The sequence below is a fragment of the Embleya sp. NPDC127516 genome, from assembly GCF_044765325.1.
Classification (GTDB): Bacteria; Actinomycetota; Actinomycetes; order Streptomycetales; family Streptomycetaceae; genus Embleya.
This window is the reverse complement of record NZ_JBIWJT010000034.1, coordinates 1-57671: the sequence shown is the minus strand read 5'-3', so window position 1 is coordinate 57671 and position 57671 is coordinate 1. Positions and strand designations below refer to the sequence as shown.

Here is a 57671-nt window from a genome sequence, read left to right as displayed (position 1 = left end):
AGCGCGGTGGTTTCCAGCACCTCGGCCGCCGCGGCTGAGATGTCGGCGGCGGCCACCAGTGCGGCGAGGCGGGTCTCCTCGTCGGCGCCGGTGAGCACGTCGTCGGACCGCAGTTCGCGGTAGCTGTCCAGGACGGCTTCGGCGCCGACGTACGCCTCCAGGCAGCCGAGGGCGCCGCAGCGGCAGCGGCGGCCGCGCACGTTGACGGTGAGGTGGCCCAACTCGCCCGCGCTGGTGGTGGATCCGCGGTAGGGCTTGCCGTTGGTGACGATGCTCGCGCCGATGCCCGAGCCGAGCAGGATCATCACCGCGTTCTCCGCGCCGCGCCCGGCGCCGAACCACATCTCGGCCTGGCCCATGGTCTTGGCGCCGTTGTCGATGACCAGGGGCAGGTCGGTGCCCTCGCGGAGCAGGCGCAGCAGGGGGACCGCGTCCCAGCCGGTGGTTTGTCCGTGCACGAGCAGTTCGGGTCCGTGTTCGACCAGGCCGGGGACGCCGATGCCCACGCCCATGATGGTCGCGGGGTCCACGCCGGCCTCGCCGATCACCTTGGTGATGCCGGTGAGGATGTGGCGCACCACTTCCTCGACGTCCGCGCCCTGGGCGGACAGGGCCATGTCGTCGCGGGCGATCTCCCGCATCGACAGGTCGAACAGCTCGACCCGGACCCGGGTTTCGCCGACGTCGACGCCGATCACCGAGGCGTAACCCGGTTCCACGCGCAGCAGTACCCGGGGGCGGCCGCCGGAGCTGTCGAGGGCCCCGGCCTCACCGACGATGCCCGAGTCGACGAGTTCGCCGACGACGTTGCTGACGGTCGCGGCGCTCAGGCCGGTGAGTCCGCTCAGCTCCTGTCGGCTGAGCGGTCCGTCGGAGTACAGCCGCAGCAGGACCTGGGCGCGGTTGCCGCGTCGCAGGTCCTGGACCGTACTGAGCTTGTTCGGCGCCATCGTCACTCCCATGCCGGTCAATGCTTCGTACATATTTCAACTCATGGAGCAAGTCAGTCAAGGCCGTTCCATCAATGAACACCGCTTAATTTACGTGTTGAACAAACTCTTGACGGTGTTGTGACCACCGAGTTAAATCACACCTCGAAAGAAGTCTTCGGTGACCACGGGCCGGCAGATCCGATCGATCGTGCCCCCGAAGCCACCATCTCGGCGCCGCACCGAACCGCTCACCGGGCCACGCCCGCCCACACCCCACGCAGCCCATGCCCCCGCGCGCGCCCGGTGCCCCCCGCCCCGCACCTCCTCGCACACCCGGCACCGCCCCCCGCACTCCGCTCTCGCACCTTCCATTGCCCCCGCGCCCGCCGCTTCCCCACCGCACCCATCCGTACCGAGGAGCTCATCATCGTGCGTGTACGAAGAGTCGCCACCGCCGTGGCGCTGATCCTGTCCGCCTCCACCCTCGCCGCGTGCGGTGGATCCGACGACTCGTCCTCCGGAGATTCCGACTCGGGCTCGAACGCGGGCCGGACCCTGACCTACTGGGCCAGCAACCAGGGCACCAGCATCGAGCACGACAAGCAGGTCCTGCGGCCCGAGTTGGACAAGTTCACCCAGCGCACCGGCATCAAGGTCGACCTCGAAGTCGTCCCGTGGGCGGATCTGCTCAACCGCATCCTCGCCGCGACCACCTCCGGCAAGGGGCCGGACGTGCTCAACATCGGCAACACGTGGTCCGCCTCGCTCCAGGCCACCGACGCGTTCGTGCCGATCGACGACAAGATCCTGGCGAAGGTCGGCGGCAAGGATCGTTTCCTCGGCCCCAGTTACGCCGCCACCGGAGCGGTCGGCAAGCCGCCCGTCGGGCTGCCGGTGTACAGCAACGCCTATGCGCTCTACTACAACAAGAAGCTGTTCGCGGACGCCGGCCTCAAGCCGCCGACCACGTGGGACGAGATGGCCGACGTGGGTGCCAAGCTCACCGGCAACGGCCGCTGGGGACTGGCGCTCGAAGGCGGCAGCGGCACCGAACTGGTGCACCACGCCTTCACGTTCGGCAAGCAGTACGGTGCCGACATCTTCGCGGGCGACAAGCCCAGGTTCGACTCGCCGGAGATGGTCAGGGGCGTACAGCGCCTGGTCGAGTTGATGAGCAAGGACAAGATCGTCAACCCGAGCAACGCCGAGTACGGCGCGGGCACGCAGTCGCTCGCCGACTTCGCCGGCGGCAAGTCCGCGATGCTCATGTGGCAGTCCGCGAGCGGCTCGCTGATCTCCAACGGCATGAAGGCCGAGGACATCGGCGTGGTGCCGATCCCGATGCCCGCGAGCCCGCCCCTGGGCGGGGAGAAGATGAACAGCATGGTCAGCGGGATCAACATGTCCATCTTCAAGGGCAGCAAGAACAAGGCTGCCGCGACCGAACTGCTCGCCTTCATGACGAGCGCCGAGACGCAGACGGTGCTGAACAAGGCCTACGGCTCGCTGCCCTCGGTCAAGGACGCCTACGGCGACCCGGCGTTCCAGACCGAGAACGTCAAGGTCTACCAGAAGGTCCTGGCCGAGACCGCCAGTCCGCTGCCGCAACTGCCGTCGGAGAGCCAGTTCGAGACCTTCGTCGGCAACGCCGTCAAGCAATTGGTCGCGGACGCCGCCTCCGGCAGGACGATCAACGAGGAAGCGGTCCGCTCCCGGCTCAAGGACGCCCAGCAGAAGATGCTCGCGGCCGGCTGACCCATCGTCACATCGGTTCGGGGGCGGGCCGGTTCCCCCGCCCCCGAACCAACCCGCCCGCCGGGCACCGGCGTGCACCACGACCGCGGTCGGGCGCGGGATCACGAAAGGAAGTACTCGATGGCCGCCATCACCACGCGGCAGCCGACCGTCGCGAAGGACCCTCCACCCACCCCACGCCCCCGCAGGAGTCTGCGCCGGCCGTTTCGCGTCCGCCGCGGCGCGCTGCCCTATCTGTTGCTGGCACCCGCGATCCTGCTCGAACTGCTGATCCACATCGTCCCGATGTTCGTCGGCATCGGGATGAGCTTCCTCAAGCTCACCCAGTTCCACATCCGACACTGGAGCAGCGCACCCTTCGCCGGATTCGACAACTACCGACTGGCGATCGACATCGACGGCCCGGTGGGCAAGTCGCTGCTGCACTCGTTCTGGATCACGGTCGCCTTCACCACGCTGGTCGTGGGCATCTCGTGGCTGCTCGGCGCGATCGGCGCGATCCTGATGCAGGGCGCGTTCCGCGGACGCGCGGTGCTGCGCGCGGTGTTCCTGGTCCCGTACGCGCTGCCCGTGTACACCGGCGTGATCACCTTCGGCTTCATGTTCCAGCGCGACACCGGCCTGGTGAACCACGTCCTGGTCGACCAACTGGGTCTGGTCGACGACCGGCCGTTCTGGCTGATCGGCGGCAACAGCTTCTGGGCGCTGGTGATCACCGCCGTCTGGCGCACCTGGCCGTTCGCGTTCCTGTGCCTGATGGCCGCGTTGCAGAACATCCCCAAGGATCTGTACGAGGCCGCCTCGCTGGACGGCGCCGGCGTCTGGCAACAGATCCGCCGGGTCACGCTGCCGATGCTCGCGCCGGTCAACCGGGTCGTCGTACTGGTGTTGTTCCTGTGGACGTTCAACGACTTCAACACGCCGTACGTGCTGTTCGGCAAGTCGGCGCCGGAGGAGGCCGACCTGCTCTCGATCCACATCTACCAGAACTCGTTCGTCACCTGGAACTTCGGCACCGGTTCGGCGATGTCCGTGCTGTTGTTGCTGTTCCTGATGCTGGTCAGCCTCGCCTATCTGGCGGTCGGCCGGCTGAGAGGCAGGGCCGATGCTTGAGCCGCGGTGGTTTCGTTGGGTGCGCCGGGTCGGACTGAGCCTGCTCACCGTGTTCGCACTCGTCCCGGTGTACGTCATGGTCACCTCCGCGCTCAAGCCGCTGGAGGACGTGCAGCGCGAGTTCCGCTGGATCCCCTCGCGGGTCACCCTGCGCCCGTTCGCCGACATCTGGGACACGGTGCCGCTGGGCCGGTACTTCGTGAACAGCCTGGTCGTCTCCGGCGTCGCGACCGTCTGCTCGGTGACGATCGCGGTCTTCGCCGCGTACACGATCAGCCGGCACACCTTCCGCGGCCGGCAGGTGTTCTCGATCTCGGTGTTGTCGACTCAGATGTTCCCCGGAATCCTGTTCCTGCTCCCGCTGTTCCTGCTGTTCGTCAACATCGGCAACGCCACCGGCATCGAGCTCTACGGCAGCAGGCTCGGGCTGATCGTCACCTACCTGACCTTCTCGCTGCCGTTCGCGATCTGGATGCTGGTCGGCTACTTCGACTCCATTCCGCGCGACCTGGACGAGGCCGCGATGGTCGACGGCAACGGGCCGATCGGCGCGCTGATCCGGGTCGTCATCCCGGCCGCGTCGCCGGGAATCGTGGCGGTGGCCGTGTACGCGTTCATGACCGCGTGGGGCGAGGTGTTGTTCGCCTCGGTGATGACCGACGAGTCCACCCGCACGCTCGCGGTCGGCCTTCAGGGGTACGCGACGCAGAACAACGTCTTCTGGAACCAGGTGATGGCCGCCTCGCTCGTGGTGAGCGTGCCAGTGGTCGCCGGCTTCCTCTTCCTCCAGCGCTACCTGGTCGCCGGCCTGACCGCCGGTGCCGTCAAGTAGCCGTCCGGGTGGGCGTCGAGCAGCCGGGCGAACGGTCGGTCCCACAGCCGCCGGACAACTCCCCGCTCACGCGCACCGCGCACGTGTACACCCGCACATCCATCACCTGCACCCCCTGCATCCGCACACCCCTGCATCCGCACACCCGTACATCCGCTCACCAGCCCGATTCAGCCCCATCGCACCTCTCGCGGATTCGCGCCCGACGCACGCGTGTCGACACGACGCGCGGGCGCGATGCGAGGCATGCCCGGAACGTCCGAAGGAACCTCATGCCTGATACGACCGCCTTCCCCGAGGACTTCGTCTGGGGAGCGGCCACGTCCGCCTACCAGATCGAGGGAGCCGTCGCAGCGGACGGCCGACTGCCGTCCATCTGGGACACGTTCGCCCACACCCCCGGAACCATCGACAACGGCGACACCGGCGACCTGGCCTGCGACCACTATCACCGCTGGCCCGAAGACGTGGCGTTGATGGGCGACTTGGGCCTGAACGCCTATCGCTTCTCGATCGCCTGGCCGCGGATCGTGCCCACCGGCAGCGGTGCGGTCAATGCCAAGGGGCTCGCGTTCTACGACCGGCTCGTCGACAGGTTGCTCGACGCGGGCATTCGGCCGTTCGCCACGCTCTACCACTGGGACCTGCCACAGACCCTTCAGGACGCCGGCGGCTGGACCGTACGCGACACCGCCGAACGCTTCGCCGAGTACGCGGGCGTCGTCGCCGGTCGGCTCGGCGACCGGATCACCGACTGGATCACCCTCAACGAACCGCTGTGTTCGGCCTGGATCGGCCACCTGGAGGGCCGGATGGCACCGGGCCTGACCGACCTGACCGCCGCCGTGCGCGCGTCGTACCACCTCCTGCTCGGCCACGGCCTGGCCACCCGGGCCGTTCGGGCCGCGGCGCCGCGCACCCCCTCCGTCGGCTACGTCGTCAACCTCAGCCCGTGCGAGCCGGCCACCGACCGCGCCGAGGACATCGCGGCGGCCGCCCGCGCCGACGGACACATCAACCGCTGGTGGCTCGACCCGGTGTACGGCCGCGGCTTCCCGAGCGACATGCGCGAGGTGTACGGCGTGGAACTGCCCGAACAGGCCGGGGACGCCGAGGTGATCGCCCAGCCGATCGACTTCCTGGGCATCAACTACTACTTCCGCCAGATCGTCACCGACGATCCGACCGGCCCCGCACCGCACTTCCGCCAGGTCCCGGTACCCGGCGCACCCACCACGGGCATGGACTGGGAGGTGTATCCCGACGGCTTGGAGCAACTGCTGGTCCGCGCCGCGGCCGAATACCCCGTCGACACCCTGCACGTCACCGAATCCGGCGCGGCCTGGCCCGACGAGCGCAACGCCGCCGGCGAGGTGCACGACGAACTGCGCGCCGCCTACCTGGAAGGCCACATCGCCGCCTGTGCCCGCGCGATCGAGCGCGGCGCGCCGGTCCGGGGCTACTTCGCGTGGTCCCTGCTGGACAACTTCGAATGGGCCTACGGCTACGACAAGCGCTTCGGCCTCGTCCACGTCGACTACGCCACCCAGGAACGCACCATCAAGTCCTCGGGCCACCGCTACGCCGCCCTGATCCGAGCACACGCCGAACGCACCGGCCGAACCACGTCCGCATCCCGACTCCCGACCGCCCGGTAAGCCCGTCACCGGCCGTCGCCGGCGCCCTCGGGGCTGTCAGGATGGGCGACCAGGAGCGCATGAGGGATTGCGGAATCGACAGAGGGGGCACTCCGTGCCCCGTTTCGGGCGAGCTTCGCATGCGGGCCGGTTGGCCACAGGTCTTTTGGCCCTGCCACTGCTGTTGACGGCGTGTTCGTCGGGGGACGGCGGCATACCGGATCTCCCTCGCACCGAAGGCCCGACGTCCGCCGGGGTCTCCGCCGAAGGGAGCGCCACGAACAACGACGAGGCCCCGGCGACGACGCGCGCGCCGACGGGCGCATCCGCGCCGGTCAACGTGGTCAAGGTGGTCGGCCCCCATGGCAGTGGGCTTTCAATTACCTGGAGGGCCCGGCGAATCGGGCCGGAGCGGTCTACGACGTCGGGTCGAGCGGGAACATCCCCACGCTGTACCTGCCCCAGGGCGAACAGGTGCGGTTCGAGCTGATCTCGCTCCGAGGCGTCCGTCCGCGTCTTGGTCTCTCGGCACCGCGCAACCCATGCGGGGTCAGTCTCGCGGACCGGCACCGCGCGGTCCACGTCGGGAACTGTGACGGTTCGACCCGGGAGGTCGTGCCGCCCGACGTACCGGCGTGAGTCGGTCGCGGGGGTCGGTACGCAATCGGCCCGGGTCCGCATGCCGTTCGGGTGAGTGCCGCCCGTCGAACCGACACGGCACCGCACGCAGACACGCACTGACCAGAATTGCCTCCATGCCACCAAGCCAACCACAACCATCACCGCGGACGATCCCGGCGGGCGGATGGTGAGGACACACCCGGCCGCCACTCGGGGGTGCCGCTGGACAGCGGGGTCTGGGCGTACCTCGCCCACACACCTGGTCGGGCTGCCCGCCGCACGCGCCTCCCGGCTGCGCGGGTATCGCGACGCGTACCGCTAGGCCGTTGCCGTGGGGATCGCCTGCTCCTTGCCGACGGCCCGGTTCGCGGGCGGTTCGGGCAGCCAGTCGCGAGCCGGGTCGTACTCCAGCCACCGGCGTTGCGCCGCTTCGGTGGCGCAGACGGCGGTGAGGTCGCCCAGTCCCGGGTGTCCGTTGCCGGCGCGCCACAGCAGTGACCAGGCGTACAGCGGCGTGGGGTCCACCAGCGGGACGGAGCGCAGCCCCGGGATCTCCGGCAGCGGCGCGTCCGCGGGCAGGAGCGAGAAGCCTCGCGGGTCTTGCGCCACCTCGGCGAGGAAGTGCGCGAGGCCCAGGTTGACGCTCGTGGCCGTGTCTCGGATCTCGAATCGGTCGGCGAACCGGTGCAGGAAGTCGAGCCGGTCCAGCCGACCGGGTGCCCACAGCACGCTGTCGCTCAACCGGTCGGGCCGCAGTGCCGGTTCGGCCGCGAGCGGATGGTCCGTACTCAGTACGGCATCCACCGGCTCCAGGCGCACGAGGCGGTGGGTCAGGCCGGACGGCAGCGGGGGGTGGACCCGGCCGAAGGCCGCGTCGATGTCGCCGTGCAGCAGTGCCGCCGTCACCGACGGCAGGTCGCGACCGTGCCCCAGCGTGAGGTCCCCGGCTTGACCGGCGACATGGGCCAGCGTCCGCATCGGTGCGTAGAGGTGCCCCCAGACGTCGACACGCAGTGGACGGTGCCTGCCGACCGCCGCCGCGACCGCGGCGTCGGCGACGGTCAGGGTCTGCCGGGCCGGCGGGAGGAAACGCTGTCCGGCCTCGGTGAGGCGAACCCCGTTGCCGTCGCGCTGGAACAACTCGACGCCGAGCAGGGATTCCAGCCGCGCGATCCTCTTGGACAGCGCCTGCTGGGAAATGGCGAGCGTCCCTGCCGCCCGCCCGAAGTGCAGTTCATCGGCGGCTCGCACGAAGGCGCGTACCTGTGCCACGTCGAGATCCATGGCTCCCACCATAGGTGACAACCGAAAGTTGTCGGCTGTGCGTGGGCGCTGTTGGATCACGGGGTTGCCGTGGAGGTTGCATGCTCGCCATGCGAAGACTGATTCCCACCGGGGAGGCGGCGCGTCCCGTCGCCTTCACCGAGGCTCCCCGGCCCATCCCGGAACACGGTGAGGCGCTGGTCAAGGTCGAGGCGTTCGCTCCGAACCGAGGCGAGACGTTCCTCCTCGAACACCCCCGGCCTGGCATGCTGCCCGGCAAGGACATCGCGAGGCTCGTCGTGCAGGCGGCGGCCGACGGCTCGGGTCCCGGCATCGGCACCCGCGTGGTCGGACATCCGGCGCAGGGCGGCTGGGCCGAGTACGCCGCCGTGCCCACTCACTCGCTCGCGGTGCTCCCGGACGGGGTCGACAGCATACGGGCGGCGGCCCTGCCCCTGGCCGGGATCACCGCCTTGCGTCTGCTGCGTACGGCCGGTTCCCTGGCAGGCAGGCGAGTGCTGCTGACCGGTGCCGCAGGCGGGGTCGGCCACTACGTCACCGAACTGGCCGTCGCTGCCGGGGCCGAGCTGACAGCGGTCACGGCCACGCCGGCTCGCGGCCGGCGGCTCGCCGAGCTGGGCGCGCAGGTGGTGCACGACGTCGCGGCGGCTCGAGGGCCGTTCGACGTCGTGCTGGAGTCCGCGGGCGGGCCCGATCTGCCGGCCGCCCTCGCCAAGGTGCGTCCCGGCGGGCTGCTCGTCTGGTTCGGCCAGGCCAGCCGCACCCCGGTGACCCTCGACTTCTTCCAACTGCTGAGCGGGCCCGAGCGTGTCACGATCCGGCACTTCCACTACGCCGGTGCCCCCTACGGCTCCGACCTCGCAGCCCTGGTACGCCTCGTGGAGCAGGAGCGGCTGCACCCGGAGATCGGCCGGATCGCCGCCTGGTCGCAAACCGCCGACACGCTGGTGGACTTGCGGGAGCGCCGGATACGGGGCAAGGCCGTGCTGACAACGGGAGCAACCCGATGAGCTTCGCCGAGTTCGCCACCCCCGACTGCACACGCGCCGGCCGCACGGGCGTCGGCGTCGCGCGCATCGGGCCGGCGGAGGCGAAGGCGCTGACCGGCCGGATCGCGGCAGGCCGCGTCGGACGCCCGGAGGAGATCGCGGCGGCCGTGGCATTCCTCGCCTCGTCCGACGCGTCCTACGTCAACGGCCAGGACCTCGTCATCGACGGCGGCCTGCTCGGTGCGGTATCCGCCTGACGCCCGGCCCCGCACACCCGAAGCCGGAATCACGGACTTCCGCGCGCATCCACTCGCTTCCTTGTCTTGCCCGCTCAGGGCGAAGGGAGCCACCTTGACTGATCAAGGTAGGGTGAGTGCGTGCCCACCCGCGTACGACGCAACCCCAAAGACGCCAGGCGCATGATCCTCGAGGCGGCGAGCAAGTTGCTCGCCGCCGGTGGTCCGGCCGCCGTACAGGTGCGCGCCGTCGCCGCCGAGATCGGGATCACCGACGCGGCGGTCAACCACCACTTCGGCACGCGTGACCGGCTGTTGGAGTCGCTGCTGCGATTCGGCGGGACGAAGCTCAAGGCCGAACTGCACGCGGTGCTGAGTATGTGGACCGACGGCCCGGTCGACCCCGCCGAGTTGGTGCGGGCGTTGTCCGCGCTCTATGCCGACGGCTATGCCGAACTGGCGCTGGCCCTGCATCAGTCCGGTTGGCGCGACACCGGCGGCGGCCTGCTCGACGAGGTGGTGGACCGACTGCACGCTCAGGCGCGGCAACAGTGTGCCGCCGAAGGGCGAACTCCCCCGCCCCGCGAGGCGATCCAACTGACGATGGCCGGATTGCACCAAGCCGTTGCGATGGATCCCCTATTCGGCGATGACTTCCGCAGGAGCGTCGGACTCGACACCACAGCGCGAGATCGCATGCTCGATTGGTGGATCGAGATCCTGCGCACGACCATTGCCGGGCACGGCCCCCGGGTGGCGGCGGTTCCGGCGCGGCGCGCTTGAGACGTATGGCACCGTGTGGTCGGCGGCGACAGACGAAGGACGGGGTGCGGTGGACGAGTTGGGGCCGACTGATCCGCGGCGCATCGGTGACTTCGAGATCCTCGGCCGACTGGGTTCGGGTGGCATGGGAAGCGTGTACGTCGGGCGCTCGCGCGGCGGGCGCCTCGTCGCGGTCAAGGTGATCCGCTCCGGCCTCGATTCCGAACCGCACTACCGAGCGCGCTTCCGGCAGGAGGTCCAGGCACTGCGCGGTGTCGCCTCACTGTTCACGGCGGCCGTTGTCGACGCCGACCCGGACGGTGAACCACCCTGGCTGGCAACCGAGTTCATCCCGGCCCCGACCCTCGACGAAGCGATACGCGCGTTCGGTCCGCTGCCCGCGTCCACCCTGCATGTGATGGCGTGTGGACTCGCGGAGGCCCTGAACGCGATCCACTCCGGTGGCACGGCGCACCGCGACATCAAGCCCGCCAACATCCTCCTGGCCGCCGACGGGCCCAGAATCATCGACTTCGGAATCGCGGTGGGCGCCGACGACCCCGCCTCCCCCGCCGACCGCCTCGCGGCGCGGCTCACCGCGACCGGGGCGATCATCGGGACACCGGGCTACCTGTCCCCCGAGCAGGCACACGGCATGCGGGCGGGCACCGCGTCCGATCTGTTCGCGCTCGGCTGCGTCCTGGTGTTCGCGGGGACGGGCAGGCCTCCGTACGCGTCGGCGTCGCTCGCCGAACTCCTGCGGCAGGTCGTGCAGGACGAGCCGTACCTGGGCGACCTGCCGGAGCCCCTGCGCGGCCCGGCGGCTGGTTGCCTGGCCAAGGAGCCGGAGGAACGCCTTTCCGCACGGGCCCTGTTGGAGCAGTTGGTCGCCATCGCACCGCCGCACTTCGGGCCGGACTGGCTACCGCCCACGCTGCAAGCCCTGGTGGCCGACCGAGCAGCGGCGCACCGGCAACCGGCCGCGTCCTCTGCGCCCGCGAACGCGCAGGCCGCCACGGAAGTGACCCCTGCCCTCCGATACGCACCGACTCAACCGCAGCAACCACGACAACCCCCGGAACCACCGACGCCGTTCGACCCCGTCGTGCCGCAACAGCCGGCCACACCGCCTGCCGCCCCGTCGACGGCTCCGCGCGGCCGCTTCGCCGGAAAGCGGATGCCCGCCGTCGTGTTGTCCGTCGTCGCGGCGGTCGCGGCGGCGATCACCGTGCCCCTCCTGCTGATCGACGACTCCAATGGCGGTGCGAGCGACGGTAGTCGGTCCACCGGCAACACGGGGACGACGTCGAGTTCGTCCGTGTCCACACCGAACGCCGCAAGCACCCCGAAACCCCCTGGTACGCAACCTCCGTCCGCCGCGCCGGAGCCGAACTCGGCGACACCGAGCGGCTCCACCTCGGGGTATCCCGCCGGTGTCGTCGTCAGGGTGAAGGCGTCGAGCAAGAGCCCCTGGATCACCGCGAAGGCATCCGACGGAACGTTGATCTTCGAGGGACGCGTGGACGAGGGCGCCACGCGGCAGTTCACCGATCCCTCGAGGATCGACCTGTTGATCGGTAACGCCGGCGCGGTGCGGCTCGACGTCAACGGCGTCGACCTGGGCAGCCCAGGCGCGCTGGGCGAGGTCATGCGCTTCACCTTCAAGCCCGGCAACCCACGACCCTCGTAACGCCGGGCGCCGCGTCCCCGCGTCTCGCCGACCGGCCCATCGTCCGCTCGACCGCCCGCGCGCACGGCCCAGTCGCACGCGGCTTGCGGCTCGCTCCTGCGCAGGGCGCGGGCCTTCGCCCCGACCTGCCGACCGTGTGCGGCTCCGATGGGGTCGCTGGTACGGATGTCCCTGCCTGCCTGACCGCCGATGAACGGATTGTCGACGGCTCAGAGCACGGCCGGCGAGTATTCCGCACGGACGAACGCGTTTCGGAAGCCCACCGTGTCGCCCACCCGGCGTTGACGTGGTGCACGGAACATCCCCGACGGATCCCTTGACCTGGTCAAGTTGACCGATCCTCGTCGGCCTCCAACCCTTGCCCGCCATCTCGACACGTGTCGCGTCCCGGGAGACGGGAGACGGGAGTGGCCATGACGTTGGACATCGGCACCATCGCGGAAGCCGGGCTGTTCGGGAATGGATCCTGGCCGCCCGGTGGCAACGGTCGGTTCGACGACGTCTCGCCCGGGGACGGATCGGTGCTCGCGACGATCGCGGATGGCGGCGTCGTGGATGTGCTCGGCGCCGTCCAAGCCGCCCGAACCGCCTTCGACTCCGGGCCCTGGCCGCGAATGTCCCCCGCCGTGAGCGCGCCCGTGCTCGGAGCAACCAAGCCGCACCACATCGACGACGCGATCGCCGCACTGGACATCACCCTCGACGAGGAACAGACGGCCCCGCTCGAGACGCCGTACCGCCCGCACCCGGTCATCGGACACAACCGAGCATCGCGCCGATCACCCGGACGAAAGGGAGTCGGCGCCACCGTCGATCCACCCGCGGACCCCGCGGCCGGCCTGCACGAGTCCGCCGTGGCGTGCCTTCCCCGCGGCGTGCCGTGACGCCACTCGGCCGCATCCCGCGAGCCGCCCGCCACCGCGACACCACCGGGATCGCGACTCGGTCCCGGCAGGCGACGCCGCGGGGTCTGCCCGATAGTGGTTCCAGATGACCGATAAGCCGCATAAAGGATACCGAACGCATGGAGCGCTACCCTCCCATCGCGGAACACGGACTCATCGGCGACCTCCAGACCGCCGCCCTGGTCTCCTCGGAAGGCGTCGTCAACTGGTTCGCCGCTCCCCGCTTCGACTCGCCGAGCGTCTTCGCCGCCCTGCTCGACCACGAGCGGGGCGGCTACTTCCGCCTCGGGGTCGACGGCGGGCACATCGCTCGCAAACAGCTCTATTACCCGGACAGCGCGGTCCTGGTCACCCGTTTCATGTCGCCCGACGGCGTCGGCGAGGTCGTCGATCTGATGCCGCCGCTCACCGGCCGCGCGCCGAGCGACCGGCACACACTGGTCCGCATCGTGCGCACCGTGCGCGGGACGGTCCGCTTCGACCTGGAGTGCCGGCCCCGCTTCGACTACGGGAGGGCCGCGCACCGGCTCGACGTACGGCCCGACGCCGCCGCCTTCCGAGCCCCCGGCGCCACCGCATACCTCCAGAGCACCTTCCCGCTGGAACGCGACGGCGACGACCTGTACGGCAGCGTCACCCTGAACGACGGCGAGAGCGCGGTCGCCGTGTTCACCTTCTGCGGCCCCGACGGCGCGGCACCACCCCCGCCCGACGCCGACGCCGTCATCGAACAACTGTGGGACACCACCGACTTCTGGCAGCGATGGGTGCGCGGGTCGAACTACCGCGGCCGCTGGCCCGGCATGGTCAACCGCTCCGCGATCACCCTCAAACTGCTCACCTACCGGCCCACCGGCGCCCCGGTCGCGGCGGCCACCATGGGTCTGCCCGAGCAGGTGGGCGGCGAGCGGAACTGGGACTACCGCTACACCTGGATCCGCGACGGCTCGCTGTCCATCCGGGCGCTGCTGGACCTCGGCTTCGTCGAGGAGGCCACCGACTTCGTGCACTGGCTCGGCGCACGCCTGGGCGACTCGGTCGGCAGGGACGCCGAACCACTGCAGATCATGTACCGCATCGACGGCGAACGCCTGACCACCGAGGAGATCCTCGGCCACCTGGAGGGCTACCGCGGCTCCGCGCCGGTCCGGCTCGGCAACGCCGCCGCCGATCAACTCCAACTCGACATCTATGGCGAGGCGCTGTACGGCGTCTCCGAAGGCCGCGAGATCGCCCCACAGGCGGGCTACGTCGGCTGGAAGACCCTCTCCCGCGCGCTGGACTGGCTGGCCGACTGGTGGGACCGGCCGGACGAGGGCATCTGGGAGACCCGCGGCGGCCGCAAGGACTTCACCTACAGCCGGGTCATGTGCTGGGTCGCCTTCGACCGCGGCCTGCGCCTGGCCGACGCGTTCCGCCGGCCCGCGAATACCGAAGTGTGGACCAAGGCCCGCGACGCCATCTTCGAACAGGTCATGGAGCGCGGCTGGAGCGACACCGCCGGCGCGTTCGTCCAGCACTACGGCAGCGGCGACGTGCTGGACGCCTCCCTGCTGCTGATGCCGCGCGTCGGCTTCCTCGCGCCGCGCGACCCCGCGTGGCTGTCCACCCTCGACGCGATGGAGGGCACGCTGGTCTCCGACAGCCTGGTCTACCGATACGACCCGACCGCGTCCCCGGACGGCCTGCGCGGCTCCGAGGGCACGTTCAGCCTCTGCACCTTCCTGTACGTCGACGCACTGGCCCGCGCGGGCCGCCTGCGCAACGCCCGCTACACGTTCGAGAAGATGTTTACCTATGCCAACCCGGTGGGCCTGTTCGCCGAGGAGGTCGGCCCCAGCGGCGAACAACTGGGCAACTTCCCCCAGGCGTTCACCCACCTCTCGCTCATCACCGCCGCCTGCACCCTCGACGACGCGCTCGACCGCGAGCGCCTGGCCGGCGGGTCGGTGGAGCCGCGCGGGCCGCTGGGCCGCTGAACGGCCGAACCGCCGAACCGGGGGCGCGCCACTCGCGCGGAGCGCACAGGCGCGACGCCGCGCGCCGTCGCCCGCTCTCACCCTTCGCGCCGCTCGCCCGTCCGGCCCGGCGCCGCCCCTCGGACGGCAGGACGGGGCTCGGTGGTGGAGCCCGGGCCGCGACGCCGATCGTTCCCACGCCCGTCGGGGTCCGACGTCCTGCGACGACACAATCACCCATCGATCCCCCTATGTGGCATAAGTCATATTCATAGATCAATGCATTGCTCATCTATTCAAACCAGACATACCTTCCTCCGGGTCCGTGACAGGCCTCACACGTTCCCCACGGTCCCGGTACACCGGGTCCGCACCCCGTTTCGCATTGGTGAACGTCGCACGCCCGCACCACGAGGAGCTATTGCATGTCGTCCCACGTCCCCGGCCGGAAGACCGCGCCGCCCGACCCGATCGAGGCGGCGCCTTCCGGCGAGCAGGGCCTCAGCGGCGGTCTGAAGAACCGCCACCTGTCGATGATCGCGATCGGCGGGGTCATCGGCGCCGGCCTGTTCGTGGGCTCCGGCTCGGGCGTCAACAAGGTCGGCCCGGGCATCCTGATCTCCTACGCCCTCACCGGTCTGATGATCGTCTTCGTCATGCGCATGCTCGGCGAGATGTCGGCGGCCAACCCCACGAGCGGATCCTTCTCCTCGTACGCCGACCGCGCCTTCGGCCGCTGGGCGGGCTTCACGGTCGGCTGGCTGTACTGGTTCTTCTGGGTCGTCGTGCTCGCGGTGGAGGCCACCGCCGGCGGCGCGATCCTGCACGGCTGGGTGACCGCCGTACCGCAGTGGGCCTTCACCCTCGCGGTGATGGTGCTGCTGACCGCGACCAACCTGATCTCGGTGGGCTCGTACGGCGAGTTCGAGTTCTGGTTCGCGGGCATCAAGGTCGTCGCGATCGCGGCGTTCCTGGTGATCGGCGGCCTCGCGGTCTTCGGCGTGCTCCCCGACACCGACCCGGTCGGCCTGACCAACCTCACCGGGCACGGCGGCTTCCTGCCGAACGGCTGGGGCCAGATCCTCTCCGGCATGCTGCTCGTCGCCTTCTCCTTCATGGGCAGCGAGATCGTCACCCTCGCCGCGGGCGAGTCCAAGGACCCCCGCCGAGCGGTCACCCGCGCCACCAACAGCGTGATCTGGCGGATCGCGCTGTTCTACCTGGGCTCCATCCTGATCGTGGTCACGCTGATGCCCTGGGACTCCAGCGCCGTCGGAGACAGCTCGTACGTGGCGGTGCTCGACCACCTCGACATCCCGGCCGCCGGCCAGATCATGAACGTCATCGTGCTCACCGCGGTGCTCTCGTGCTTCAACTCCGGCCTGTACAGCGCGTCGCGGATGGCCTTCTCGCTGGCCAAGCGGGGCGACGGACCGCAGGCCTTCGGCGCGGTCAGCCGCAGCGGCGTCCCCCGCAACGCCGTTCTGGCCTCGGTGGTCTTCGGCTTCGTCGCGGTGTTCTTCAACTACACCTCGCCGGAGACAGTCTTCGACTTCCTGCTGAACTCCTCCGGCGCCATCGCCCTGTTCATCTGGCTGTCGATCTGCCTCACCCAGTTGCGCATGCGCCGCATCCTGGAGCGCGAGGCGCCCGAAAAGCTGACCGTGAAGATGTGGCTCTTCCCGTACCTGACCTACGGCACCACGGCGTTCCTGCTCTTCGTGATCGGCTACATGCTGTACGACGACGTCGGTCGCAAGCAGATGCTGCTCTCGCTCCTGGCCGCCGCCGTCGTCCTGATCATGGCGTTCGTCCACCAGAGGCGCACCCGTCGAGCCCCGGACGACACCGCCGCCACCCCCGTCGCCCCCGGCATCCCGGTGCCGGTCGGCGGAGCGACGAACAACCCCTGACGCCGACCCCCGACCGCGACGAGACGCGCGGGACGCCGGCCCCGCGGCTCCGCGAGGCACAGCGGCACGGGCCCTGTCCGAATACCCGGGCAGGGCCCTCGGCGCGCTCGGCGCCCAACCCCGGAACCCGGATTTCCCGGGCGGTCGTCCCGGTTGTCACATCGATATCCATTCGCTGGACGTGGTTACCTCGTCGAGGACGTCGGAGCGGGGCTCGACACCGAGGCCGGGGCCGGTGGGGACCTCGAGGTGTCCGTCGGACAGGACGAACGGCTTCGTGACGTCGGTGGCGAAGTACCGGCTGGAGCCGGAAGTGTCACCCGGGAGGGTGAAGCCGGGCAGCGCGGCCAGAGCCACGTTGGCGGCGCGGCCGATGCCGGTCTCCAGCATCCCGCCGCACCAGACGGGGATGCCATGGGCGCGGGCGAGGTCGTGGATGCGACGGGCTTCGAGATATCCGCCGACCCGGCCCGGCTTGATGTTGATCACGGAGCAGGCGCCGAGGGAGATGGCCGCCGCCGCGTGGGCGGCGGACTTGATGGATTCGTCCAGGCAGATCGGGGTGCGCAGCCGCTTGGCCAGTGCGGCGTGCTGGACCATGTCGTCGTTGGCCAGGGGCTGTTCGATCAGTTGCAGCCCGAAGTCGTCGAGCCCGGCGAGATGTTGGGCATCCGACAGCGTGTAGGCGGCGTTGGCGTCGACCTGCAGGAGCAGATCGTCACCGAAGCGTTCGCGCACGGCACGCACGGGGCCCAGATCCCAGCCGGGCTCGATCTTCAGCTTGATCCGGACGTAGCCCTCGGCGATGTACCTCTCCACGGCGTCCAGGAGTTCGGGCACGGAGTCCATGATCCCGACCGAGACACCGCACGGGACCCGGTCCCGAGCGGCACCCAGGTAGGAGCCGAAGGACTGGTCGGCATCGCGGAGTTGGGCGTCCAGCACCGCTGTCTGCAGCGCGGACTTCGCCATCCGGTGGCCGGTGAAGGGCTCCAGGACTCGTCCCACCTCGTGCACGTCCAAGCCGTCCTTCGGCAAGGCGGGGATGAGGAACCTGCGCAGGACGTGCCGGGCGCTGTCGACGTACTCGGAGGAATAGCGCGGCTCGGACATGGCCCCGCACTCGGCCCAACCCTCGTGGTCGGTGGTGACCACGCGGACCAGCAGCACATCGCGGGTGGTCTCCACACCGAAGGAGGTACGGAAGGGGGCAACGAGCGGCATCGCGATCCGGCGCAGCTCGACGCCGGAAATCTTCGTCTTCATGACTGGTGGCTCCTCTGCGGGTGGTCACATGTGGGTTGTGCCGCGTTTGCGGGTCGTGGGTCGTTGGACCACGTAGCAGCGGCGTTCGTGGAAGCCGACGACACGGGCGCCTTCGGCGAGCAGGCCGCCCAGGGTTTCTCGTACGGCCAGTCGCCAGGCACGGGCAGCGCCGGGATCCGTGCGGCGCAGGGCTTCGATGTCGTCGGGGAGGTCGATGAGTACGGTCTCGGCGTCGGTCGCGGCGGTCTCCGGGCGGCCTTCGCGGTTGCGGACGCGGTGGGCGGCGCCGGCGGGCGGTTCGATCATCCGGGGCGGGGAGGGCGCGGTGAGATCCCAGGCGACCAGGACCCGGTCGGACTCGTCGCCGCCGTTGATGGTGTCGTGCATCGTGCCGTAGAAGGACGTCAGGTACTCTTCCGGCCGGGCGCCCAGTTTGGTCAGGTTGAAGTAGGCGTTGCGGCGGATGAGCGGGTCGTAGGTCCAGGTGATGCGCCTGAGTCGATGGGCAAGCGCCCACTGCCGCTGGTGCATCTTGAGGGCAAGGCCCACGCCGCGCCCGACCACGGCGCCGGTGATGTGCGAGTGCAGGCTGGTGCCTATGGGTTCGCCGAAGAAGGCGACCGACGCCCCCACCAGACGGCCGTCCTCGTATGCTCCGGCCACGTAGTTGCCGGCGTGGGAGAGCGCCCGCATGACCTCGGCGGAGATGGGTGAGGCGCCGGGTCGGGACCCCCAGATGTCGGCATAGAGGAGGCTGACGGCATCGAGGTCCTCCATCATGTGCAGTTCTCGGATTGTGGATCCGTTCATCGCGGTGCTCCGACTGGGTGGGCCAGGGGCCGGGCGCGGGCCGGCATGGTGGCGGTGATGACAGGGTTCGTGGTCGGTGTGCGTGGCATCGCCGGCCGCGCCGAGGCCGGCGAGCGTGGAACACCCCACCCCGGCGGGGTGGTTGCCGTCGGGGGTTGCCCGGACAGCCGTCCGCCGCGGCGGACCGGGGCCGGCCGTGCGGCCGAGTGGTATTCCGGACCCGACGCGGGCAGCGCTGCTCCCCGGGGGGTGACCGGGCACGCCGGGCGCGGTGGGAACCGATCGGGCGTCAGCCCATGTGCTCGCTCATCAGCCGCCGCACGTTCCCGCCCAGGACCTTCAGGATGTGCTCCTCGGGCATGCCTCGGCGCACCATCGCCGCGGTGACCAGGGGCATGTCGGCCGGGCCCTCCAGGTCGGGGAAGTCGAAGAGGGGGTCCTCGTCGTCGGCGTCCTCGCAGCAGGGCGGGGTGAGGTCCGCGATCACCTCGCGGAGGAAGTCCGCTCCGAGGCCGACGTGATCGATGCCGGCCACGGAGACGACGTGGTCGATGTGGTCGACGACCCGGTCGACGCTCACCTTCGCCGCGTCGTCGGTGAGGAAGCCCGGGACGAAGTTCACACACACCACTCCCCCGGTGCCGGCCACTCCACGGATCTGGTCGTCGGTGAGGTTGCGGTGGTGATCCCGCAGGGCGCGGGCGCAGGAATGGGTGGCGATCACCGGGCGGGTGGCCAACTCCAGGACATGGCCCACGCCACTGGATCCCAGATGGGAGATGTCGAACAGCATGCCCAGACGTTCCATTTCCCGCAGCGCCCGGACGCCGGAGGAAGTCAGCCGACTGCCGGTGGCCTCCTCCCGGCTGCCGTCGGCGAGCGGGGTGCGCCCCCAGTGGGCGATCGAAGCGATACGCACACCGAGCCGGAAGAGGGTGGAGAACAGTTCGACGGAGGCGTCGACGCCCGGTGCGCTCTCCAGGGCGAGAACGAGCGCGATCTTGTGGTCGGCGAGAGCCCTGTCGATGTCCGCGCCGCTCACGCACAGGGCAACGTGTTCGGCGTTGGCCTCGGCGAGGACACGACCGCACTCGATCATGCGCAGCGTTTGCCGCAATGCCCCCTCCGGTTGGAACTGTTCGTCGATGAACACCGGCAGGACCTGGATGTCGATCCCGCCCTCGCGCAACTGCGGCAGCCATCGGTCCCGGAAGAACCCGCCCCAGTGCTGCGGGGGGCGGGCGGCAACGGCCATGAGGAGGTCGTTGTGGGCATCGGCGACGACCGCGCGGTGGTGCAGGTCCAAGGACACGGCGGGTCCTTTCGCGTGGGAGGGAGCACGTGGCCGGAAGTGGAGCCGCGTGCGGAGGGATTCGGGTGTACTCGTGCCGACGTGCGCTTCCCATGAGGTGCCCGTGGCGCATGACGGCGGCGGCATCGCACGCCTCCCACACGACGTGGGGATGTGCGACGGGATCAGCGTGATCAGGAGTTTCGGTGCGCGGGTGATGGCGATGCGCCGACGCCGGCCGCCGCAGAGTTCGCCGAGGGAGCCGGCGCCGTGCCCGCACTCGGCGCCCGCGTGAAGCGGTCCCACCGTGGTCGACAGATCTCCAACGCCATGGTGTTCCGCAGGAAGTGGATACCGACCTGCCGACGAAGGAGCCGTCGATGGCGGTGAGGTCCAGAATTCCGGCCGAGCGGAGTCCGCGACTTTAGCCAGTCGTACAAAGCATCAGAGAAATCTCTGGTCGGATACCGCATGAACCCGGCCACTCCAGGGGCCACGCTGTCCGCATGCACAATCCAGCAAGGATGCGGCGGGCACCCCCGGCGGCCGTACCCAACGCAGCGGCGGTGGGCCGGCACTCCGGTCTCGTGGCCGAGCTCTTGTGAGCGGTGTGGTGGTCCGGCGCCCACCACACGTCCATCCGGGCCCGATCTCGCGGTCCGGCTGGATCAGAACTCCAACTCCTCGGCCTGTCGGCGCGGCGCCGATGCGTTGAGGACTTCCACAGCAGGGGCGTCCGCCCTTGTCGCCGACGAAGTGATGACGCCGCCACAGCGACACATACGTTCCGGCCGGCGCCGGTTGAGAGGGGTCCCTGTCAGATGACGGCACCATTGCACGAGCCGATCGCGGAAGCGGCCCCGAGCGCGGCCGGGGAAGCGACGACGGTCGGCGACACCAAGCCTGTACAAGGCCGTTCGCTGGGGCGGATCGCCTGGGAACGGCTCAAGCGCGACCGGTTGGCTCTGACGGGCGGCGCCGTCATCCTCGCGCTCGTCGTGATCGCGCTGTTCGCGCCCGTGATCTCGGACCTCGTCGGGCAGGATCCGAACGCCTACCACGAGGAGGAGATCGACGCGCTGTTCGGCACCCCCAAGGGGGCGCTGGGCGGCATCAGCGGCGAGCACCTGTTGGGTGTCGAGCCGGTCAACGGCCGGGACATCTTCGCCCGGATCCTCCATGGTGCCCGGATCTCGCTGCTCGTCGGCTTCCTGTCGGCCCTGGTGGCGGTCGTGCTGGGGACGATCCTCGGCATTCTGGCGGGCTTCTTCGGCGGTTGGGTGGACGCCGCCATCAGCCGCGTCATGGACGGTCTGCTCGCCTTTCCGCAATTGCTGTTCATCATCGCGCTGGTCTCGGTCATGCCGAGTGACATGCTGGGCATGACCGGTTCCAGCGTCCGCGTCTTCGTGATGATCCTGGTCATCGGCTTCTTCGGCTGGCCCTACATCGGGCGCGTGGTGCGCGGCCAGACGCTTTCGCTGCGCGAACGTGAATACGTCGAAGCCGCCCGCTCGTTGGGCGCCGGGCGCTTCTACATCCTGTACAAGGAACTGCTGCCCAACCTCGTCGCCCCGATCGTCGTGTACACGACGATGATGATTCCCACGAACATCCTGACCGAGGCCGCGCTCAGCTTCCTGGGCGTGGGCGTCAAGCCGCCCACCGCCTCGTGGGGACAGATGCTCTCGAACGCGATCGACTACTACGACTCGGATCCGATGTACATGATCGTTCCGGGCGTGGCCATCTTCATCACCGTCCTTGCCTTCAACCTCTTCGGCGACGGCGTGCGCGACGCGCTCGACCCCAAGGGCTCCCGCTGAACCGCCCAATCCGAGGCGACCCGCGGCACTTCACACGGGGTTTCTCATCAAATCCGGAGGATCCGAGATCGTGACTACCCAACGCACCTCAGGGCGGCGCAAGCAGGCACTGGCCGCTGCGGCCGTGGTCGCAGGACTGCTGACCACCGCGGCGTGCGGCGGCGGCAGCGGCGACAAAACGAGCGCGGCCGGCTACGACGCCGCCAACAACAAGGTCCTGAACGCCGGTTCCACCAAGGGCGGCACCCTGAAGTTCGCCGCCGCCCAGGACGGCGACTCGTGGGACACCACGCGCAGCTACTACGGCTTCGCCTGGAACTTCATGCGGTACTACAGCCGCCAGTTGGTCACTTACAAGACCGAGCCGGGCAAGGCGGGCGCGGCGCTGCAACCCGACCTCGCCACCGACATGGGCAAGGTCTCCGCCGACGGCAGGACCTACACGTTCGGCCTGCGCGACGGGATCACCTGGGAGGACGGCAAACCGATCACCTCCCAGGACGTCAAGTACGGCATCGAGCGCCAGTGGGCGCAGGACGTGCTGTCGGGCGGCCCGGTCTACCTCAAGGACATCCTCGATCCCGACGGCGAGTACCACGGCCCCTACCAGGACGAGTCCGCCGACAAGCTGGGCCTGAAGGCGATCGAGACACCCGACGACAAGACGATCGTCTTCCGTCTGCCGCAGGCCAACAGCGACTTCCCCCAGATGCTCGCGATGCCGTCGGCCTCCCCGGTACGCCGGGACAAGGACACCAGGTCCAAGTACGGCCTGAGTCCGTTCTCCAGCGGTCCCTACCGGTTCGACTCGTACGATCCGGGCAAGGGCCTGGAACTGGTCCGCAACACGCAGTGGAAGCAAGCCTCGGACCCGGTCCGCAAGGCCTATCCGGACACCATCAGCGTCAAGTTCTTCTCCAACGCGAATGACCTGGACCAGCGACTGATCGCCGGCGACTACGACTTGGACCTCAACCAGTCCGGCCTGTCGCCGCAGGGCCGCCAGACCGCGCTGAAGCAGCACAAGGGCAACCTGGACAATCCGATCTCCGGCTACGTCCGCTACGCGGCCTTCCCGAAGAACGTGAAGCCCTTCGACAACGAACACTGCCGCAAGGCGGTCATCCACGGCGCCGACCACCTGTCCCTGCAGACCGCGCGCGGTGGCCCCGTCGCGGGCGGGGACATCGGAACCAACATGCTGCCGGCGTCGGTTCCGGGTACCGAGGGCCAGACGTACGACCCGTTCGGGACAGCCGGCGCCGACAAGAGCGGAAACATCGCCAAGGCCAAGGAGGAACTGGCCGCCTGCGGCAAGCCGAACGGCTTCGGCACCACCATCGCCGTCCGCAACAACAGACCGGTCGAGGTGGCCACCGCCCAGTCCCTGCAGGCGTCGTTGAAGAGGATCGGCATCGACGCGCAGATCGACCAGTACGACGGCTCGCAGACCTCCGGCATCGTCGGCAGCCCCACCAACGTGGAGAAGAACGGCTACGGGATCATCATCGACGGCTGGGCCGCGGACTTCCCGTCCGTCCAGGGCTTCGGTCGGCCGCTGTGGGACAGCAAGTACATCCTGCAGAGCGGCAACGTCAACTACGCCCTGATCGAGGACAAGGCGATCGACGACCTCTTCGACGCCTATGCCAATGAGCCCGACGAGGCCGCCAAGGTCCGGATCGCCAAAGAGATCAACCACAAGGTCATGGAGGGCGCGTACTACCTGCCCTTCACCCACGAGAAGTATCTGAACTGGCGCTCCGGCCGGCTCACCAACGTCTACATGACCGACGCGTACAACGGCTACGACTTCGTCAGCCTCGGCCTGAAGCCCTCGAAGTGAACTCCGGTACACCCGCCGAACGGCACGAAAGGCAGGTGAAGGCCGGCGCGGCGTGACCGCGGGCCGCCGGAAGCCCCGGCGGCCCGCGATCCGCGGCAGGCCGTTAGCTGTGCTCACTTACCTCATCAGGCGGCTGTTCGCCGCCGCAGTGATGCTGGTGGTCATCATCATGGTGGTCTTCGGCATCTTCTTCCTCGTCCCCAAATGGGTGGGCGTCGACATCGCCGCGAGCTTCGTGGGCAAGCAGGCCGACCCCGCAGCCGTCGAGGCCGTGCGGGAGAAGCTCGGTCTGAGCGACCCCATCCACCTCCAGGCATGGGAGTTCTTCAAGGGCATCCTCACGGGCCGCACCTACGCGACCGGCGGCGATGTCGTGCACTGCTCAGCGCCGTGCTTCGGCTACTCGTTCAAGAGCGAACAGGCCGTCTGGCCGGTGTTGACCGACCGCTTCCCGGTGACCCTGGGGCTCGCGCTGGGCGCCGCCGTGCTGTGGCTGGCCTTCGGTGTCGCGGCCGGGGTGCTCTCCGCGCTCAAGCGCGGCACCCTGTGGGACCGCGGCGCGATGGTCGTCGCCCTCGCGGGCGTGTCCCTCCCCATCTACTTCACCGGCATGCTCTCCCTGGCGACCTTCGCGTTCGGGCTGAAGTGGTTCGACGCGCAGTACGTACCGCTCGCGGAGAGCCCGGGCGACTGGTTCGGCGGCATGATCCTGCCGTGGATCACCCTCGCCTTCCTGTATGCGGCGATGTACGCGCGCATCACCCGCGCCACGATGATGGAGGTGCTGGGCGAGGACTACATCCGTACCGCGCGCGCCAAGGGCCTGCGGGAGCGGACCGTCATCGGAAAGCACGCCATGCGCTCCACGATGACGCCGATCCTCACCATGCTGGGCATGGACCTCGGCGCCCTCATCGGCGGCGCGATCCTCACCGAGTCGACGTTCAATCTGCCCGGCCTGGGCCAGGCCGTGCTGAACGCCATCAGGAACCAGGACCTGCCCGTCATTCTGGGCGTCGTCCTGATCACCTCCCTCTCGGTGCTCCTGGCCAACCTCGTGGTGGACGTCCTGTACGCCGTGATCGACCCCAGAGTGAGGCTCACATGACCGAAATCGGCGAGCGGCTCCACCGGAGCAGGGTCGCGGGCGGGCCCGCCGCCGCCTCGCCCGCCCCGAGCGCGTTCCTGGAAGTGCGTGACCTGAAGGTGCACTTCCCCACCGACGACGGCCTGGTCAAGTCCGTCGACGGGCTGAGCTTCCGCCTGGAGCGGGGCAGAACCCTCGGTATCGTCGGCGAGTCGGGCTCCGGCAAGTCGGTGACCTCGCTCGGCATCATGGGCCTGCACACCACCGGCCGGTACGGCAGGCGCAAGGCGCGGATCTCCGGCGAGATCTGGCTGGACGGCACCGAGTTGTTGTCGGCCGGACCCGACCACGTGCGCAGGCTGCGGGGCCGCGAGATGGCGATGATCTTCCAGGATCCGCTGTCCGCGCTGCACCCGTACTACACGATCGGCCAACAGATCGTCGAGGCGTACCGGATCCACCACGACGTCGACAAGAAGACCGCCCGCAGGCGGGCGGTCGAAATGCTCGACCGGGTGGGCATCCCGCAGCCGGACAAGCGGGTGGACAACTATCCGCACGAGTTCTCCGGCGGCATGCGCCAGCGCGCGATGATCGCGATGTCCCTGGTGAACAACCCCGAACTGCTCATCGCGGACGAGCCCACCACCGCCCTCGACGTCACCGTCCAGGCGCAGATCCTCGACCTCATCCGGGACCTGCAGAAGGAGTTCGGCTCCGCGGTCATCGTCATCACCCACGATCTGGGCGTCGTCGCCGAACTCGCCGACGACATCCTGGTGATGTACGGCGGCCGCTGCGTCGAGCGAGGCCCGGCGGAGCAGGTGTTCCACGAGCCCCGGCACCCCTACACCTGGGGCCTGCTCGGCTCGATGCCGCGCCTGGACCGCGAGCAGCAGGCGCGGCTGATCCCGGTCAAGGGCTCCCCGCCGTCCCTGATCAACCTCCCGTCCGGCTGCGCATTCAACCCGCGTTGCCCGTACGCGGACGTGCCGAAGGGGGACGTCACCCGCACGGTCCGCCCCGAGTTGACCGAGGTCGGCAACAGGCACTGGGCCGCCTGCCACATGACACCGGAGCAGCGGGAGCGGATCTGGATCGAAGAGATTGCGCCGAGGTTGTGAGCGAGAACGCGGAGGAGAGCGCAGTGAGCATCCCTGCACATGGCGACGGCGGGCAGGCCGGTGATCTCGGCCCGGCCGTGACCGGCGGCGCGGCCACCCTCGTCCAGGACGCCGCGCCCGGCGAGATCCTGCTGAGGGTGACCGGGCTGCGGAAGCACTTCCCGATCCGCAAGGGCCTCTTCCAGCGCCGGGTCGGCGCGGTGCGCGCGGTCGACGGCATCGACTTCGAGGTGCGCTCGGGCGAGACCCTCGGCGTCGTGGGCGAGTCGGGCTGCGGCAAGTCGACGATGGGCCGGCTGATCACCCGGCTGCTGGAACCGACCGCGGGGACGATCGAGTTCGAGGGCAGGGACATCACCCACCTCGGTGTGGGTGGCATGCGCCCGATGCGCCGCGACGTGCAGATGATCTTCCAGGACCCGTACTCGTCGCTGAATCCGCGGCACACCACCGGGACGATCATCGGCGCCCCCTTCCGGCTCCAGGGCGTCGAACCCGAGGGCGGCATCAAGAAGGAGGTACAGCGACTGCTGTCGGTGGTCGGCCTCAGCCCCGAGCACTACAACCGCTACCCGAACGAGTTCTCCGGCGGGCAGCGGCAGCGCATCGGTATCGCCCGCGCACTCGCCCTCCGGCCGAAGCTGGTGGTGGCGGACGAGCCGGTGTCCGCGTTGGACGTCTCGATCCAGGCCCAGGTCGTCAACCTCATGGACGACCTGCAACGGGAACTGGGCCTGACCTACGTGATCATCGCGCACGATCTGTCCGTCGTCCGGCACGTCTCGGACCGGATCGCGGTGATGTACCTCGGCAAGATCGTCGAACTCGCGGACCGGGACCTGCTCTACAAGGCGCCGATGCACCCGTACACCAAGGCGCTCATGTCGGCCGTCCCGATCCCGGACCCGCGGCGCAGACACGCCGCGAGCGAGCGCCTCCTGCTCGAGGGCGACATGCCCTCGCCGATCGCCCCACCCGGTGGCTGCCGCTTTCACACCCGGTGCTGGAAGGCGACGCGGATCTGTACGACCGGCGAGCCGCCTCTCCAGGAGCTGCGGCCCGGTCAGCGGGTGGCCTGCCACCACCCGGAGAACTTCGCCGACCAGGCCCCGCAGGACACCGTCCTGCTGTCGGCCGCGCAGCGGACCACGAAGCCGGCCGCACCCGGCGGGCACGGTGCCGCGGGTACGGCCGGAAGGTGAGGACCGGCCGGGGGGCCGGGGGTTGGGGCGGAACCCGCCGGGGGGGGGGGCGGGGGGGGCGGCCGCCGTAGGGGCGGCCGGATTCGATGGTCACCGTCAGTGGAGTCAGCGGAGGTCGCGCATGAGCTTGCCCATGATGGAGTCCACCTTGTCCGAGTCGAACTTCTCCGAGCCGATCAGCAGGGTCACCGCCCGTCGGCCGTCGTCGGTGACGGCGTTCCTGAACTTGTGGCCGCTGGCCACGCTGCCGCTGTGTCCCCAGACGACCAGACCCGGAGCGGGCTCGTGGCGCTCGATTCCCAGGCCGTAGCGCTCGCCCGGGAAGTCGTCGGGAACGGTCTTCTTCATTTCGGCCAGTTGGGCCGGAGCCAGCAGTTTCCCGCTCAACAGGGCGGTCCAGAAGGCGGTGGTGTCCGCACCGTCGGAGATCAGCGCGCCCGACGCGTCGGCCTCCGAGGTGTTCCATTCCGTCAGGTCCACCAGAGTGGATCCGCGCTCCCCGTAGCCACGCAGGTCCGGCTTGGGGATCGTGGTGCGATCGCCGGGCCATGAGGTCTCGCACAGACCGAGACGCTTGATGATGCGTTCCTTGATCTCGGTGCCGATGCCGCGGCCGGTGACCTTGGTGACGATCAGGCCGACCAGGTTGTAGTTGGTGTTGGAGTAGGCGAAGCCGTCCGCCGTCCGGTCGGGCCTGGGCAGACCGAGCGCCTGCCGGACCGTCTGCAAGGGCTCGATGTGATCCCAGCGGTGCTCGTCCTCGTCCTCCCAGAACGGCGCGTCCAGGTAATCGGGCAGGCCACTGGTGTGCTGCAGAAGCTGCCGGATCGTGATGGTGCGCCCGTCGTAGAGCTTGGTGCGGATCAGGCCGGGCAGATAGTCGTCCACGGTGTCGTCGAGACCGATCCTGCCCTCGCCGACGAGCTGAAGCACGACCGTGGCCGTCCAGGTCTTGGTGTTGCTGCCGATCCGGCTGTGCTCGTTGCCGACGGCCTTGCGGCCCGTTCTGAGGTCGGCGAGTCCGACACCGCCGTTCCGGACGCCGCAGTTCGGACTCTTCACCGTCACGCTGATGCCCGAGGCGCCGATACCCTCCAGTGACTTCAGAGCCGTCTGGATGGGCTTGCTGTCACACTGCGCCTTCGCGCTTGCCTGCGTAGGCACCGTCACCAGAGAGGCCGCGCACGCCAAGGCCACGACGGCACTCGTCCTGTATCGCATACTTTCTCCTTCTGCAGTACTGATCCGTGGGGCGGAATCGATGGCGCCCGGTGCCGGGACAGACGGCCGCCGTACGAGGGACGGCGGGGGCGGTCGCGGTGGGTTGCGCTGCACGGGGCGGTGGGGGGTACGGTCGCCGGGGGTGGCCGCCGCACGTTTGCTGGATTGTGCATGCGGACAGCGTGGCGTCTGGACCGGCCGGGTACATGCGGTACCCGTCCAGAGATTCCCGGAATGTTTTGTGCGACTGGCTAAAGAGGTGAGGATGCTCGGTACCGGGGTTCCCGATCTCGGACAAGTCCTGGAAGTGTTGGGCTCGTCGCTGCTGCGGCCGTTGACCGTACCGCCGGAAAGCCTGGTGCCGGTCTCGGGCGTCCTCATCTTCGAACGGCGAGCCCCGCTTCCACTTCCCCCGGTCCGGGACGCGATCCTGCTCGCCGTCGGAGTGGGGATGGTCGAAGCGCAGGCGATGGAGTTGGTCGCCTCGGCGGCCGAGGCCGGGTACGCCTGTCTGGTGGTGAAGAGTTTCGGCGAGCCGGTCACCCAACTCGTGGAAGCCGCCCGGAAATCCGGCATCGTGCTGCTTGCCGCGGACGAGGCCGTGGCCTGGCACCATTTGGATGCCATGATCTCCTCGGCTCTCACCCCGACGGTGCGCTTCGGGCAGGCCGCGGGTGCCCCGGCCGTCGGCGATTTGTTCGCGCTGGCCAACGCGATCGCGGGGATGGTGGGCGGAGCCACCGTGATCGAGGATCCGCACCGGCGCATCCTCGCCTACTCGACGTTGCCCGGCCAGGCCGTCGACGAGGGCCGTCGCCAGGGCATCCTCGGCCTCCAGGTGCCGGAGGGCCCGGAGTACGACGAGCAGTACCGGGTGCTCACCAAGGTCGAGCGCACCTGTCGGTTCGCCGCCGTCGCCGGGGGTCTTCCTCGTCTCGGTGTCGCGGTCCGCGTGGGAAACGAGGTGTTGGGTTCGATCTGGGTCGTCAATGCCGGGGAACAGTTGGACTCCGTTGCCGAACAGGCCCTTTCCGATGTGGCGGACAACGTCGCGCTGCACCTGCTCGCGGCCCGGACCACGGAATCCGCCGTCCGGCGCAGGTACGCCGACCTGTTGCGACGGCTGCTCGCCGACCCGAGCAGCGTCACCGCGGTGGCGCCACAGCTCGGCCTGGACCCGAACCTGCCCGTCGCGGTGGCCGCATTCGCCGTCGCCTCGGTCGATGCCGAGGATGTACTCACGGCACACGCGGCCACCCGGCTCGCCGACTTGGTGAGCCTGCACTGCGAGGCGCGCTACGGCAGGCACGGCTGCGCGTTGATCGACGCGACGGTCTATGCGCTGCTGCCGGGCGGGCCTTCGCCGGACGCGCACCGGGAACTCGTCGCCTATATCGCGCGGCGGGCCCACAGCGCGCTCCGCGTGCCCGTTCGGGCCGGTCTCGGCTCGATCGTCGAGGGGCTGCGCTCGATCGTGAGCTCACGCGCCGACGCGGATCTCGTCCTGCGTGCGCTCTCCGAGCGGCCGGGTGATCCGGAGCCGTGCCAGGTGGCCACGATCGACGAGGTGTGGGCGGGCGCGACGCTGTCCGCACTGGCCCAGATGCTGGCCACGCACGAGGTGCTCCCCCGCGGACTGGGGCCGGCGGTCCGCGCCCACGACGTCGAGCACGGCACCACCTATGCGCCCACGATCCTCGCCTACCTGGACGCCAACGGCGATGTCGCCGCCGCCTCCCATCGGCTGTCCGTGCACCCGAACACGATCCGCTACCGCCTTTCCCGCGCCGGCGAAATCTTCGGTTTCGATCTCGCCGACCCGGACGAACGCCTGGTGTTGTGGCTGCGGTTGCGCCTCGGCGACCAACTCGGCTGGTGAACGGTCGCCATCACCGGGCCTGCTTCACGACCGGGTCGCGGGGGCGACCCGGTCGCCGGACACGCGGTGGTGGCGGTGCCGGGGTCGGGTATCGCGTTCGTTTCGATTCCCTCTCATCCGAAAGGCGCGAGGGCACCCGCACTTTCTGGATAGTGGCGTTTTTCGGCCACGGAGAACATCCTTTTCGAGCCGTCGTGATCAAGGTACGGCCGGAAAGAGGTCCCATGAAGCACAAGCGCAAGCTCGTCGTCGGCCTGGGTGCGATCACCATGAGCCCGGGCATGATCGCGGGCGCCGGATCGGCGAACGCGGGGACGAACAACACCGATTACGTGTATACGGGCAGCACCGCCACCGGCAAGGTGTGGTTCGATCACGACGGCGACTGGTTCTACGCCCAGGACCTGGCCACGGACAGCCACGGCGTGGCCGTCCAGTACCGGATCAACGACTCCTACGCCTATCCGCTGCTGGTCAACAACGGCGGCAAAGGCAGCGTCAAGGCCTTCAACAAGGATTTCCCCGAAGGTGCCACGGTCTGGTTCCGAGCCTGCCTGACCGAGGACAACGTCGCCTGGGACTGTGACTCCATGGCTTGGTCAGGCCAAGGCCTGATCCGACCCGACGTACAGATTCGGCCGAAACGGCTCGCCGGAAGACCCACTCCCAGCGGGCCGTTTCGCTGCGCCCACGCGACGAGCGACGATGACTTTTCTCGTCCGCCGTCCGCGGAATGTCCAATTCTCGCTCGCAGTCCTGCACGAGACTGCGACGTCGGCGGTGCCGGCCACGCCAAATACGGCCCTGGCGCACCATTTCCCGCTGCCGTCGGGGAACTTGCTCACCACCGCCCGGCACAGCGCCTCTCCTTCCGCCGCGCTCCGGCAACCTCGACAGTGCGCCAGACCCGCGGTGGCCTCGTTGGCCTGCCTGCCCCAGGGCGAGGAACCCTCATGACCTTCACCCCCGCCCTCGAGTTCGCCTTCGAGATCCGCGCCCACGTCGCCGAGACGCTGCACATCGGCAATGGCGACGGCGAGAGAACCGAGTTCACCCCGATCGTCGGCGGCACGGTCGCCGGCCCCTGGTTCACCGGCACCGTGCTGGCCGGCGGCGGCGACTGGAGCAACACGCGCGGCGAAGTCTGCGAACTGGAGGCGCGCTACCTGATCCGCGCGGACGACGGCGCGGTCGTCGACATCGTCAACCGCGGCTACTACCACCCCGCACCGGAGAGCCCCGACCAGTACGACGGCGACCTCCGGGTCACCGAGAAGGGCCACTACTACCGCACCTCGCCGATCTTCCGCACCGACGCCCCGGCCCACCGCCGCCTCACCGAGACCGTGTTCGTCGGCCTGGCCCGCCCGGACGGGGACGACGTGGTGGTGATCAGGATGTACGCGGTGGGCTAGACCCTGCCCGAGGTGGCGTCCGCGACCCGCTACGGCTCACCGGCCTCGCGTGCTGCGGGGCCTGGCGTTCGACGCGCGCGGTCCGGCACGGCCGCACGGGCCTCACGCGGCCCGGAGGACGCGTGGGACGGGTGGCCTGCCCGATGTGGGCCGGCTACCCGGGTCGGCTCGGGACCCGATCCGTTTCGTCGTGCTCGCATACGACCGCGAGCGGGCGTTCGCCGCCCCGAAGACACACCTGCTCGCCGGCGTCTCCACAATGTCGCCGTGCCCCTCCCCATGCCCCGAGCCGGCGGCACTCGCGGCCCCCGAGGCACTCCGGTCGCGGCGGCGCGCACGGTGACGGGCGCGTCCGAGCCGCGTACGGTCGGCGGAACCCGGCAGGACACCGCGATGCCGAACACCTCGCAGACCGTCCGACCCGGCCCCACGCATCGCGAATCCTCACGTGCCGGCCCGCTCGTCCCGAGCCGTACCCGTCACGCCGCGAATCGACGCGGATTCCTCAACAACACATGCGGGTGCGGGAGACCGAGCACACGGTGCCGCAGGTCTGGGCGGCGACGTCGATCTCGGTCAGTCCTCGCTCGGTCGCCGACCCTCCGACATAGAGGGAACCGGCCGGGTTCTCCATACCTCGGGGTGATCCGGCGCCCGCGCGCCAGGCGGCGACGATCTCGTCGACGGGGATGCTGTGCGATGTCGTACGCATGGCGACACCTCTCGTCTTCCCTGGATGCCCGGACCTCTCGATGCAAAGACCCGGTGGTGCTCGGACGGCTCTCGGCCGCCCCGGTCCGGAGCGCAAGGTGCGGAACCCACACCGTATCGCCGCGGCACAGCGGAAAACACCCCCGGAGAACGTGCGTTGCGTCAGCGTGCGCCACACCGTCCCCCTCAGCCCGGCCGATACCTCGGCGACCGCCGGCACCGGACCGGATCGCGCCCCCACGCGTCCTGGGCGGAGGTTATCGACGTTGCGCGAGCCGGCGGGCCAACCCACTGCGACTGAGCGGTTGTCGATACGGGTACACGCCCTTGTCCTGTCACCGAGGCGCGTCCGGCACCGACGCGTTCCGGCCCGGTTTCCACATGTAGGGAGAGTGCCGTGACATTCGCATCCGAACCTCGACCACCCACACCGCCACCGACGCCGACGCATCACGAACCCACCACACCCACCGCGCAATTCGAGACCTGGGGACCCCCGCCCGGGCCGCCCGTCCTCCCTCCACGACACGCCTCACGCACGGCCCGCAGGGATCCGACCCCCTCCCGATCCACCTCCCCCTCACCCCTGACACGTCCCGCCCCCGCGCGCCCGACAGCGACCACGCCGGCGCCCGCGACGACGGGAACGTCCGGCAATCCGTTCGAAGAACCGTCCGTGGACGGCACGCATGAGCCCCCGGACGACGCGTCGCAGACGTTGCTGCGACTGACGGCGACACACCGGCCGATCCCCGACCTCGCTCGCATGATCGCGATCCTGCGAGACTGCCCCGGATCCGCCGCCGACGACGTCCTGCGCGAGGCGGCCATGACACGACCCGTCAGCGACCTCGTACAACTGGCGGAACTCCTGCGCGACCCCGCCCACTCCGCACAAAGCAAGCACCCCACCGCCCAACCCGACCCACCCCACCCGCGATAGGCCGGCGCGGCGGGCGCCGGTGGCCGGGACTGAGCGATTGCGCAAGCGGGTACACGCCCTCGTCCGGCGACCGGGAGCGTGTCCGGTACAGGCGCGGTCCGGCCGTGTTTCCACGCGCAGGGAGAACCCCGTGACCTTCGCACCAGACCCCGAACCATCGACGCCCGCACCGCTGCCCAGGCATCACGAACCCCCCGCGCCGAGCGCCTATTTCGACACCTGGACGCCCCCGCCCGGCGCTCCCCCGCGGCCCGCCTCGCCGCCGACCCGCCCGAGCGGCGCGGCGCCTTCGTGGTCCGCCCCCGCGCCCATGACGCCGCGTTCCGATCCCTTCGCGCACCCGGCACCGGGCAACCCGGTCGAGGAGCCCGACCACGACACGACGGACGACTTGCCGGACAACGCGGCGGAGACGTTGCTGCGCCTCGCGACCACCCATCGCTCCGTCCCCGAGGTCGCACGGATGATCGCCATCCTGGGCGACTGTTCCGGAATGGCCGCCGACGAGGCCCTGCGGGAAGCCGCGATGACACGGCCGGTGAGCGACCTCGTGCTCCTGGCGGACCTGTTGAGCAACCCCACCCACGCCAAGCAGGGCAGGCGCCCGGTCGAAGTAGGCGACCCGCACCGCCCGAACGGGCCCGTCGGCCCGGGGAATGCCGGCGGGTTCCCACCCCTGCCGCCGGCGTTCACCGCCACCGCGTCACCGGCCGGGACACCGTCGACAGCCACCGAGAAGGTCGCGGGGACGGCTCTGCGCTGGGCCACCGCGGTGGGCCTGGCGGTATCCGGACTGGCACTCGGCAGCGCCATCCCCGCCGCGTTCCGCACACCCCCATACGCGGCCGGGTGGTTCGCGCTGTCGGGTCTGGTGTGCCTGTTCCTGGCCGGGGTCACGGCCGTGCGCGCCGGTCGCGGCACACGCCTGGCCGCCTTGGTGGCGGGATGCGTGACGATCGCCACCGCGCTCGTACCGCGACTGGTCGCCGACGCCGGGAGCAGGATCGACGCGTGGGGCCCGATCGCCCTGGGCGCCGGCACACTCACCGCGCTGTGCGCGGCGGCCGTCCTCACCCGGCCCGCCGGCTCGCCCGACACCCGGGGCCCGCGCCGACGGATCGACTTCGAACCGTGGGAGGCCACGATGCTCGAGAACCGCCCCGACAGTACCGCCCGTCTGCTCGGCTGAACCCGAATCGTCGCGGCCCCGGGCCCGCGCGCCGAGGCCGGCCGACGTGCCCACCGATCCCCACCGAAGCGAGGGCCCGCGTTAGGAACGGGAACGGCCTCGACCGCACGCACGCGGTCCGGGGCCGTTCCCGCCGTCCCTTCCACGAGCGACGGTCCTTGCCATCCGGTTGCGGATGGCAAGGACCGTCGTCATGCCTGGGCCGCCCCGATTCCCGGCTGTTCCGCACCGGTCGGGCTCGCCTTGCCGGCCGGATCCCGGTCCGACGGATCTCTGTCCGACAGATCCCGGTTCACCGGGGCACGGTGATGCCCGCCGGACCGGCTCACTTGTACTGCGTGGTGACGTTCACGCCGCCGAAGGTCTGCGCGGCGGCGAGGGTGAAGTAGACCCAGCCGGACGGCGGGGCGGCGATCGTCAGGGTCTCGCCGTTGCCGGCGTTGGTGGACTTCGCCTGGTAGTTGCCGGTGGTGGCCCAGGTGCTGCCGCCGTAGTACAGGTCGGCGTTACCGGTGCCGCCGCTGCTGGTGATGGTCAACTCCTTCGCACCTGCGGGCAGGTACAGGAAGTGGTAGCTGTAGTTGCCGGTGGTGGCCGCGAGATTCTCCCGGCGGCAGTTCTTGTCGAACTGACGGGGGTCGGCGTTGGTGCAGAGCGGGGTGGACGAGACCTCCGGCAGGGGGCCGCAGTCGTCGGTCGCGCAGGTGGTCGTCAGCCAGGTGGCGAAGCCTGCGTCATAGCGGGAGCCGATGGTCTGCTTCAGGAAGGTGCGGGCACCGGTCCAGTCGCCCGCGCGGTACTTGCCCAGCACGGTCTCGACGTCCGCGGGGTGCGCTTGGAGCATGTAGCGGACGGCCAGGAAGCCCCACCGGTAGACCCGGGCCGAGTTGACGTCGGGGTCCTCGACCTGGTCGTAGACGGTGTCGAACAACTCGCCGAGCGTGTAGGTCTTGTTGCCGGCCACGGCGATGGCGTCGGCGTTGCGCTCGTTGCGGTAGCCGAACGAGACGTTCTCGGCGATGCCCTCGACCCACCAGATGGTCGGCGTGGTCATGCCGGCCTCGAAGTCGCCGTACATGTTGTAGCGGCCGTCGAGGTAGTGGGTGTACTCGTGGTTGAGGTTCCAGATCTCGAAGGACGGACGCAGCCAGTCCGCCTCGTGGGCGATGAAGCGGGCCTGGTTGCCGGCCTGGGTCGGGTTGCCCTCCTCGTATGTGCCGCCGTTGTCGACGTCGACGTTGTAGATGGCCCAGGCGTACAGCGCGTATTGGGTGTAGTCGTCGAACGCGACGACCTCGAGGTTGGTGTTCACGTCACCCGGGATCGCGCCCTTGTCGCCGATCACCCGGTGGAAATAGGCGTCCTGGTTGATCAGGCTGTTGCAGGTGGTGGCCAGTTGCCCGGGGGACATGTCCTGGGCACGGAACTTCAGGTTCGGGTTACAGGAGTGCCGGATCGGCAGGACCACGGGGAGCACCCGGTCGGCGAGGTCACAGATGGCGTACGCCGCACAGTTGTTCCGGTCGAACTCGCGCGTGTACCAGGCCAGGTTCATGGTGAGCGGCGCGGTCGGACCGACGTTCGGGTAGCGGTTGATCAGGTCCTTCAGCAGTGGCCGGACCCGGTCCTTGAGTTCGGGGACGTCGAGGGCGTAGCCGAGGAAGCGGCCGACGTTGCTGACGACGTCCAAGCGGTTCAGCTGGGTGTTGTTGCGGATGATGAAGTCGGACCAGGTGTCGAGGATCGCGGGGTCGGCCTTGAGGGCGGCCCGCCAGCCGCGGCCGTCGTTCTTGGCCTTGAAGCCGTTCTCGACGACCCACTCGACGTGCTCCACGGCAAGGGTCATCCGGCTCGGCCACGTGCCGCCGTAGCCGGCGAGCAGCCACTTGACGACGCCGGCGTACCGGCCGGCCGTGTGGGTGCTGTCGATCAGCGTGACGACCTCGTTGAGGGTCTCGCCGTTGGCGTCGGTGACGTCCTTGCTGCGCGGGGAGGCGAAGAAGGCGTCCAGCGCGCCGCGGGCCGCGGTGTCCAGCGCCGGGCCGTAGTCGCCGACGGCGTCCGCGTTGTTGTCCTGCACGTAGTAGCCGGCGCGCAGGAACATCACCAACTGTCCGATGGAGGTGGTGTTGTTGCCCGGGTACGTCGCGGAGGTGTCGCGCAGCGCGTCGGCGACGGTGACCATCTTGGCTTCGCGGAAGGCCGTCCCCGCGGTCTCCCCGGTGAGGTTGAACAGCGGGTAGGTGCAGGTGACCCCGGGGAGCTCCTTGAGGTGTTGGATCAGCGCCGCGCCCGAGGAGTTGATCACTCCGGACAGGTCGCCGCAATCGTTTGCGGCGGCCGAGAACTGCCCGTCTGTGTTGGCGGGTTCGGCGGTCGGGGCGGCCGGCGTGGCAAGCTCCTCGGCGCCTTCCTGCGAGGAGATCTTGAAGCCGAAACTGTCGGTCCTGGCGTGGGGTGACCTGGGGACCGGGATCGACCGCGGCGCCGGGGCCGCGGCTTTGGCGGCGCTTACCCCGGCCGGGGTCGTGGCGCCGGCGGGGGCGGCCTGGCTCTGCGGCGCGAACAGGCCGAGCGCTATGCAGAAGGCGACGCCGAGCGCAGGGATTCTGCGCGCGTTGGCCTTCGATATCCGGGAGAGACGCATCTGTGGAGGCCTCCGGAGCGTTGTGGCCGCGTACGGGAACGCAGCCTGGCGGTATGCGACATGTAACATGGCACATGTCGCATCGCGCCGGAAGAGCCTGAGGCGGAATGCCGCCCCACCACAACCGAAACATCCGCATATCGCGAGGTCGAGTGGGACGAAGTGCGTCGGGCAACTGGGCGCCGGGCGCCGGCAACTCTCCGGTCGAGTGCACGAACGGGCCTACGTACGGGGGGTGTTCCCAAGTGCGGTCCGTTACCGGCAAGTTGCGGCGACGCCCGTGCGGCGGACCACCCCCGCGCGCCGAACAGCCCTGCGCCCTCGACCCTTGGCGATCGGACCTCGCCCGCCGACGAGCGACCCGGCGGCGGCCCCGGTGAGTGTTCTCATCGCCGGGACCACCCGAGACCGCCGCGCCCAATCGCCGGGACCACCCGAGACCGCCGCGCCCATTCGACGCCGACGCGCAGCCACACGCGAGATTCGGTCGGCGGTCGGCGGTCGAGCGTCAGCCGTTGTCGGTCCCCGGGAGCCCGAGACCCACGAATTCACGATTCCGCTGCCGGCCGCCGAATGCCCGGTCGGGTGGATGGCCCTCGACCCGCATTCAGGCACCGGTGAATCCGTGCGGAGCCGCGGCACAGCGAAGAACCGGGCGGTCCGAATCGCCGCGGACCGGTCCCGGCGCCGTCCGGCGGACGGATGGCGCGGGCCGAAGTCCGGTTCCGTCAGAAGCCGGTGAGGGTGAGCTTGCCGATCGTGCCGCCGGATTCCTGGAGCCGGTGTGCCTCGCGGAGGTTCGCGGCGTTCACCGGACCGAGGTCGCGGGTGGCGGTGGAGACGACGGCGCCCGCGTCGACGAGCCGCGCGACCTCGGTGAGGATACGGTGCTGCTCCTGCTGGTCGGGGGTGGCGAACATCGACCGGGTGAACATGAACTCCCAGTGGAAGGCGATGCTCTTGGCCTTCAGCATGCCGATCGGCAAGGAGTCGAAGTCGTCGACGGCGACGATCGCGCCGAAGGGCTTGAGCACGTCGGCGTAGACAGACAGGTTGCGTTCGGTGCCGGTGGTACCGAACACGTAGTCCACGCCGTCGGGTGCCGCTTCGGCGAGCTGCGGGGCGAGCGGCTGGTGGTGGTCGACGATGTGGTGGGCGCCCATCCGCCGCGCGAAGTCGGCGGTCTCCGGGCGGGACGCGGTGCCGATGACGGTCAGCCCCGTGCGAGCCCGGGCGAGCTGCGCGACCATCGATCCGACGCCGCCCGCCGCGGCGGTGACCAGCAGGGTGCCGGTGGCGTCCGCGAGTTCCAGGTGGTCGAACAGGCCCTCCCAGGCGGTGAGCGAGGTGAGGGGCAGCGCCGCCGCGTCGGTGAAGGACAGCGCGGCCGGCTTGCGGGCGACCAGGCGTTCGTCCACGGCGTGGAAGCGGGCGTTGGCGCCGGGCCGGTTCAGTGCGCCGGCGTAGAACACCTCGTCGCCGACGGAGAACAGGTGCACCTGCTCGCCGACCGCGACGACCGTGCCGGCCGCGTCCCAGCCGAGCACCCGTGGCTCGCCGCCGGGGTCGGCGTTCTGCCGGATCTTGTAGTCCACGGGGTTGAGCGCCACGGCCTCGACCCGGACGAGCAGGTCGCGCGGTCCGGGGGCGGGTACGGGGAGTTCGAGGTCGAGCAGGCTCTCCGGGTCGTCGGTCGGGAGGCTCTTGCGGTAGGCGACGGCGGGCATCGTCGAAGGGATCGCGTTCATCAGGGGTCCTCGCGTCGAAGTGTGGCTGCGGCCCGGACCGGATTCCCACCGGGCCGAAAACACGGTAGGCGAAGGGAAGTGGTTACCCACAAGGACAACAAGTACCCATCGGATACCATGCAGGCCATGACCACAAAGACCGGCGAATGCGGCGATCCCGTCGACGTCTACGCGGCAGCGTGTCCATGCCGCGACATGCTCGACCTGCTCGCCAACAAGTGGAGCGCGCTCGCCCTGGGCGCACTGGAACAGGGCCCGCAGCGCTTCGGCGCATTGCGTACCCGCCTGCAGGGAATCAGCCCGAAGGTGCTCACCCAGACCCTGCGCCGTCTGGAGGACCACGGGCTGGTGCACCGCGAGATCTACGCCGAGGTGCCGCTGCGCGTCGAGTACAGCCTGACCCCGTTGGGTACCGACGCCTGCGCACCGCTCGCGCACCTGCGGACCTGGGTGGAGCAGAACATAGCCCGCTTCCCCGCGCCCGCCCGAGCGCCGGGGCAGCCATCCGCCTGAACAGCGACAACGACCTGCTGCTCGGGCGGATCCACGCCCGGGCGGCCGCCGCGCCGGCGCCCGCGACGACACGCGATGCCGTCCGAGCCGGGTACGCCCGCCCGGTCGAGTACGCGCGCGGCACCTCGGGTATGAGCGGGCCCGCACAGCGCACCACGACCGTCCATGTGTGGACGGCCGTGGCATCGCCGTCTGCCTCGTCACCCACCGCGCACGGGAAGCGCCTTGATGAGGACCTTTATGCCTTCCAAGCCTTCACGGTGCGCACGGCGTCGATCGACGGTTCAGCGACCACCGCGGCCACCGCGGCCGGCTTCGGGTCGGCCTTGCGGGAGCCTCCCCGGCGGGGCTTCACGACGCGAGGAGGAGCGGTCGTGGCCGCGTCCGAGACGGCGAAGCGCCGGGTCGAGACCTGGAATCCGCTCACGCACAACGCCTGGAGTTCGGCTCCCGCGCCCGGGACGTCGGGCAGGTCCAGCGTCGTGGCGAAGCGCCCGCTCGGTTCCAGCCGGACCCGGTCGATGGGCAGCGGCTTCGAGGGGCCGCCATCGACGACGCCGGGCGCGAACTGGAAGTGGATCGTCGAACAGTCGAGGGCTCGTGCCTCGGCGACGGACTCGATCTCGAGGACGGCGGAGCCGGATCCCGAGCGGACGCGGATGTCGATCTCGGGACCGGGTTCGCCGTACGGGTGCTGGGTCGAACTGCCACACGTTCGGCAGGACACGGTGACCCGGTCCAGAACACCGGGGTAGGGGCTGGTGAGCACCACGCGTTCGCCATGGATCCCGCAGCGACCGCAGGGTTTGGTGGCGCCGGTTCGCACGACGTGGTGGGTCGCGATCAGTGCGTCACAGAGGTGGCCGAACCATCCCGCGTGTGCGGTCAGGCGAGCCAACGCATCCGCCCACCGCAAGGCGTGGTCGTTCACCTCCTTGGCGAGCGAGACGCTGTTCGGCTCCGCCGCGGCCGAGCGAACGGCCGCGAGGATCGAGGCCTGCGCGTCGTCGCTGTGCAGACGCATGGCACGGAGCGGTCTCGCGCCCGGATCCGTGGTCCCGTTGCGGAGTTGTGCTCCCAGATGGTGATGAATGCGATCCACGGTCGCGATGTCCTGCAACCACGCCCTGATTCGGGGGCTCGACGCCGCGATGGTGACGGACTCGCCGTTGAGTCTGTCACCGAGATGAGTGACGGTCACTGCTTCCTCCGAGAATGAGGCTCGGGCGCCGTTGCCCGGCCGAATGCTCGGAGCCTGCCCACAGCCCGACGACACTGTCGAACGACAGGCCCCGAAAGCCGGTTCACCGCTGTCGCGGCTCCCCGGAGGGGCTGACCAACCCCGTCGAACCATCCTGCGCTCGGGTTCTGCCGTTGCCTAGTACTCCAGGTAGCGAGATCTTGGGTGTGGGGCCGACAACTTCGAGGCCTGCTCCCGGCCGACCACCCCGCGCACGAACACCGAAGGTGTCCTGGTCGACTCGTCGGGAGGCGCCCTGCCGCTCGAAACGTTCGGTGCCGACCGCGCCGACTACGGACGTGGCCACGGGTTGGGCGCGCACGTGGCGCTGCCGGTGACGAGGGTCAGTGTCTGCTGCATCATGACCGGCGCGGGAGCGCCCGACCGTTCACACGTCTCGTGCATGTGACCGAGTCGATGGCCGACCTCGTGGTTGATCAGCATGCGTCGGTAGTTCGCCAGATCATCGCCGTAGGTGGAGGATCCCGTTCCCCATCTCCACGCGTTGAGCATCACCCGGCGGGTGGAGGCGACGTTGCAGGAAACCCGTTGTTCACCGGTATCCAAACCGTCCTTGGCGCACCACGAGTTGACCGTTCCCGTACTGGCCACGGTCACGGTGAAGGAAGACGCACCCGAACTCACCCGCTCCAGGCCGATCGTTCCGTCACCTCCCCAACTTCGCGCGTCGTTGAGCGTCTCGTGCACGGCACGGGCGAGGTATCGCGCGTCGATCTGCAGGCCCTTCTCGATCTGCACGCGATAACGCAGCACCCGATTTCCGCCCTTGGCCGCGTCCTGGCCCGGCACGGTGAGGAATTGCCCGGAGAGCGCGAGGTCGGCCGGTATCTCCGCACGCGCGGCAAGCCACTGGTCGTACGGCCGTGTGTCCGCGGCGGCGGTGACGTACTTCTCGGATTCCTTGTCCTTCGGTTGACAGGCGACCGTCGTCAAGAGCAGGCCCGCAACCAGGACGGCCGGCGAGAGAGTTCTGCGTGCCCAGTTCACGGTTGCTTCCACTCCCCGTCTTCGCCCGGCTCTGGTATCCGTCGATCGCCGAGGCGAGCCGGGGCTCGCGTCCGGGACGATCGGTATCCTCTCGCACGCGCGAATGCCGCTTTCGGGCGGGGGACTTGCCGGGCACCCTCACGCTTCCCACGCTGCGCAGGTCGCGAGCGCCCGAGGGCGCGGGGTGCCGGATCGGCCGGGATCCGACGGGCGTGGAGGAGTGCGGCGAGGCGGCGTACGGACGCGTTCGGGCGTACCGCGAGCGCTGTCGGCAGCGCCGGAGCGGGCGCGCTGAACAAACGGAAGACGGTGCGGATGGTGGGCAGCGTGCGTACTTGGCGGCGTAGAACACCGTCCAACCGGGTCGGCCGGTTCCGATCGCGGCGAGGGTGTCCTGGTCGGTGGTGAAGGGTGGTCCGAGCAGGGGCTCGAATCCGGCGTCGCGGCAGCTTTCGCGCACCAGGTCGACCGGGGGCGAGTTGGCTTCGTGGGCGGCGATGCGCGACGGCAGGCCCGCCAATTCGGCGATGGCCACCGCTGCGGTGTCCCGGGACCGACGAAGACGTTTGCGTCCCGGGGCCGACAAGGACGCCTGCGGCGGGACACCGCGCGGCCCCGGCCGGGTCCGCGCGGTCAGTCGACGTACAGGCTGGAGCCGAACTCCTCCGTTGCCCGGCCGCCCGGCGGGACGACCCTGACCGGGTTTCCCGTGCAGTCGGGCCCGCTGTAGATCAGAACGTATTCGCTCGTCCTGTTCGCGACCGCGAGGGGCATGGCCTTGGCGTTGTAGCAGCCACCGGGGTTGTTGACGACCCGACCGGTATCGAGGAACACGATCGTTCCCTTGGCGGCGGAGGCACAGGCGGGCACGGTGAGGGTGATCGCACCCGTGGCGGCAAACGCTGCGAACATCGTTGCGGCACGGCGCACACTGGGCTCCCGGAACGGTCCGACGCGAATACCATCCACTCGCCTGGCACGCGATACCCGCCCTGCGCGGGAGGCGACCACGCCCGCGTCGAGGTTCACCCGTTCGCCGCCGGATCCATGCCGACTCCCAACGACCACCGGAGTCTCGGGCGTTGGGTGTCGATCCGCGCTCCTCGGCCCGTCGCTCGCCGACCCCTCCGGAAGGAAACGACCTCGTGTGGACTCGTCGACGGGGTGGATGTCGTCGACCACGGCGTCGCCGGGCGCGATTCCCCGAGGGGCGGGCCGCACGGGCCCGCCCCTTCGAAGAGACTCGGTTGGGACGTCACCGATCTTCGTGGTCGAGCCTGCCGTGTGCCTCGGCCGAGAGGTCCTCCCAGTCGGACCAGGTCTTGAGCCGGTCGGCGTAGACCTGCTGAAGCATCGGGTGGAAGCCCCGGCCGAAGAGCACACGCAGGGGCGGGTTGTCGGAGTCGACGATCTTGAGGAGGGCCCGGGCCGCCGCAGCCGGGTCGCCGCCGGGCTGCTTGCCCATGACCTCGGCGAGGCGCCGGCGCAGACCGTCGTAGATCGGGTCTGCCTCGGACACGTGGCCGTTGGCGAGCGGGTCCGGGTTCTTGCCGGACCGAGTGGCGAAGCCGGCGGGCTCGATCACGGTCACCTTGACGCCGAATTCGGCGACCTCCTGGGCGAGCGTTTCGTTCAGGGCTTCGAGCGCCCACTTGGATGCCTGGTACGCACCGCCGAGCGGCATGGCGATGAGCCCGGCCACCGAGGACAGTTGAATGATGTGCCCCGCACCCTGCTCGCGCAGGTAGGGCAATGCGGCCTGGATCACCCACACCGCGCCGAACATGTTGGTCTCGAACTGGTCGCGCAGTTGCTGCTCGGTCAGCTCCTCGATCGCGCCGATCCGGGCGTAGCCCGCGTTGTTCACGATGACGTCGAGACGGCCGAAGTGCTCCTTGGCCCGCTTTACGCTCTCCAGGACGACCGCCCTGTCGGTCACGTCCATTGCGAGCGGAAGCACGGCGTCACCATGGGCGGCGACCAGGTCGTCGAGACTTCCCGTGTCCCGGGCCGTCGCGGCCACCTTGTCACCGCGGGACAGCGCGGCTTCGACGAAGCTGCGGCCCAAGCCGCGGGACGAACCGGTGACGAACCAGACCTTGCTCATGATGTCTTCCCGTTCATTGTTGGTGTCGCTGTTGGAGCACGAGACACCGACCACTCGACCCCTGTGACAGGCGCAGCTCCGTGACCTGCGCCACTTCCGCTTCCCCGTGCCATCGGGACGGGCGGTTCGGATGCCTGTAAGCGTGCCGCGAGGCTGCTCGGGCGAACAACGCGAAGCCGGGCAAGGGTCGTTAAGCCGTGGTAAACGATGAGAGCAGCGTGGAGCGGTACGACACCGACCAGGCGAGGTGACGGTCGATGTTCGGGCTCGTCAGGCCGACGGCCGCAGGTCGAGGTCGGGTGGCAGCAGGCCGGGCACAAGGTCGTCGAGCCCGACGAGGTAGCGGCGGGTGCGGAGGGCTTCGCGGCGTGCCGAGGCGAACGCGCCGACGCCGGCCGGCCCGACGCGCTCGATCACGGCCGGTTCCGGCTCGGTGACGTGGTCGAGGATGTGGCGGTAGCGTTCCCGGAGTTCGGCGTCCGACCGCGCGGCCCGGATCGGGTCCAAGACCACCTTGACGCGGTGTCCGTCGCCGTCACGCCATTCACGGATGACCCACATGGGGTTCACCTCCGAGATCATCGGCCCTGCACCGTACTGCGCGCGAGTGACACCGGGAAGATCTTTCCCGACTTCCGGACGCCGACCCGCCGCGCGCCTGGCGGCAGCGGGCTTCGGTCGGCGTACGCGGACGGCTCCGTACCGGCGACCGAGACGCACGATCGGCGGCGCCGTCCGCGGCACCTGTCCTGGGTGCGCGGACGGCCGCGGGCTCGCGGCCGGCCGCTACGCCACGCACCGCGTCGTCGGTGCGCGGTCCGGCCGCCGTCCCGCGCGGCGGTCACCCCCGTGGCCGAGGAAGTTTCGACGACCGTGTCGATCGAGCCGTGTCTCGTTCGTCGTCATGGCAAGGGGCGAAGAAATCGCCCCGCAATCCCGTTCGAGCGGGCGACACCGCCCGGTCCGAGGAGGACACCATGACCGCAGACGTCTGCATCACGACCGGCACCCTGGAGGTTCCCGGCGCACGCCTGTATTACGAGGTGCGCGGCACCGGGCCGCTGATCGCGCTCGTCGGCGCCCCGATGGACGCGGCCGCCTTCGCGCCGATGGCCGACCTGCTCGCCGCCGACCACACCGTGCTCACCACGGATCCCAGAGGCATCAACCGCAGCCCGGTCGACGACCCCGACCAGGACTCCACCCCGCACCTGCGCGCCGACGACCTGTCCCGGCTCATCGCGCACCTTGACCTCGGGCCGGCCGCCGTCCTGGGCTCCAGCGGCGGCGCCGTCACCGCACTGGCCCTCGCCCAGACCCGACCCGACCAGGTGCACACCGTCGTCGCCCACGAGCCTCCGCTCGTCGAACTCCTCGACGACCGCGAGCGCCTCCACGCCGGGACCGACGACATCATCGCCACCCGCCTCGCCGGCGACGTCACCGGTGCCTGGAGCAAATTCATGGCCCAGGCCGACATCGCACTGCCCGAGGGTGCGATCGAGGCGATGTTCGGCGGCGAACGAGCCCCGCACGAGGAGGCGGACGAACTCCGCTGGTTCGCGCACGAACTGCGCCCCACCACCCACTGGCGACCGGACCCCACCACCCTCCGATCGGCGACCACACGCATCATCGTCGGCATCGGCGACACCTCCGCGGGCCAACTCTGCGACCGCACCTCCCGCGCCCTGGCCACCGCGCTCGGCAGCGAACCCGTCCTCTTCCCCGGCGACCACACCGGCTTCGTCGACGACCCCGCACAATTCACCGTCCGACTGCGGGAGGCCCTGTAACCGACTCCCATCCGCGCCCGGCCCTCCACCACCTCAAGGACACACCGACCACGCGAACACGCCGACCTCGCGAGCCCACCCGGCACCGCGAGGTCGGCGAGACCCGCGACCCGCACCCTCGGCAGGTCCACCGCCGCCGGCGCCGCCACAACGAAGCCGGTTCGAGGACGGAGTATCGACCACCCCGCCGACCCGGGCCGACTATGCTCGCGCTTCCGGTGTGGGGGTCACGGCGGCATCGGCCGCCGGGCGAAGCGGTACGTCCTTCGAAACCGCCGTACACCGACCCGACTTCGGACCGCCGCAATGCGGGTCAGATGAGAGGTGATCTCGTTGTACGACGGGCCCGACGCTTCACCCATCCCCTTGTGGCGCCAGATTCCCGGGGTGGCCCAGGCACTGTGGCAGGCTGAGCAGACCCACAACGCCCTCGTGGCGAACTCGGCCGCCGGGCCGGCTCCCGCGCGTCGGGCGCCTCGAGGCATAACCCCGGACGACGGCTTCTACCAAAGCGTCGTGGACGCCCGCGATGCCAGGGAGCTCAATCACACCGTTGCCGAAATGTTCGAGATGTACACCGGTCGCAATGTCGCCGTCGACCTGACACCGAATGCGGCCACCGCGGGAAGCGACCCCCTGTACGCGTCCAAGGTGCTCGCGATCACCGGCGGCCACCTCTGGGGGCTGAGCCCTGGGAAGTTGGCCCCGGACACCTACAGCATGGTCCCGAAGAATCTTCCCGCTCTGAGTGTGCCCGCCCGCAACGCATACCTGAAAACGACCCTTGAGGTCGAGTTCGAGATGCGTCATCCGTTGTTCCTCCAGGGGCAGGCGTGGGTGGACAAGTACGCCCGCCGCCTGGGACTCGACGTGAAACACCCGCTGGTCTCGCCCTTGCACATCGGACTGCACGAGAACACCCACACGCCTGCCATGCGCGAGGACGCGGCGCACAGGTTCCTGCCCGACGCCCTGACAACCGACCGCGCCACGGCAGCATCGGCCCGAGAGTTCCTGCACGACCGGGTCACCGTTGCGCGAGTGGGTGCGGCCGATGCCGAGAAGGCCGCCGAGCTCTGGCGGCAATTGGACCGGGCCGAACCTTCGTCCGCCGAATACGCGTCCGCCGCACGGGAATTGGGTCAGCTCCCCGCCGACCTGTGGAAACGAGACGCGGCCTTGCTGACCTGGCACGCGCACCGTGAGTTGGCGCGCATGTCCGAGCCCCATCCGCTGGAAAGTGACCCGCGCTGGGCCGATGTGAACGACGAGCGTGTCCGGGCGCAGGTGAGCCCGTACGCAACCCACAGCAAACAGGAAGCTCTCGGTGAATCCGGCGTCGACGTCTCCCTGTTCGGTCATGACGCGAGCGATGTCGCCAAGCTGTACGTCGAAGCCTCGCCCCTCGACCTCGACGCGTTCATGAACGCCGCCGATGGACTGGTGGCCACCGCCCAGGACTTCGCCGGCCGGGTCGATCCGAACTCGGGTAGGGGGCGGCGCTCCGCCCCATCCTCCGCATCCAAGGCATCGCGCGCTCCCTCCTCGAGGGGTACCGGCGCGGAGACGACCGCCGACATGTCCGGCCGTGGGCAACCCGGAACCGCCGCTCGAACAGCGCGGACGAGTCTGCTCGCGTCGGAGACCGACGCCGCTCGATCCCAAGAGGCCCGCACAGCAGACGCGAAGGCGCCGGCGATGTTGCGACTCTTGTCCGAAACCCTGGGTCCCGCCGCCCGTAGCGCTCCCACGCCCGGTCGCGGTGCGGTCGCCGCCGGTCCCCTGCCGCCGTCTCACGCCCTGCGGAAGGAAACACAGTCGCGGCTGGAGCAGACCGGTTGAGCCCTCGCGCCGCCGGCGCGACAGCCCGGAGCGAGGCCGCATCCCGCCACATGACGGCGGGTACGCCCTCGCGTGCCACCGCTGCCGGGACGTCGAGCCGCGTGCAAAGCGATGCGCGAACGGGCGCATGCTTCGACCGAGTTACTGCGGAGGGCCCTGGGTGTGCTGCCGGACGACACGCTCGCTGCGGCCGTGTCGCCCTTCCGGTCGGCACGGCGAACGGCGAGTGAGGCGATGGCCTCGGACCGGTCGACTGGGTCGCCGTCGCGTTGCGGGACGGACGGTTGACACCGGACGAGGTGGCGAGGTGGCGAGGTGCACGGTCCTGGCAGCGGTGGCCCTCGGTCTCCACAGTGCGACCCCGGGGGCGGGGCTGATCTCGTAAGAATCGCGGCCGATTGACCCCGACCGCCGTTGATTCCCGACGGAGCAGAGCACGTCGCCTTGGCGGTGAAGGCCGCGCGTTCGAAAGGCCGCGCGTTCGGGGAGTGCCATTGCGCCGAGCGGGCGGTGCACGGGCCGCCGTGCTCGAAAGGGCATCGGCCACTACGAGCCACGCCGGGATCCACCCGGCACCGCCGCTCATCCTTGATCTGGTTGCCCTCGGTGACGCTACCGGGCCGGACCGGCGCGAAGGGAACGATGGCGGAACCGTCGTCGGCGGTGATCGCGGCAAACGGTTGTAGATCGATCGCCCGGTTTCGCTTCACCACGAGGTGGTATGCACGCTCATCCGACGATTGTTCCCGTACCTGGTCCAATGACCGAGTTCAGCGGCACACGCAGTGCCTGCGGAGATGGAGGGCCCGGTCATGCTCAGCCCCCGCGGCATCCTTCGGGAGATCCACCGAGACGACGAGGCATTCCGCCTGTTCTGCAGCATCGCGGCGAAAGGCGAGAGCCAGGGCGGGTGGGAGAACGGGCGGATCGCCGCCTTGGTCTCCGACCCGGAACTCGCGCCCAAGATCGCGCGGCACGGCGCCGACGAGGACAAGCACGGACGCATCTTCAATGCCATGCTGCGCCGTCGCGGACTCGATCCGGTCGACGTCCCGCCCGAGACGGACTACTGCATGCTGCTCGAACGTCAAGGCTTCGGCCTCGCCCACGACCGGCTGCGCCGCGGCGAGCCGATGACCGAGGTCGACATCGTCGAATACCTGGTGCACAGCCGCGTCACCGAGCAGCGCGCCGCCGAGGACATGCGGATGTTGCGCCGATACCTCGGCGACGAGCCCGACATCGGCAAAGGCATTCGGATGATCTGCGACGACGAGGAGAACCACCTCGCGTATTGCCACGAGGAGCTGCTGCGCCTGTCCGCGCGCGGCTGTGTGACGGACATCGGACACGCCCTGCGGAGGACCGCCCGCGCCGAAATCAAGGTGAACCGCGATGTGAGCCTCGCAGTGATGGCCCACATGGGTCAGCTGCTCGGTTGGTCGCGCGGTCGACGACTGGCCCTGAAGGTCGGCATCCACGCGGCGTACGCCTACGACCGGCTGTGGGGCACACGCCGCATGGTCGACCTGCGCCCCCCGAAGCGAGTCAACGCCATGGGACCGAGACCCACCGAACCCCGAACCGTATAGCTCCGCCACCCACGCGCCGACCGCCCCGCACGAGAACGCCCGCACCCGTGACAGCCGGCGAACGTGCCCTGGGGACGGACCACCTGGTCCGTCGTCGGAAGCGGTCGGCATGGCGGCCGGCTCCTTGTCGGTAGCGCTCGGGCGACGGCACAAGCCTCGTTCGCGGACCCCCTGCGGAACCATCCGCCGATCCCCGCATCATGATGCCGAATTGCGCCGGCGGGCAGCCGCGGCCAGGGCCTCCGTCGGGGCAGGCTCGAAACGCGGATCGCCGGGTAGAGACCGGCGACGGCGCCGATGACCAGGGTGGCGCCGAAGCCGCCCGCCGTCGCCCGGGCCGGGACACCCGCGTCCCAGTCGCGAGTGCTCGCGTACCCGCTGGTGACCGCCGTCCCCAGGATGCCACCGGCCAACCCGCCGAGTGCGGACAGCATCAGCGACTCGACCAGGAACCGGGCACGGATCTGGCCGCGTGTGGCCCCCAGCGCGCGGCGGATACCGACCTCGGCACGACGTTCGAGCACCGTGATGACCCCGCGCCCACGGCGGCGAAATCCACGCCGAACTCCGGGGAGGCGGCGGATTGACGGTCACCGTAACCCTCCCGGCCGCCCAGGAACCCGGCGACGGCGCCCCCGCATCCGTCGAAACTCGGACATCCGCCCTCCGGTGGGAGTCTCGCGAGCCGGGCCGGTTCGTGGCGATCCGACCCCGTCGCGTGTCGGGCCGGGACGCCGAACGCGACGGGCAGCGACGGCACGGCGGCGGCCGACGCCGGGTCCGGCGCAGCGGCGGGTGCCACGGCTCGTGGCGTGGCGGTCGCCGAGAGAGTCCGCGACACCGCCGGATGACGCGCGTCGGTGAAGCCACTCCACCCCCAAGCATCACCCGGTCCCGCCCGCGCATGCGACGGGCACACCCCGCCCCTGTCGGCTCGGCTTGGACGCCGTCCACCGCAGGGCAGCCGTCGGACGGCCCGATCGCCCGAGGTCACGCAGGCCGGGACGAGCCCGGCGCGGAACAACACCTGACGCCGGCCGGGTCGGGCTCGGCGCCGCCCGAACCCTGCCCTCCGCCTGACGGCACCCGCGAGGTCGAGAGCCGACCGAGAGCGGACCGAGAGATCGTCGAGAGCGCCACAGCGCAGGGTGGTGATCACTACGAATCGAGCACGACGCGCACCGAGCAGTAAAAGCCGAGCACCACAGAGCTAGGAAGGTCATCGATGTCATCGATCGCTCCCGAGACCCCTTCCCGAAAGGCCGGGCCCCGGGAATGGCTGGGGCTCGCGGTACTGGCCCTGCCCACGCTGTTGATATCCCTCGATCAGAGTGTGCTGTACCTGGCGCTGCCGCATCTCGCCGAGGATTTGCGGCCCACCGGCACGCAAACGTTGTGGATCATGGATATCTACGGCTTTCTGATAGCCGGCTTTCTCATCACCATGGGCGCGCTGGGAGATCGCATCGGCCGCCGCAGGCTGCTGATGATCGGCGCCACGGCAGTGGGCATCACCTCCGTCGCGGCCGCCTACTCCACCAGCGCGGAAGCCCTGATCGTCACCCGCGCGCTGCTCGGCGTCGCCGCCGCGACGCTGATGCCGTCGACGCTCGCCCTCATCGGCAACATGTTCCACGACCCGTACGAGCGTGGCCGCGCCATCGCGGTATGGGCCGGTTGCTTCATGGGGGGCACGGCCCTGGGCCCGGCGATCGGCGGCGTGATGCTGGAGTTCTTCTGGTGGGGCTCGGTGTTCCTGCTCGGTGTCCCCGTCATGGCGGTGCTGCTGATCGTCGCGCCCCTGGTCCTGCCCGAGTACAAGAATGCCGAGGCCGGCCGGATCGACCTCTTCAGTGTGGTGCTGTCGCTGGCATCGATCCTGTCGATCATCTACGGGCTGAAGGAGCTTGCCCGTTACGGCTTCGCGTCGGCCCCGGTCGCCGCGATCGGCGTCGGTATCGCCATCGGTGTCCTGTTCGTGTCGCGGCAGGGCAAGTTGGCCGAGCCGCTGCTGGACCTGAAGCTCTTCAGGGTCGGCGCGTTCACCGCCGCGCTGTTGATTCTGATGGTCTCGATGCTGGCCACCGGCGGCGGCTACCTCTTCATCTCCGGCTTCCTCCAAATGGTGGAGGGACTCTCGCCGATGGAGGCGGGGCTGTGGATGGTGCCGTCGGCGATTGCATCGATCATCGCCGCGCAACTGGCGCCGGTGCTCGCGAAACGGCATGCGCTCGGCACCGTCATCGGGGTGGGCCTGCTCATCGGCACGATCGGCTACCTGATGCTCGTCTTCGTCGATCCCGTCGGCGGACTGCCGCTGCTGATGGCCGCGTTCGTGATCATCTTCATCGGCGTCGGGACCTTCGGCGCGCTCGGCACCACCCTGGTCGTCGGGTCCGTGCCGCCGGAGCGGGGCGGCTCCGCGGCGGCCCTCTCCTCCATCTGCGGCGACTTGGGAAACGCGCTCGGCGTCGCCACACTCGGCAGCCTCGGCGCAGCCGTGTACCGCGACTCGCTCGACCTGCCCGCCGACGCCACCCCCGGCGCCGCCGATGCCGCGAAGGCAAGCATGGAGAACGCCGTCACCGCCGCCCGGGACCTGCCCGCCGAGCCTTCGGAGAACCTGCTGGCCGCCGCCGCGCAGGCCTACACCAACGGGCTGAACGTCATCGGCGTCGCGTGCGCCGTCATCACCGCGACCAGCGCGGCCCTCGCCCTCGCCATGCTGCGTAAGAGCCGCGGCGCCACACCCTCGGACGGCGGGACGCCGGAGCGGGACGCGAAGTCCGAGACCGCAGAGAACTCGCTGTCGACCACCTGACAACCCTTCGGAATCGGGAGATCCCTCATGACGACATTGGTAACGGGCGCCACCGGGAACACCGGTCGGCACGTTGTGGCAGAGCTGGTCCGACGCGGCGAGCACGTCCGGGCACTGACGCGGAACCCGGCCGCCGCGGAGGGGCGGTTTCCGCCGGGCACGGAGTTGGTGACCGGCACCCACACGGCTCCGCGGGAGTTGCATGGCGCCTTCGACGGCGTCAGCCGGTTGCACATCACCGTGACGGCGGGACTCGCCGAGGTCGGGCCCGAGTTGGTGCGGCGGGCGGTCGACGCGGGCGTGCGACGCATCACCGTGGTGTGGGGCGGCGGGGTGGGGCCGGTGGAGCAGGCCGTGGCGGATTCGGGTGTGGAGTGGACACGCCTGGAACCGCAGGAGTTCATGTCCAACACTTTGACCTGGGTCGAGTCGATCCGGGCCGAGGGCGTCGTGCGGGAGCCCTACGACTTTCCCAGCGCGCTCGTGCACGAGGCCGACATCGGCGCGGTGGCCGCGGCCGCGCTGCTCGACGAGGGGCATGCGGGGCGCGCGTACAACCTGACCGGGCCCGAAGCACCGACCTCGCGTGAACGGCTCGCCATCCTGTCCCGGGCGATCGGCCGCGACGTGACCTTTGTCCGGATCACCCACCAACAGGCGGTCGACAGGCTGATCGCCGACGGCGTGTCGCGTGCGGACGCCGAATACGTCGTCGGCTGGTACGCCTCTTCGAGCGAGGAGTCCAAGACGGTGGTCGACACCGTCGAGCGGGTGACCGGTCGCCCGGCGCGCACGTTCGCCGAGTGGGTGGCCGAACACGCCGACCGCTTCAAGGCGCCGCCCCGGACCACCGCCGGCAACTGACTCGGCAACGGCCTGGTGCGCGGCCTCCGAACGACACGACGGAGAAGCGGCGAGTGCGGCCGGCGGGGTGCGCCCGCCGGCCGCGGTCGGCGGAGCGGACGGGATCGCCGGCGAGGAGATCGCCGCCCTGGACTTCGGCCGTCGGTGGTCCCGCTGGGAGAAGGGACGGACTGTCCAGGGGCGTCGGCCGCGCGTCAGTCGGCGGGCTGCCAGACGGCGAGTTCGCTCCCGCCCGGTTCGCGGAAGTGGAAGCGGCGTCCGCCGGGAAAGTCGAACGCCTCGACGGTGACCACCCCGCCCGCGGCCACGACCGCGGTCCGGGCCGCGTCCAGGTCGTCGGTGCGCACCACGACGAGCGCCGCGGCCGTCCGCTGGTCGGGGTCCGCCTGGATACCGACGCCGATCCCGGCTCCGCCGACGTCGGTGTAGGCGGGACCGTAGGGGGTGGACGTCCACCCGAACGCATCCCGGAAGAACGTGCCGGTGGCGGCTGCCGAGTCGGAAGGGAACTCGACGAAGTCGACGGTGTACATGGCGTCCACCCTAGCCGGCCAGGGCCACTCCTTCGGCGCACCCCCGCGGCTCGGGTCGCGAAGCGAGAGGCCGAGGCGGCCGTCGGTGCGCGGCCGCGGCCGGAGCAAGTACGACGGTTCGAAGAACGCGCCATCGAAGCCGAACCCGACACAACCGGCCATCGACGCCGTGACCGAGCTGCTCGGGTGTGCCTTCTTCGCCCGGCGCCGCCCGCCGGCGGCCCGGGACGTCGGGCGGGCGGGCGGCGGAGACGGGCGCGGCGGTCGAGCCGGTTCGCCGGAACGAGCCGACCGTTCAGCCTCGCAGGTCGGACAAGTCCTCGACGCCGAGAGTGAGGTCGTTCGCCGCGAGGTTCTCCTCCAGATGGTCCACAGAGCCCGTGCCGGGAATCAACAGCACCGACGGCGACTCCGCCAGCAGCGCGGCGATCGCGACCTGCGCGGTGGTCGCGCCCACGCGTGCCGCGACCTTGCCGAGCCGTTCGGCGTCGATTGGGCCGCTGCCGACGCCACCGCCGAGTGGAAAGTACGGTACATACGCGATGCCCGCTTCCTCGCTTTCCGCCGGCCGGACCGAGTCGTCACCGTGCCGGTTCTGCACCGCCGCGACGGGCGCGATCCCCCGGGCCTCCGCCAACTGGGCGGCGTCGACGTTACTGACACCCAGGTTCCGGATCAGCCCCTCCGCGCGGAGCTCGGCCAGAACCGCGAACCGTTCGGCGATCGACTCGCCACCCGGTCCGCTTATCCCGCCGACCCGCAGATAGACCAGGTCGAGCCGGTCGAGACCCAGAGAGCGCAGATCCGCCTCGACCAGGCCGCGGAGCTGATCGGCCGTCGCCTGCCCGCTCGGCACACCGTTCGGTCCGCGCAACGGCCCCACCTTCGTCGCGATCACCAGGTCTTCACGGTACGGGGCCAAAGCCCTACGGATCAGCTCGTTGGCCCACACCGAGTCCCTGCCGTAGAAGCCGGCCGTGTCGATGTGGTTCACGCCCAGCTCCACTGCCCTGCGAAGCACCGCGATTCCGGTCTCGGGGTCTCGCGTCGGACCGGCGAAGGTGCCCATGGCCAGGCGCATCGCCCCGAAGCCCAGCCGGTTGATCGTCAGTTCCCCGCCGAGGGAGAAAGTCTTGATCGTCATGACACTCATGGTGTCCACCGCCACGACGCCCGGCGAGCTCATGGCAGCAAGCTGCCACACTGGTCGGATGCGGAACGAAGAAGTGTTCTCGGTACGCGGAGACGCGGAGTTGACCGCGCGCGCAGGTCATCTCTTCGAGTCCGCGCGGACCGAATTCCTGTGCGCCGCCCGGGACCTCAAGACCTGGTCCCACCCGGGAGCCAGAGCCGCGGTCCGAAATCGCATGCGCGCCGCGGATCCCGCCGAGTTCACTCCTCGGAAGCTGCTCAGCCCGGTGGCACTCGCCGACGAGGAGGCCCGCGCGCACCTGCGGCTGGTACGGAGCAAGGGCGCTCTCGTTCGGATCAGCCGTTCGCCGCTGCCGCACGAAACCATCCTCATCGACCGGCGGGTGATGATTCTCGCCGGCCCGGAGACCCCCACGGGTCGCGAGTACACGGTGACGACGTCGCAGATCCTGGTCGACGGAGTGCACTCGCTGTTCCGGGCGATCTGGGACACCGCCGTCGATCCGGAAACCTACCTGCGCGGCGACGTCCCGCACCTCGACGCCGACGGCCGCCGGATCCTCGAAGCCCTCGGCTCGGGCCTCACCGACGCATCGGCGGCGAAACGCCTCGGCGTCTCACTACGCACCTACCGGCGGCGCGTGGCCGAACTGATGGCCGAACTCGAGGCCGGCTCCCGCTTCCAGGCCGGACTGCGAGCCGGCGAGCTGGGGCTGTCGCACTGATTCCCTGGCCGAACGATCCGCCACCCCCGTTCCAGACTATTCAGCATCGACTGTATTGTTCAGCGCATGATGACTGTTTCGGTGCAGGGTGAGGTGTTGGCTCGTTTCGGTCACGCGCTGTCGGACCCCACACGCTCGCGTTTGTTGCTGGCGTTGCGCGAGGGCCCGGCCTATCCGAGCGAACTCGCGGACGCCCTGGGCGTATCGCGCACGAACCTGTCCAACCACCTGACGTGTCTGCGCGGTTGCGGCCTGGTCGTCGCGATCCCCGAGGGACGCCGATTGCGGTACGAGTTGGCCGACCCACGGCTCGCGCACGCGCTCGGCGACCTGTTGGGCGTCGTCCTGGCGGTGGACCCGGCCGCGGCGTGTCCGGACGCCGAGGCGAAGGGCTGCTGTCCGTGACCGTGATATCCCTGGGGCCCTCCCCCGCCCGCCGCGATGCGCTCGCCCGGCGAATACGGCTCCTGGTCGCCGCCGGCATCACCTACAACGTGATCGAGGCCGTCGTCGCGATCACCGCCGGGACGCTCGCCTCCTCCACCGCGCTGGTCGGCTTCGGCCTCGACTCCGTCATCGAGGTCTCCTCGGCGGCAGCGGTCGCATGGCAGTTCTCCGCCCGCGAGCACACGGTGCGCGAAGCGCGCGAGCAGCGCACCCTGCGGATCATCGCCGTGTCCTTCTTCGCGCTCGCCGCCTGCGTCGGCGCCGACGCCGTCCGCGCCCTGGCCGTCAGCGGCGAGGCGGAGCACTCCCTGCCGGGCATCGTCATCGCCGCCCTCTCGCTCGCGATCATGCCGTTCCTGTCCGCCGCGCAACGCCGCGCGGGCCGCGAACTCGGCTCGGCCGGCGCGGTCGCCGACTCGAAGCAGACCCTGCTGTGCACGTACCTGTCCGCCGTGCTCCTGATCGGCCTGATCCTCAACACCACCCTCGGCTGGTCCTGGGCCGACCCCGTCGCAGCCCTGGTGATCGCCGCCATCGCCGCGAAGGAAGGCCGCGACGCCTGGCAGGGCAAGGGCTGCTGCGCGACCCCGCCCGTCGAACTCCCCACCCGGCGACAGCAGAAGGACACCTGCGGCTGCCGGCCCGGCTGCGCCTGCTGCACCTGAACCCCCAGCGAACCACGCGCCCCCCGGCCGCCCCGCTGTCGACCCCGCGCACAGCGGGTGACCCCCGCCCGCCCGGCGCGCACGGCGGGTCGGCAACCGGCAGGATGGGGTGTTCGAACCGGCCGGTTCGCGCGGTGGTTCGGATCGGGAACGGGAGTGTTCGGGTGTCACGGCAGGAGCCACGGGAGCCGGTCGCGGTCATGGAGGACCACCAAGTCGCGATCCACCTGGGGGCGATGGCCGCCGGCGGCCTCGCCGGGTGGGTGTTGCCGTCGATGGGTCCGGGACTGGAACACGCGATCAACCCGGTCCTGGCCGCACTGCTGTTCGTGACATTCCTCCAAGTCCCCGCCGCCGAACTGGTGCGCGCCCTGCGCGCGGGCCGATTCCTGGCCGCCGCACTGACCGTGAACTTCGCCGTCGTACCCCTGGTGGTCGCGGCGATGTTCGCGTTCCTGCCCGACGACCAGGCCGTCCGGATCGGCGTGCTCCTGGTCCTGCTGTGCCCGTGCGTGGACTACGTGATCGTCTTCAGCGGCCTCGCCGGCGCCGACAAGGGACGCCTCCTCGCCGCCACCCCCCTGCTCCTGCTCGCCCAGATGCTCCTGCTCCCACTGTTCCTACTCCTGTTCATGGGCCCCGAACTCGCCGACACCGTCGAGGCGGGACCGTTCGTCGAGGCGTTCGTCGTCCTGATCGTCATCCCCCTGGCCCTCGCCTGGGCCACCCAGGCATGGGCCGCGCGACAGCGCGCCGGGCAACGCTTCACCGACGCCGCGAACACCGCGATGGTGCCGCTGATGGCCGCCACCCTGATCGTCGTGGTCGCCTCCCAGATCCCCAGGTTCGACGACGAACTCGGCCCGGTCCTCGAGGTGATGCCCTTCTACGTACTGTTCCTGGTCGTGATGGCGTTCGCCGGACTCGTGATCGCGCGGCTGTTCCGCCTCGACACGCCCGCAGGACGGGCCGTCGTCTTCACCGGCGCGACCCGCAACTCCCTCGTCGTCCTCCCCCTGGCCCTGTCCCTGCCCGATCGCCTCACCCTCGCCGGCCTCGTCGTCGTCACCCAGACCCTGGTCGAGGTCGTCGGCATGGTCGTCTACGTCCGCGCGATCCCCAAACTCCTGCCAACCCCCTGACGGCCCCGCACCACCGACCGGGATCTCAGCCGACGGCTCACGCATCGCATACGTTCGGTGACATTCGTGGAGTTGGGCCGCCGGCGGGCTCGGGCGGCCGGATATTACCAAAACGACCCAAGATCGACTTTAGGGAATTCACGACTTTTTCCCTTGATAAAGGGAAAAGGAAACAGCCGACTTGGTAAAGACTTGGCAATGCAGAATTCGCTGGTGATGACCGTGACACTCCTGTGACTAAAGTTCAACGAAAGGCGATCGGTTCCACGTCGACCATCCCGTTCGACACGATCGCCACCGCCGAATTCGGGGACGCGTTTCGGTGACGGTGGGTGACCACCGTCGTCGCGACGAGAAGCCGGAACCGGGGACCCTCGCAGTCCCTGGGGTGA

46 protein-coding genes and 1 pseudogene (1 of these 47 running past the window's edge) are annotated in these 57671 nt (G+C 69.9%); 30 read left to right on the top strand and 17 right to left on the bottom strand.

Translation table 11 applies throughout. The features are described 5' to 3' along the window. Positions 1-983: the 5' portion of an ROK family protein gene (locus tag ACIRL2_RS41955; protein WP_395860025.1), read on the bottom strand. 256 nt of this gene lie to the left of the window's left edge; 983 of the gene's 1239 nt are visible here — the first part of the coding sequence; its start codon is at positions 981-983; its stop codon lies beyond the left edge, outside the window. Between the two features lie 378 nt (positions 984-1361). Here ACIRL2_RS41955 and ACIRL2_RS41950 point away from each other — a divergent pair, with 378 nt between their 5' ends. The 4 genes from ACIRL2_RS41950 to ACIRL2_RS41935 all read left to right on the top strand — a co-directional run bounded on the left by ACIRL2_RS41950 (position 1362) and on the right by ACIRL2_RS41935 (position 6290). Then, positions 1362-2687, top strand: coding sequence for an ABC transporter substrate-binding protein (locus ACIRL2_RS41950; protein ID WP_402239602.1), 1326 nt, complete (start codon positions 1362-1364; stop codon positions 2685-2687). 120 nt (positions 2688-2807) lie between these two features. Then, positions 2808-3800, top strand: a complete 993-nt coding sequence (locus ACIRL2_RS41945) for a carbohydrate ABC transporter permease (protein ID WP_402239601.1) — start codon at positions 2808-2810, stop codon at positions 3798-3800. Beyond that, the gene (locus ACIRL2_RS41940) at positions 3793-4632 is read left to right on the top strand and encodes a carbohydrate ABC transporter permease (protein ID WP_395860032.1); all 840 of its coding nucleotides are present in this window, start codon (positions 3793-3795) and stop codon (positions 4630-4632) included. Before ACIRL2_RS41945 ends, ACIRL2_RS41940 begins: the two co-directional genes overlap by 8 nt. Before the next feature lie 272 nt (positions 4633-4904). Continuing rightward, positions 4905-6290, top strand: coding sequence for a GH1 family beta-glucosidase (locus tag ACIRL2_RS41935; protein ID WP_395860034.1), 1386 nt, complete (start codon positions 4905-4907; stop codon positions 6288-6290). Between the two features lie 918 nt (positions 6291-7208). Here the strand turns inward: ACIRL2_RS41935 and ACIRL2_RS41930 are convergent. After that, a complete protein-coding gene (locus ACIRL2_RS41930) occupies positions 7209-8174 on the bottom strand; it encodes a LysR family transcriptional regulator (protein ID WP_402239597.1) in 966 nt (321 codons plus the stop codon). Positions 8175-8263: 89 nt separating this feature from the next. On the opposite strand from ACIRL2_RS41930, the gene ACIRL2_RS41925 reads away from it, so the two are divergent. The 7 genes from ACIRL2_RS41925 to ACIRL2_RS41895 all read left to right on the top strand — a co-directional run bounded on the left by ACIRL2_RS41925 (position 8264) and on the right by ACIRL2_RS41895 (position 16627). Next, entirely contained in the window at positions 8264-9184 is a 921-nt protein-coding gene (locus tag ACIRL2_RS41925) for a zinc-binding dehydrogenase (RefSeq protein WP_402239595.1), read from the top strand. Beyond that, on the top strand, positions 9181-9420 hold the full coding sequence (locus ACIRL2_RS41920) for an SDR family oxidoreductase (RefSeq protein WP_395860041.1): 240 nt from the start codon (positions 9181-9183) through the stop codon (positions 9418-9420). The genes ACIRL2_RS41925 and ACIRL2_RS41920 overlap by 4 nt, the downstream gene beginning before the upstream one ends. 120 nt (positions 9421-9540) lie before the next feature. Then, positions 9541-10182, top strand: coding sequence for a TetR/AcrR family transcriptional regulator (locus ACIRL2_RS41915; protein WP_402239593.1), 642 nt, complete (start codon positions 9541-9543; stop codon positions 10180-10182). A gap of 49 nt (positions 10183-10231) precedes the next feature. Further along, a complete protein-coding gene (locus ACIRL2_RS41910) occupies positions 10232-11851 on the top strand; it encodes a RodZ domain-containing protein (RefSeq protein WP_402239592.1) in 1620 nt (539 codons plus the stop codon). A 413-nt stretch (positions 11852-12264) separates the two neighbouring features. Next, on the top strand, positions 12265-12735 hold the full coding sequence (locus ACIRL2_RS41905) for a hypothetical protein (RefSeq protein WP_402239590.1): 471 nt from the start codon (positions 12265-12267) through the stop codon (positions 12733-12735). 140 nt (positions 12736-12875) lie between these two features. Next, positions 12876-14735 (top strand): glycoside hydrolase family 15 protein, encoded by a 1860-nt coding sequence (locus ACIRL2_RS41900; RefSeq protein ID WP_395860049.1) that lies wholly within the window; start codon positions 12876-12878, stop codon positions 14733-14735. A gap of 404 nt (positions 14736-15139) precedes the next feature. Beyond that, positions 15140-16627, top strand: coding sequence for an amino acid permease (locus ACIRL2_RS41895; RefSeq protein WP_402239588.1), 1488 nt, complete (start codon positions 15140-15142; stop codon positions 16625-16627). 156 nt (positions 16628-16783) lie between these two features. On the opposite strand, the gene menC is transcribed toward ACIRL2_RS41895, so the two are convergent. The 3 genes from menC to ACIRL2_RS41880 form a co-directional block, all read right to left on the bottom strand. Next, entirely contained in the window at positions 16784-17893 is a 1110-nt protein-coding gene (gene menC / locus ACIRL2_RS41890; RefSeq protein WP_402239586.1) for an o-succinylbenzoate synthase, read from the bottom strand. Between the two features lie 24 nt (positions 17894-17917). Continuing rightward, positions 17918-18703 carry a GNAT family N-acetyltransferase gene (locus tag ACIRL2_RS41885; RefSeq protein WP_402239584.1) on the bottom strand — a complete coding sequence of 262 codons (786 nt, stop codon included), beginning with the start codon at positions 18701-18703 and terminating at the stop codon, positions 17918-17920. Positions 18704-18992: 289 nt separating this feature from the next. Continuing rightward, positions 18993-20015, bottom strand: coding sequence for a dipeptidase (locus tag ACIRL2_RS41880; RefSeq protein ID WP_402239581.1), 1023 nt, complete (start codon positions 20013-20015; stop codon positions 18993-18995). A gap of 800 nt (positions 20016-20815) precedes the next feature. Between ACIRL2_RS41880 and ACIRL2_RS41875 the strand changes: the two genes are divergently transcribed. From ACIRL2_RS41875 to ACIRL2_RS41855, 5 genes are all read left to right on the top strand, one after another. Beyond that, a complete protein-coding gene (locus ACIRL2_RS41875; protein ID WP_395860059.1) occupies positions 20816-21820 on the top strand; it encodes an ABC transporter permease in 1005 nt (334 codons plus the stop codon). Positions 21821-21890: 70 nt separating this feature from the next. Then, positions 21891-23666, top strand: coding sequence for an ABC transporter substrate-binding protein (locus ACIRL2_RS41870; protein WP_402239578.1), 1776 nt, complete (start codon positions 21891-21893; stop codon positions 23664-23666). Positions 23667-23775: 109 nt separating this feature from the next. Beyond that, positions 23776-24774, top strand: a complete 999-nt coding sequence (locus tag ACIRL2_RS41865) for an ABC transporter permease (protein WP_402239576.1) — start codon at positions 23776-23778, stop codon at positions 24772-24774. Beyond that, positions 24771-25877, top strand: coding sequence for an ABC transporter ATP-binding protein (locus ACIRL2_RS41860; protein WP_395860065.1), 1107 nt, complete (start codon positions 24771-24773; stop codon positions 25875-25877). The genes ACIRL2_RS41865 and ACIRL2_RS41860 overlap by 4 nt, the downstream gene beginning before the upstream one ends. Further along, positions 25874-27079, top strand: a complete 1206-nt coding sequence (locus ACIRL2_RS41855) for an ABC transporter ATP-binding protein (RefSeq protein ID WP_402239572.1) — start codon at positions 25874-25876, stop codon at positions 27077-27079. Before ACIRL2_RS41860 ends, ACIRL2_RS41855 begins: the two co-directional genes overlap by 4 nt. Before the next feature lie 105 nt (positions 27080-27184). Here ACIRL2_RS41855 and ACIRL2_RS41850 read toward each other — a convergent pair whose 3' ends face one another. Continuing rightward, positions 27185-28300: a serine hydrolase domain-containing protein gene (locus ACIRL2_RS41850; RefSeq protein WP_402239570.1), complete on the bottom strand. Its 1116-nt coding sequence runs from the start codon at positions 28298-28300 to the stop codon at positions 27185-27187. A gap of 265 nt (positions 28301-28565) precedes the next feature. On the opposite strand from ACIRL2_RS41850, the gene ACIRL2_RS41845 reads away from it, so the two are divergent. Both ACIRL2_RS41845 and ACIRL2_RS41840 read left to right on the top strand, forming a co-directional pair. Further along, a complete protein-coding gene (locus ACIRL2_RS41845; RefSeq protein WP_402239567.1) occupies positions 28566-30179 on the top strand; it encodes a PucR family transcriptional regulator in 1614 nt (537 codons plus the stop codon). 224 nt (positions 30180-30403) lie between these two features. After that, complete coding sequence (locus ACIRL2_RS41840) at positions 30404-31594, top strand: DUF3237 domain-containing protein (RefSeq protein ID WP_402239566.1); 1191 nt, start codon at positions 30404-30406, stop codon at positions 31592-31594. Between the two features lie 505 nt (positions 31595-32099). Here ACIRL2_RS41840 and ACIRL2_RS41835 read toward each other — a convergent pair. After that, complete coding sequence (locus ACIRL2_RS41835) at positions 32100-32306, bottom strand: DUF6229 family protein (RefSeq protein ID WP_395860077.1); 207 nt, start codon at positions 32304-32306, stop codon at positions 32100-32102. A gap of 675 nt (positions 32307-32981) precedes the next feature. Between ACIRL2_RS41835 and ACIRL2_RS41830 the strand changes: the two genes are divergently transcribed. Both ACIRL2_RS41830 and ACIRL2_RS41825 read left to right on the top strand, forming a co-directional pair. Further along, positions 32982-33248, top strand: coding sequence for a hypothetical protein (locus ACIRL2_RS41830; protein ID WP_395860078.1), 267 nt, complete (start codon positions 32982-32984; stop codon positions 33246-33248). A gap of 130 nt (positions 33249-33378) precedes the next feature. Continuing rightward, complete coding sequence (locus ACIRL2_RS41825) at positions 33379-34437, top strand: hypothetical protein (RefSeq protein WP_402239563.1); 1059 nt, start codon at positions 33379-33381, stop codon at positions 34435-34437. Between the two features lie 325 nt (positions 34438-34762). Here the strand turns inward: ACIRL2_RS41825 and ACIRL2_RS41820 are convergent, their stop codons facing one another. Both ACIRL2_RS41820 and ACIRL2_RS41815 read right to left on the bottom strand, forming a co-directional pair. Next, on the bottom strand, positions 34763-37084 hold the full coding sequence (locus ACIRL2_RS41820; protein ID WP_402239561.1) for a collagenase: 2322 nt from the start codon (positions 37082-37084) through the stop codon (positions 34763-34765). A gap of 728 nt (positions 37085-37812) precedes the next feature. After that, entirely contained in the window at positions 37813-38832 is a 1020-nt protein-coding gene (locus ACIRL2_RS41815; RefSeq protein WP_402239558.1) for a zinc-binding alcohol dehydrogenase family protein, read from the bottom strand. A 126-nt stretch (positions 38833-38958) separates the two neighbouring features. On the opposite strand from ACIRL2_RS41815, the gene ACIRL2_RS41810 reads away from it, so the two are divergent. After that, positions 38959-39345 carry a winged helix-turn-helix transcriptional regulator gene (locus tag ACIRL2_RS41810; RefSeq protein ID WP_402239555.1) on the top strand — a complete coding sequence of 129 codons (387 nt, stop codon included), beginning with the start codon at positions 38959-38961 and terminating at the stop codon, positions 39343-39345. A gap of 238 nt (positions 39346-39583) precedes the next feature. Here the strand turns inward: ACIRL2_RS41810 and ACIRL2_RS41805 are convergent, their stop codons facing one another. The 5 genes from ACIRL2_RS41805 to ACIRL2_RS41785 all read right to left on the bottom strand — a co-directional run bounded on the left by ACIRL2_RS41805 (position 39584) and on the right by ACIRL2_RS41785 (position 44261). Then, positions 39584-40369 (bottom strand): hypothetical protein, encoded by a 786-nt coding sequence (locus ACIRL2_RS41805; protein ID WP_395860086.1) that lies wholly within the window; start codon positions 40367-40369, stop codon positions 39584-39586. A gap of 507 nt (positions 40370-40876) precedes the next feature. Then, positions 40877-41593: a DUF3152 domain-containing protein gene (locus ACIRL2_RS41800; RefSeq protein ID WP_402239552.1), complete on the bottom strand. Its 717-nt coding sequence runs from the start codon at positions 41591-41593 to the stop codon at positions 40877-40879. A gap of 633 nt (positions 41594-42226) precedes the next feature. Further along, on the bottom strand, positions 42227-42622 hold the full coding sequence (locus tag ACIRL2_RS41795; RefSeq protein WP_402239550.1) for a hypothetical protein: 396 nt from the start codon (positions 42620-42622) through the stop codon (positions 42227-42229). A 226-nt stretch (positions 42623-42848) separates the two neighbouring features. Next, positions 42849-43700, bottom strand: a complete 852-nt coding sequence (locus tag ACIRL2_RS41790; protein ID WP_402239547.1) for an SDR family NAD(P)-dependent oxidoreductase — start codon at positions 43698-43700, stop codon at positions 42849-42851. 270 nt (positions 43701-43970) lie between these two features. After that, positions 43971-44261 (bottom strand): hypothetical protein, encoded by a 291-nt coding sequence (locus ACIRL2_RS41785; protein ID WP_402239544.1) that lies wholly within the window; start codon positions 44259-44261, stop codon positions 43971-43973. A gap of 416 nt (positions 44262-44677) precedes the next feature. Here ACIRL2_RS41785 and ACIRL2_RS41780 point away from each other — a divergent pair, with 416 nt between their 5' ends. The 3 genes from ACIRL2_RS41780 (at position 44678) to ACIRL2_RS41770 (ending at position 48930) form a co-directional block, all read left to right on the top strand. Further along, a complete protein-coding gene (locus ACIRL2_RS41780) occupies positions 44678-45496 on the top strand; it encodes an alpha/beta fold hydrolase (protein WP_395860094.1) in 819 nt (272 codons plus the stop codon). Between the two features lie 516 nt (positions 45497-46012). Then, complete coding sequence (locus ACIRL2_RS41775) at positions 46013-47338, top strand: hypothetical protein (protein ID WP_402239542.1); 1326 nt, start codon at positions 46013-46015, stop codon at positions 47336-47338. Positions 47339-48150: 812 nt separating this feature from the next. Then, the gene (locus ACIRL2_RS41770; protein ID WP_402239539.1) at positions 48151-48930 is read left to right on the top strand and encodes a ferritin-like domain-containing protein; all 780 of its coding nucleotides are present in this window, start codon (positions 48151-48153) and stop codon (positions 48928-48930) included. 198 nt (positions 48931-49128) lie between these two features. Here the strand turns inward: ACIRL2_RS41770 and ACIRL2_RS41765 are convergent. Then, a pseudogene (locus ACIRL2_RS41765) lies at positions 49129-49463 on the bottom strand (ABC transporter permease); the annotation flags it as partial. A gap of 692 nt (positions 49464-50155) precedes the next feature. Here ACIRL2_RS41765 and ACIRL2_RS41760 point away from each other — a divergent pair. Then, on the top strand, positions 50156-51751 hold the full coding sequence (locus tag ACIRL2_RS41760) for an MFS transporter (RefSeq protein WP_402239536.1): 1596 nt from the start codon (positions 50156-50158) through the stop codon (positions 51749-51751). Between the two features lie 27 nt (positions 51752-51778). Continuing rightward, positions 51779-52615, top strand: a complete 837-nt coding sequence (locus tag ACIRL2_RS41755; protein WP_402239533.1) for an NAD(P)H-binding protein — start codon at positions 51779-51781, stop codon at positions 52613-52615. A gap of 194 nt (positions 52616-52809) precedes the next feature. Here the strand turns inward: ACIRL2_RS41755 and ACIRL2_RS41750 are convergent, their stop codons facing one another. Next, positions 52810-53148 carry a VOC family protein gene (locus ACIRL2_RS41750; RefSeq protein ID WP_395860102.1) on the bottom strand — a complete coding sequence of 113 codons (339 nt, stop codon included), beginning with the start codon at positions 53146-53148 and terminating at the stop codon, positions 52810-52812. Between the two features lie 295 nt (positions 53149-53443). Further along, positions 53444-54292 carry an oxidoreductase gene (locus tag ACIRL2_RS41745; protein WP_395860104.1) on the bottom strand — a complete coding sequence of 283 codons (849 nt, stop codon included), beginning with the start codon at positions 54290-54292 and terminating at the stop codon, positions 53444-53446. Between the two features lie 67 nt (positions 54293-54359). Here ACIRL2_RS41745 and ACIRL2_RS41740 point away from each other — a divergent pair, with 67 nt between their 5' ends. The 4 genes from ACIRL2_RS41740 to ACIRL2_RS41725 all read left to right on the top strand — a co-directional run bounded on the left by ACIRL2_RS41740 (position 54360) and on the right by ACIRL2_RS41725 (position 57279). Further along, on the top strand, positions 54360-55025 hold the full coding sequence (locus ACIRL2_RS41740; RefSeq protein WP_395860106.1) for a DNA-binding response regulator: 666 nt from the start codon (positions 54360-54362) through the stop codon (positions 55023-55025). A 66-nt stretch (positions 55026-55091) separates the two neighbouring features. Then, positions 55092-55430, top strand: coding sequence for an ArsR/SmtB family transcription factor (locus ACIRL2_RS41735; protein WP_402239530.1), 339 nt, complete (start codon positions 55092-55094; stop codon positions 55428-55430). Next, positions 55427-56137, top strand: coding sequence for a cation transporter (locus tag ACIRL2_RS41730; RefSeq protein ID WP_395860110.1), 711 nt, complete (start codon positions 55427-55429; stop codon positions 56135-56137). Before ACIRL2_RS41735 ends, ACIRL2_RS41730 begins: the two co-directional genes overlap by 4 nt. Before the next feature lie 200 nt (positions 56138-56337). Next, complete coding sequence (locus ACIRL2_RS41725; RefSeq protein WP_402239527.1) at positions 56338-57279, top strand: arsenic resistance protein; 942 nt, start codon at positions 56338-56340, stop codon at positions 57277-57279. Positions 57280-57671: the final 392 nt, after the last annotated feature.

What these genes read in the sequence shown, in the direction of transcription:
- ACIRL2_RS41945 (WP_402239601.1), top strand. Translation starts at nt 2,808, where the DNA reads ATGGCCGCCATCACCACGCGGCAGCCGACCGTCGCGAAGGACCCTCCA.
- ACIRL2_RS41940 (WP_395860032.1), top strand. Translation starts at nt 3,793, where the DNA reads ATGCTTGAGCCGCGGTGGTTTCGTTGGGTGCGCCGGGTCGGACTGAGC.
- ACIRL2_RS41935 (WP_395860034.1), top strand. Translation starts at nt 4,905, where the DNA reads ATGCCTGATACGACCGCCTTCCCCGAGGACTTCGTCTGGGGAGCGGCC.
- ACIRL2_RS41930 (WP_402239597.1), bottom strand. Translation starts at nt 8,174, where the DNA reads ATGGATCTCGACGTGGCACAGGTACGCGCCTTCGTGCGAGCCGCCGAT.
- ACIRL2_RS41925 (WP_402239595.1), top strand. Translation starts at nt 8,264, where the DNA reads ATGCGAAGACTGATTCCCACCGGGGAGGCGGCGCGTCCCGTCGCCTTC.
- ACIRL2_RS41920 (WP_395860041.1), top strand. Translation starts at nt 9,181, where the DNA reads ATGAGCTTCGCCGAGTTCGCCACCCCCGACTGCACACGCGCCGGCCGC.
- ACIRL2_RS41905 (WP_402239590.1), top strand. Translation starts at nt 12,265, where the DNA reads ATGACGTTGGACATCGGCACCATCGCGGAAGCCGGGCTGTTCGGGAAT.
- ACIRL2_RS41900 (WP_395860049.1), top strand. Translation starts at nt 12,876, where the DNA reads ATGGAGCGCTACCCTCCCATCGCGGAACACGGACTCATCGGCGACCTC.
- ACIRL2_RS41895 (WP_402239588.1), top strand. Translation starts at nt 15,140, where the DNA reads ATGTCGTCCCACGTCCCCGGCCGGAAGACCGCGCCGCCCGACCCGATC.
- menC (WP_402239586.1), bottom strand. Translation starts at nt 17,893, where the DNA reads ATGAAGACGAAGATTTCCGGCGTCGAGCTGCGCCGGATCGCGATGCCG.
- ACIRL2_RS41885 (WP_402239584.1), bottom strand. Translation starts at nt 18,703, where the DNA reads ATGAACGGATCCACAATCCGAGAACTGCACATGATGGAGGACCTCGAT.
- ACIRL2_RS41875 (WP_395860059.1), top strand. Translation starts at nt 20,816, where the DNA reads ATGACGGCACCATTGCACGAGCCGATCGCGGAAGCGGCCCCGAGCGCG.
- ACIRL2_RS41860 (WP_395860065.1), top strand. Translation starts at nt 24,771, where the DNA reads ATGACCGAAATCGGCGAGCGGCTCCACCGGAGCAGGGTCGCGGGCGGG.
- ACIRL2_RS41850 (WP_402239570.1), bottom strand. Translation starts at nt 28,300, where the DNA reads ATGCGATACAGGACGAGTGCCGTCGTGGCCTTGGCGTGCGCGGCCTCT.
- ACIRL2_RS41845 (WP_402239567.1), top strand. Translation starts at nt 28,566, where the DNA reads ATGCTCGGTACCGGGGTTCCCGATCTCGGACAAGTCCTGGAAGTGTTG.
- ACIRL2_RS41840 (WP_402239566.1), top strand. Translation starts at nt 30,404, where the DNA reads ATGAAGCACAAGCGCAAGCTCGTCGTCGGCCTGGGTGCGATCACCATG.
- ACIRL2_RS41835 (WP_395860077.1), bottom strand. Translation starts at nt 32,306, where the DNA reads ATGCGTACGACATCGCACAGCATCCCCGTCGACGAGATCGTCGCCGCC.
- ACIRL2_RS41820 (WP_402239561.1), bottom strand. Translation starts at nt 37,084, where the DNA reads ATGCGTCTCTCCCGGATATCGAAGGCCAACGCGCGCAGAATCCCTGCG.
- ACIRL2_RS41815 (WP_402239558.1), bottom strand. Translation starts at nt 38,832, where the DNA reads ATGAACGCGATCCCTTCGACGATGCCCGCCGTCGCCTACCGCAAGAGC.
- ACIRL2_RS41810 (WP_402239555.1), top strand. Translation starts at nt 38,959, where the DNA reads ATGACCACAAAGACCGGCGAATGCGGCGATCCCGTCGACGTCTACGCG.
- ACIRL2_RS41805 (WP_395860086.1), bottom strand. Translation starts at nt 40,369, where the DNA reads ATGCGTCTGCACAGCGACGACGCGCAGGCCTCGATCCTCGCGGCCGTT.
- ACIRL2_RS41790 (WP_402239547.1), bottom strand. Translation starts at nt 43,700, where the DNA reads ATGAGCAAGGTCTGGTTCGTCACCGGTTCGTCCCGCGGCTTGGGCCGC.
- ACIRL2_RS41785 (WP_402239544.1), bottom strand. Translation starts at nt 44,261, where the DNA reads ATGTGGGTCATCCGTGAATGGCGTGACGGCGACGGACACCGCGTCAAG.
- ACIRL2_RS41780 (WP_395860094.1), top strand. Translation starts at nt 44,678, where the DNA reads ATGACCGCAGACGTCTGCATCACGACCGGCACCCTGGAGGTTCCCGGC.
- ACIRL2_RS41770 (WP_402239539.1), top strand. Translation starts at nt 48,151, where the DNA reads ATGCTCAGCCCCCGCGGCATCCTTCGGGAGATCCACCGAGACGACGAG.
- ACIRL2_RS41760 (WP_402239536.1), top strand. Translation starts at nt 50,156, where the DNA reads ATGTCATCGATCGCTCCCGAGACCCCTTCCCGAAAGGCCGGGCCCCGG.
- ACIRL2_RS41755 (WP_402239533.1), top strand. Translation starts at nt 51,779, where the DNA reads ATGACGACATTGGTAACGGGCGCCACCGGGAACACCGGTCGGCACGTT.
- ACIRL2_RS41750 (WP_395860102.1), bottom strand. Translation starts at nt 53,148, where the DNA reads ATGTACACCGTCGACTTCGTCGAGTTCCCTTCCGACTCGGCAGCCGCC.
- ACIRL2_RS41745 (WP_395860104.1), bottom strand. Translation starts at nt 54,292, where the DNA reads ATGACGATCAAGACTTTCTCCCTCGGCGGGGAACTGACGATCAACCGG.
- ACIRL2_RS41740 (WP_395860106.1), top strand. Translation starts at nt 54,360, where the DNA reads ATGCGGAACGAAGAAGTGTTCTCGGTACGCGGAGACGCGGAGTTGACC.
- ACIRL2_RS41735 (WP_402239530.1), top strand. Translation starts at nt 55,092, where the DNA reads ATGATGACTGTTTCGGTGCAGGGTGAGGTGTTGGCTCGTTTCGGTCAC.
- ACIRL2_RS41725 (WP_402239527.1), top strand. Translation starts at nt 56,338, where the DNA reads ATGGAGGACCACCAAGTCGCGATCCACCTGGGGGCGATGGCCGCCGGC.